The following is a 47,915-nucleotide window of genomic DNA, read 5'->3' as shown; positions in this document are numbered from 1 at the left end:
AACCAGGCAAGCCGCATCCCGTTTGAAATCTGTCGAAAAATATCGTCTAGTCAAATGCCACCTCTTCGCTGGGCGTAGATTACCGCCCTTTAAGGGTGTCCAGAATCATTAAGCCAGATCACATTAAGCCAGATCAGACCGAGTTGGATGTTGGAGGTACGCCGACTTGAAAGTCCTGAGTCGAACTCAGGTCTTGAAACCCATGAAGATCTGCTCCCTTTCCCCCTCGCCCCCTTGGGGGAGAGGGCTGGGGTGAGGGGGTAGCTCTTGATCTTGATTTTGCTCTAAATCCCAACCTGCCGATTGGCATACATCCGACACTCCGCCAGCAACGCCAGCAAATTCGGATCCCTCTCCTTGGCCTTCAAAAACACCACGCCAATGTGCTGCTGCAACCGGTACTTCTCTTGCAGCGGAATCAGCTTGACCCGATTCTCATACACCGCCGCAATCCGCCCCGGCAGCAATGCATAACCCACCCCCGAACTGACCATGCTCAACAGCGTGAAGATGTCATTCACCTGCATCGCCACCTTCGGTTCGAACCCCGCCTGTTTGAACACCCGGTTGCCGTCCTGATGGGTGGCGAAGCCCTGGGTCAAGGTGATAAATGTTTCATCGCGGACCTCGGCCAGATCGACTTCACTGCGTTGTGCGAACTTCGAATCTGCTGGCGTGGCGAGGAATATATCGTCGGAGAACAGCGGGATCTGCTCGCAGTCCGGGTCGTTGATGCTGTCGTCCAGCGACACCAGGATCGCGTCGACTTCCATGTTTTTCAGCTTGTAGAGCAGGTCGATGTTCGAGCCGAGAATCAGGTCGATGTTGAGTTCGCTGCGGCGGATCTTCAGGCCCATGATCAGTTGCGGTACGGTCTTCACCGTCAGTGAATACAGCGAACCGAGCTTGAAGCGTTCAGCGGAGAACCCGGCGGCTTCGCGGGTCAGGCGTACGCTTTCGACCACGTCATTGATCAACTTCTGCGCGCGCTCTTCGAGCACGTAGGCGCTTTCCAGTGGCGTCAGGTTGCGGCCTTCGTGCTTGAACAGCGGACAACGCAGGGCGCTTTCCAGCGAATGGATCGCCCGGTGCACGCTGACATTGCTGGTCTGCAACTCGGCAGCGGCGCGGGCTAGGTTGCCGGTGCGCATGAAGGCGAGGAACACCTCGAGTTTTTTCAGGGTCAATTCTTCGTCGATCAGCATGGCGCGGACTCTTTTTGGTATCGACCGATTGTGCCCAATTACCGTGGCGTGCGCAGGTCCGCGTTGAACAGAAACATTGCGCTTTTACGCTCAAGGTCCGAGCCTTGCGCGCTGCGGTAACGAATCTTGAGGTGAGTGACACATGTATCACGGGGAAAGACTCAACGCCTGGACGCATCTGGTCGGGGCAGTGGCAGCGTTTATCGGCGGCGTGTGGATGCTGGTGATTGCCAGTCTCGACGGCAGTCCGTGGAAAATTGTCAGCGTGGCGATCTACGCCTTTACCTTGCTGGTGCTCTACAGCGCTTCGACCGTGTACCACAGCGTGCGCGGGCGCAAGAAAGCGATCATGAAGAAGGTCGACCACTTTTCGATCTACCTGCTGATCGCCGGCAGCTACACACCGTTCTGCCTGGTGACGCTGCGCGGGCCGTGGGGCTGGACGTTGTTCGGGATTGTCTGGGGGCTGGCGCTGATCGGTATTCTGCAGGAGATCAAGCCGCGTTCGGAGGCGCGGATCCTGTCGATCGTGATTTACGCGGTGATGGGCTGGATCGTGCTGGTGGCGGTCAAACCGTTGATTGCGGCGCTGGGCACCACCGGTTTCGCCTGGCTGGCCACTGGCGGGGTTTTGTACACTGTGGGGATCATCTTTTTTGCCCTCGATCACCGGTTGCGACATGCGCACGGGATCTGGCATTTGTTCGTGATTGCCGGGAGCTTGCTGCACTTTGTGGCGATTCTGTTTTATGTCCTCTAGACCGAGTTGCTGCCAATCGCTGGCAAGCCAGCTCCCACAGGGCTCAGAGTTGTTCACAAATTGTGTGATTAACACAGCACCTGTGGGAGCTGGCTTGCCAGCGATGGCGCTTTAGAAGTCCCCCCACAGTTGCTGAGCCACCGCCAACGCTACCACCGGCGCGGTTTCGGTACGCAACACCCGCGGGCCGAGGCGGGCGGCATGGAAACCATTACCCTTGGCCTGCTCGACTTCAGCATCCGTCAAACCGCCTTCAGGCCCGATCAGAAACGCCAGCGTCGTCGGTTTCGCATGGCTCACCAGCGGCTCCGCCACCGGGTGCAGCACCAGCTTCAATTCGGCCTGGGTCTGCTTCAGCCAGTCGGCCAGCAGCAGCGGCGGATGAATCACCGGCACTCGCGAACGCCCGCACTGTTCACAGGCACTGATCGCCACCTGACGCCAGTGCAGCAGGCGTTTGTCGGCGCGTTCGTCCTTGAGCCGGACTTCGCAGCGGTCGCTGAAGATCGGGGTGATTTCGCTCACGCCCAGCTCGGTGGCTTTCTGAATCGCCCAGTCCATCCGTTCGCCACGGGACAGGCCCTGGCCGAGGTGGATGTGCAGCGGCGATTCGACCTGGCCGGCGAATTGCTCGTCGATCTGCACGGTCACGCGCTTCTTGCCGACTTCCAGCAGTGTTCCGCGAAACTCATGGCCGGAGCCGTCGAACAACTGCACCGCATCGCCCTCGGCCATGCGCAGCACGCGGCTGATGTAATGCGCCTGGGCTTCCGGCAGTTCGTGTTCGCCGGTGCTCAGGGGGGCGTCGATAAAGAAGCGGGACAGTCTCATTTCGGGTCTCTAAAAAAATGGGCGCGTACTTGCTGTAATGCAGAGCTTTCGTGGCGAGGGGATTTATCCCCGTTGGGTGGCGAAGCCGCCCCAAAATCTGCAATCGCGGTGAGTCAGAAGTATTGCATGGGCTGATTTTACGGCTGCCGCGCAGCCGAACGGGGATAAATCCCCTCGCCACAGGGTTGGTCTGAATCCTCAGGAATCAGCCCGGATCGCGGAAGCCGGGGTGGAAGTCTTTCGGCACGGCCACGCTGACGCTGTCACGCGTAGCAATGTCGATGCCTTCGCTGGCGACGTCGGCGAGGAAGTCGATCTGCTCCGGGGTGATCACGTACGGCGGCAGGAAATACACCACGCTGCCCAGCGGACGCAGTAACGCGCCACGCTCCAGCGCATGCTGGAACACCTTCAGGCCACGGCGTTCCTGCCAAGGGTAGGCCTCTTTGGTGGCCTTATCCTTGACCATCTCGATCGCCAGGACCATGCCGGTCTGGCGCACTTCGCTGACATTCGGGTGATCGACCAGATGCGCAGTGGCCGAGGCCATGCGCTGGGCCAACGCCTGGTTGTTTTCGATGACGTTGTCCTGCTCGAAGATATCCAGCGTCGCCAGCGCCGCCGCACAGGCCAGCGGGTTGCCGGTGTAGCTGTGCGAGTGGAGGAAGGCGCGCAGGGTCGGGTAGTCGTCGTAGAACGCGCTGTAGACCTCGTCGGTGGTCAGGCACGCCGCCAGCGGCAGGTAACCGCCGGTCAGGGCTTTCGACAGGCAGAGGAAGTCCGGACGGATGCCGGCCTGTTCACAGGCAAACATGGTTCCGGTGCGGCCGAAGCCGACGGCGATTTCGTCGTGAATCAGGTGTACGCCATAGCGGTCGCAGGCTTCGCGCAGCAGCTTGAGGTACACCGGGTGATACATGCGCATGCCGCCGGCGCCCTGAATCAGCGGCTCGACAATCACTGCCGCGACGCTGTCATGATGCTCTGCCAGGGTCTGTTCCATGGCGGCGAACATGTTGCGCGAGTGCTCTTCCCAGCTCATGCCTTCGGGACGCCCGTAGCAATCCGGGCTCGGCACCTTGATGGTGTCCATCAGCAGCGCTTTGTAGGTTTCGGTGAACAGCGGCACGTCGCCGACCGCCATCGCTGCCATGGTTTCGCCGTGGTAGCTGTTGGTCAGGGTGACGAAGCGCTTTTTGTTTGGCTGGCCGCGGTTGAGCCAGTAGTGAAAGCTCATTTTCAGCGCGACTTCGATACAGGACGAACCGTTATCGGCGTAGAACACCCGGTTCAGGCCTTCCGGGGTCATCTTCACCAGACGCTCGGACAGCTCGATCACTGGCTGATGGCTGAAGCCGGCAAGGATCACGTGTTCCAACTGATCGACCTGATCCTTGATGCGCTGATTGATGCGCGGGTTGGCGTGGCCGAACACGTTGACCCACCACGAGCTGACGGCGTCGAGGTAGCGCTTGCCTTCGAAGTCTTCGAGCCAGACGCCTTCACCGCGCTTGATCGGGATCAGCGGCAGCTGTTCGTGGTCTTTCATCTGGGTGCAGGGATGCCACAAAACCGCGAGGTCGCGTTGCATCCACTGGTTATTCAGGCCCATTTACAGTCTCCTCGAGGCGGCTCGCGTCAGGCGCGGGCAAACAATCGCGCAAGCCTATGCAATGCGTCGCGTGGGGACAACCCATTGTGTCGATTGAGCTACTTTGTATGAGCCGATAGACGTCGCTGGCGGCGTTTTGATGGCTAACGTATTCTTCGCGGTTCTTTGGGTCGTCTGACCCGCAAAACTGCTTTTTCCTACGTGTATTTCCGGAGTTCGCTGAATGTCTGTCGGTTGGCTGCGCGCCTGTGCGCTGGTGATGTTGGGGCTGTTCAGCGTTACGGCGCTGGCCAAGGATAAAACCGCGATCGTGATTGGCGGCGGCCTGTCGGGTCTGACTGCCGCTTATGAACTGCAAAACAAAGGCTGGCAGGTCACGCTGCTGGAAGCCAAACCGAGCCTGGGCGGTCGCTCCGGTATGGCCACCAGCGAGTGGATCGGCAACGACAAGACCCAGCCGGTGCTGAACAAGTACGTCTCGACCTTCAAGCTGAGCACCACGCCGGCCCCTGAGTTCGTGCGTACCCCGGGTTATCTGATCGACGGCGAGTATTTCTCCGCTGCCGATCTGGCGACCAAGCAGCCGGCCACCGCCGAGGCCTTGAAGCGCTATCAGAAAACCCTCGACGATCTGGCGCGCTCGATCGACGATCCGCAGAACCCGGCCGCGACCAGCACCCTGCATGCGCTGGACCAGATCAACGTGTCGAGCTGGCTCGACAAGCAGAACCTGCCGGCCACGGCGCGTCAGTTGATCAACCAGGACATCCGCACTCACTACGACGAGCCGTCGCGTCTGTCGCTGCTGTACTTCGCCCAGCAAAATCGCGTGTATCGCGGCGTCTCCGACCGCGACCTGCGCGCCTCGCGTCTGGTCGGCGGCAGTCAGGTGCTGGCCCAGGCCTTCGTCAAGCAGATCAAGACCATCAAGACCAACTCGCCGGTGTCCGCGATCACTCAGGACAAGGACGGCGTGACCGTCAAGGTCGGCAGTGTTGGCTATCAGGCAGACTACGTGGTGTTGGCCGTGCCACTGCGCGCGCTGAACAAGATTGCCCTGACCCCGGCGCTGGACGCCCAGCACCTGGCGGCGATCAAGGGCACCAACTACGGCTGGCGCGACCAGATCATGTTGAAGTTCAAGACGCCGGTGTGGGAAAGCAAGGCGCGTATGTCCGGCGAGATCTACAGCAACGCCGGCCTCGGCATGCTCTGGATCGAGCCAGCCCTGAAGGGCGGCGCCAACGTGGTGATCAACCTGTCCGGCGACAACGCCCGCGTGATGCAGGCGTTCGGCGACAAGCAGATGGTCGATCAGGTGCTGATCCGTCTGCACGCGTTTTATCCACAGGCCCGTGGCTCGTTCACCGGTTATGAAATCCGTCGCTACAGCACCGACCCGTCGATGGGCGGCGCTTACCTGGCCTTCGGTCCAGGCCAGATCAGCAAGTTCTGGCGTCTGTGGGAACGTCCGCTGCAACGCGTAGCGTTTGCCGGCGAACATACCGACACCTTGTACCCGGGCACCCTGGAAGGCGCACTGCGCACTGGTCAGCGTGCGGCCAGTCAGGTTGAAGATCTGGCGGCTGGCAAGTCGTTTGAGCCGGTCAAAGTCGGCCCGGCGGCTGCAACCGCAGCAGCGGCAGGCGCGGCAGGTGCCGTGGCAGCGAAGAAGGGCAACTTCTTCAGCAACCTGTTCGGCGGTTCGGATGACGAGAAGAAGCCAGAACCGGTGAAGGCTCCAGAGCCAGCTCCGGCGCCTGTGGCACCAGCGCCTGCGCCGACTCCGGCACCTGCGCCAGCACCGGTGGAAGCACCGAAGCCAGCCGCTCCGGTGAAAGCCGAGCCGGCGAAGAAAGCGGCGGCCAAGCCTGCGGCGAAGAAGCCTGCGGCGAAGACCGAAGCGAAAAAAGCCCCGGCAAAACCGGCGGCGAAAAAGGCTGAGCCGGCGAAGAAGCCAGCAGCCAAGCCTGCGGCGGCTCCAGCGGCAAGCACTGATACCAAGGCGCAGTAAGCGTTGCGGTGAATGAAAAAGCGCGGCGCTTATGCCGCGCTTTTTTTTGCCTGTGAGGGCCTCATCGCGGGCAAGCCCGCTCCCACAGGTTTTTGCGGTGAATGCAGAATTTGTGAACGCCGCCGACCATTGTGGGAGCGAGCTTGCTCGCGAAGAGGCCGGTTCAGGCAGCACTAACTTTGGATCTGTACCCAGTATCCTGCCCCACACTTTCCCCCTTTAATCTTTCCTTAACCACCATGCTCAAGACTCTTGATCGTATTTCTCGATATTTCAAAGCAAAATTTTCCGCTTTAATTCGATAGATAACTCGCTAGTCTTGGTTCGCAGTTCTCACAGGATTTGGGCAATGCAGCTACGTAACTCTTCTTCGCGCTATGGTTGGGTCAGCATCTTCATGCACTGGGGCGTGGCGCTGGTGGTCTTCGGACTGTTCGCGCTGGGTCTGTGGATGGTCGGGCTGGATTACTACAGCAGTTGGCGCAAAGAGGCGCCGGATCTGCACAAGAGCATCGGACTGGTGCTGCTGGGTGTGATGGTGTTGCGGGTGCTGTGGCGCTTTATCAGCCCACCGCCGCCGACGCTGCAAAGCTACAGTCGCATGACCCGTATCGGTGCAAAGTTCGGCCACGGGTTTCTCTATCTGGCGCTGTTCGCTGTGATGCTTGCCGGTTACCTGATTTCCACCGCAGACGGTGTCGGGATCCCGGTGTTTGGCCTGTTTGAAGTTCCTGCACTGGTTTCCGGGCTACCGGATCAGGCAGATACCGCTGGGGTGATTCATCTCTGGCTGGCGTGGACGCTGGTAATTTTTTCCGGCCTCCATGCGTTGGCAGCATTGAAGCACCACTTTATTGATCGTGATGCGACCCTGACGCGAATGCTCGGTCGCAAAGCCTGAAATTCAACCTCGACTCAAAGGAAAAGAAAGCATGTTGAAAAAGACTCTGGCCGCTCTGGCAATCGGTTCTGCACTGCTCTCGGCTGGTCAGGCCATGGCTGCGGACTACAAAATCGACAAGGAAGGCCAGCACGCCTTCGTTGACTGGAAAATCAGCCACCTGGGTTACAGCTTCATCCACGGTACTTTCAAAGACTTCGACGGCACGTTCTCGTGGGATTCGGCCAAGCCTGAAGCCAGCAAAATCTCCGTCGACGTGAAAACCGCCAGCCTGTGGTCGAACCACGCCGAGCGTGACAAGCACATCGCCAGCAAAGACTTCCTGGACGTGGGCAAATTCGCTGACGCCAAGTTCGTCTCCACCGCCGTTAAATCGACCGGCGACAAGACTGCTGACGTGACCGGTGACCTGACTCTGCACGGCGTGACCAAGCCTGTGACCTTCAAGGCCACGTTCAACGGCGAAGGCAAGGATCCATGGGGCGGCGAGCGTGCAGGCTTCAATGCCAAGACCACCCTCAACCTGAACGATTTCGGGATCAAGGGCCCAGGTCCTACCTCGCAAACCGCAGATCTGGACATCTCGCTGGAAGGCGTGAAAGTTAAGTAACTTTCGTCCGCCACACAAAAACGCCCCCGGTTGAAAGGCCGGGGGCGTTTTTTATGGCCTGCCACAACACAAATCCCTGCGGGGCGGGCAGCGGCCCCAAACCCTTCAACTGAGGGGATCAGACATACCGCGTTGAATGGTTTTGCGACTGCTTCGCAGCCGATCGGGGATAAATCCCCTCGCCACAGGTTCAATTCCACAGTGAAGTTTGCCGGTTGCATAAAAAATGCCCCGGCTCTTGCGAGTCGGGGCATTTTTCATTGCAGCGTGAAATCAGCGATTGCGGGTCAGCAGGGCTGGTTTCTCGCCACGTGGGCGGCTTGGCAGTTGATCGAGCTGCTCAGGCGTCGGGAAGCGGTCGGCTTTCGATTCCTTGTGCATGATCTTCGGACCGTTGCTGCGAGGGTTCTGCACGGCGGGTTCGGTACGTGGCTGATCGTCACGGGCTGGACGACGGTTGCGCGACGAGGACTCGTCACGACGACCCGACTGACCATCACGTGGTGCGCCATTGCGCGGGCCGTTGCGTTTGGCCGGCGGGGTGCCGGTGCTCGAACCGTTGCTGTTGCGCGGACCGTTCTGGCGACCCTGCGGCTGACCGCCACGAGGGGCGCCAGCGCCAGCACCTTGTGCCGGAGCGCCTGGCCGGCGACCACGGCCACCGGCCGGGGCGGCTTTGGGCACGTAATCAACGCGGTTACCGAAGTTATCAATATCGTCGTCGAGGAACTCGTCCGGTGCACGATCAGCGGCGGCGCGTGGCGGCTGCGACGGTTGACGCTGTTCGCGGGCCGGAGTGCCTTCACGTGGCTTCTGCTGACGGGCAGGGCGCTCGCCGCGTTCACCGGCGGGTTTTTCCTTACCCTTGTCCTTGCCTTTGTCCTTGCGACCGCCGCCACCGCCGCCGCCATTCGGACCGTCGCCACGCGGGCCACGGGAATTGCGCGGGTTGCGCATGTCCGGACGCTCGCGCACTTCAGGCTTCTCGGCCTCGATGGTGCTGGCATCGAAGCCCATCAGGTCGCCATCGGCGATTTTCTGCTTGGTCATGCGTTCGATGCTTTTCAGCAGTTTTTCTTCGTCCGGGGCCACCAGCGAGATCGCCTCGCCCGAACGACCGGCGCGGCCAGTACGGCCGATACGGTGCACGTAGTCTTCATCGACGTTCGGCAGTTCGAAGTTGACCACGTGTGGCAACTGGTCGATGTCCAGGCCGCGGGCAGCGATGTCAGTGGCGACCAGAATGCGCACTTCGCCGGCCTTGAAGTCGGCCAGGGCTTTGGTGCGGGCATTCTGGCTCTTGTTGCCGTGGATCGCGACGGCTGGCAGGCCGTGCTTGTCCAGGTACTCGGCCAGACGGTTGGCGCCGTGCTTGGTGCGGGTGAACACCAGCACCTGTTCCCAGGCGCCGGCAGTGATCAGGTGCGCGAGCAGCGCACGCTTGTGGCTGGCCGGCAGACGGAAGACCCGTTGTTCGATGCGCTCGACCGTGGTGTTCGGCGGCGTCACTTCGATGCGTTCCGGGTTGTGCAGCAGCTTGCCGGCAAGATCGGTAATGTCTTTGGAGAAAGTCGCCGAGAACAGCAGGTTCTGACGCTTGGCCGGCAGACGTGCGAGGACCTTCTTCACGTCGTGCACGAAACCCATGTCGAGCATGCGGTCGGCTTCGTCGAGGACGAGGATTTCGACGTGGGACAGATCGACGCTGCCCTGGCCGGCGAGGTCGAGCAGGCGACCCGGGCAGGCGACGAGCACGTCGACACCACGGGACATGGCCTGAACCTGCGGGTTCATGCCGACGCCGCCGAAGATGCAGGCGCTGACGAATTTCAGGTCACGGGCGTAGATCTTGAAGCTCTCGTGAACCTGGGCCGCGAGTTCGCGGGTCGGCGTCAGGACCAGAACGCGTGGCTGGCGCGGGCCATGACGCTGGGATTTGTCCGGGTGACCGTTAGGGAACAACCGCTCCAGGATCGGAAGGGCGAAACCGCCGGTTTTACCGGTACCTGTCTGTGCCGCAACCATCAGGTCGCGACCTTGCAACACGGCGGGAATGGCCCGCTGTTGCACCGGAGTAGGCTCGGTATAGCCCGCATCTTCGATGGCGCGGACTAAAGCCTCGGAGAGACCGAGGGAAGCAAAGGACATGAGTAATCCTGTTTTAGTTAGGGCTTGGCCCAATGGGAGTCTTGCCTGGCGCGAATCACGTTTAAGAGGACGCAATCCCGTCCGGTCCTGCTGCGGTTCCGAAGGCACGTCTGGAGCGCTCGCGCGGGCTGGAGAGCTGCGCTGTAGCGGGTCGAGAGGCCTGTTACGGTTCCGGGCGTCCGGGCGTGAGCCTGGCGGGAACGCCGGAGTATAACAGAGCAATCACTGCGCGCTGCTTTCCTGCTGCTCAACGGTTTTGCTGCTGGCCGAGGCATTGCCCAGCGGCGCCCCGATAACGGGAGCCGCGCCATAACGGGCGCTCAGCTCGGCATAGGCCGGTTCGCGCTTGAATCGCTTGAGCTCAGCGCCAAAACGCTGCACCAGCAAATCCATACCAGCATTGCGCCGAACCGCGAGAAATTGGCTCTGGCGGCTAATGACGGTGGGGTTTTCAGTGATCTGATCGCGAATATTCAATGCATCGAGCAAATGCTGGCCGACGCGGCGATCGGTGATCAACAGGTCGATGCGCCCGCGCACCAGTTTGCCGAAGTTGGCTTCATGGGTCGGTGCCGGTTCGCGGGTAAACAGCGTTGATTCACTGAAATCCGGGCTGTACAGATAGCCGGGCGAGGTGCCGACGGTCAGGCCTTTGAGTTCTTCGAGTCTGCTGAACGGGTGCGGCCGGTCGTTGGCGTAGAACATTACGAATTCGACGTCGGACAGTGGTTCGCTCGGATAGAGCAGGGTGGCTTCGCGTTCGACACTGTGAAAAATGTCGAGTGCACCGTCGGCCTGACCGGTTTCCAGCATCGACAGGCAGCGCTTCCACGGCAGGAACTGCCACTCGACCTCGATGCCCAGGCGCTTGAACACGATGGCGGTGGTTTCGTAGTCCAGCCCGAGTTTCTTGCCGCCGTCTTCGTAGACATAAGGCGCCCACGGCTCGGTGACGATACGCAGCTTCTCGCCCCGAGCGGCAAAGCTCAGGCAAGCAAAAACCAGCACGGCGAATAATTGCGCGATCAAAGGCATGGCTTGAGATTACGACGAGAAACGCGAAAGAGCCAGAAAGTGGCAGCAGAAGCTCTGTTTCGGGGCTTTAAAAGCAAAAGATCGCAGCTGCGACACCCCTGTAGGAGCTGCCGAAGGCTGCGATCTCTTGATCTTGCTTGTCGCTTTCAGCTTGAAGCTTGCAGCTGCCTCAACGCGGCAATTTCAGGTTATTCCAGATCGCCAGGCTTGGTTCCGCCTGGTTCATGGAATAGAAGTGCAGACCCGGTGCGCCGCCCTGCAGCAGGCGTTCGCACATCTCGCTGACGACCTGTTCGCCAAAGCGTTGAATGCTTTGTGCGTCATCGCCGTAGGCTTCCAGTTGCTTGCGGATCCAGCGCGGGATTTCCGCACCGCAGGCGTCGGAGAAACGCGCCAGCTTGCTGTAGTTGGTGATCGGCATGATCCCCGGCACCACCGGAATATCCACGCCCAGCGCCTGCAAACGGTCGACGAAGTAGAAGTAGCTGTCGGCGTTGAAGAAGTATTGGGTGATCGCGCTGTCGGCGCCGGCGCGAGCCTTGCGCACGAAGTTGGCGAGATCGTCTTCGTAGTTGCGCGCTTGCGGATGCATCTCCGGGTAAGCGGCGACTTCGATGTGGAAATGATCACCGGTTTCTTCACGAATGAATTCAACCAGCTCATTGGCGTGACGCAGCTCACCGCTGGTCATGCCCATGCCGGATGGCAGGTCGCCGCGCAGGGCGACAATGCGCTTGATGCCGGCTGCCTTGTACTCGTTCAGCAGGCCGCGCAGGTCGTCCTTGCTGTCGCCGACGCACGACAGGTGCGGTGCGGCCGGTACTTTGACTTCGTTTTCCAGTTGCAGAACGGTGTTGAGGGTGCGATCACGGGTCGAACCGCCAGCGCCATAGGTGCAGGAAAAGAAGTCAGGGTTGTACGTGGCCAGCTGACGAGCAGTGGCGAGCAGTTTTTCTTGCCCGGCATCGGTTTTGGTCGGGAAGAACTCGAAGCTGTAGCGACGGTCTTGGGACATGGAGGGAACCTCCAGCTACAAGCTGCAAGATTCAAGCTGCAAGAGCAGCGGAGGTGCGCTGGTCTCTCGTGCCTGAAGCTTGCGGCCTGACACTGTTTTTAATTGGGGGCAGAGCCTCAGGCTTCGCACGGCAAGTCCGGCTTTTGACCTTACTTGCCGCTCGAAGCTTGCGGCTCGCAGCTGCTCTTAACTTAGTAGCGGTAAGCGTGCGGCTTGAACGGGCCTTCGACGGTCACGCCGATGTAGTCAGCCTGTTGCTTGGTCAGTTGAGTGACCACGCCGCCGAAACCGCGAACCATTTCCAGGGCCACTTCTTCGTCGAGTTTCTTCGGCAGTACTTCAACGGTCAGGCGCTCGGCTTTCTGGGCAGGCGACAGGTCGGCGTACTTCTGGCCGAACAGGAAGATCTGGGCCAGTACCTGGTTGGCGAACGAACCGTCCATGATGCGGCTTGGGTGACCGGTGGCGTTGCCCAGGTTCACCAGACGGCCTTCGGCCAGCAGGATCAGGTAGTCGTCGTTCTGCGCGTCGAAAGCGCCCGGGCCGGTACGGTGGATCTTGTGTACCTGTGGCTTCACTTCTTCCCATGCCCAGTTCTTGCGCATGAAAGCGGTGTCGATTTCGTTGTCGAAGTGACCGATGTTGCAGACAACAGCGCGCTTCTTCAGGGCTTTGAGCATGTTGGCGTCGCAAACGTTGACGTTACCGGTGGTGGTCACGATCAGGTCGATCTTGCCCAGCAGCGCTTTGTCGATGCTCGCTTCGGTGCCGTCGTTGATGCCGTCGATGAACGGCGAAACCAGCTCGAAACCGTCCATGCACGCTTGCATGGCGCAGATCGGGTCAACTTCGGAAACCTTGACGATCATGCCTTCCTGACGCAGGGACTGAGCGGAACCCTTGCCCACGTCACCGTAGCCGATGACCAGCGCTTGCTTGCCGGACAGCAGGTGGTCGGTGCCGCGCTTGATCGCATCGTTCAGGCTGTGACGGCAGCCGTACTTGTTGTCGTTCTTGGACTTGGTCACCGAGTCGTTGACGTTGATGGCCGGGATCTTCAGCTCGCCCTTGGCCAGCATGTCCAGCAGGCGGTGAACGCCGGTGGTGGTTTCTTCGGTCACGCCGTGAACGCGGTCCAGCACCTGTGGGTACTTGTCGTGCAGCAGCTGAGTCAGGTCGCCGCCGTCGTCGAGGATCATGTTGGCGTCCCATGGCTGGCCATCTTTCAGGATGGTTTGCTCCAGGCACCACTCGTACTCTTCTTCAGTTTCGCCTTTCCAGGCGAACACCGGGATGCCGGCAGCGGCGATGGACGCAGCAGCCTGATCCTGAGTCGAGAAGATGTTGCAGGACGACCAGCGTACTTCGGCACCCAGGGCAACCAGGGTTTCGATCAGCACGGCAGTCTGAATGGTCATGTGGATGCAGCCGAGGATTTTTGCGCCCTTGAGCGGCTGCTCGGACGCGTACTTGCGGCGCAGACCCATCAGGGCCGGCATTTCCGACTCGGCGATGATGGTTTCGCGACGGCCCCAGGCAGCCAGGGACATGTCGGCAACTTTGTAATCGTTAAAATCTGCAGGCGTGATAACAGCGCTCATGAAGAGCCTCCATTCGTAATGTATGCGAATGGGCGCCGTTGTGCGTTTAGTGTCCGGCCGTGGCCAGTCAACGCCCCATCCGAGCCTGACAGGTTGAACCTGCTGCAGCGCCCCTCGGACAGGTGGCGGGAAAACGGTAGCAAGTGAACGTTACCGTTTTGAAACGGGGGCGATTATAGCCGTCTAGACTGATCTTCCAAAGGGTTTCTGTCGGCCAGATGAAGATCGCTAATGGCGACCATAGTCGAAGGCTCATGGAGCATGACCGCTCGGTCTGCCAAGATGACGCCATCTTTCGGCAACCGCTCAGGAGTGAACATGAATTTCCACACCCGCAAATGGGTAAAACCCGAAGACCTGAACCCCAACGGCACTCTGTTCGGCGGCAGCCTGCTGCGCTGGATCGACGAAGAAGCGGCGATCTACGCCATCGTCCAGTTGGGCAATCAGCGCGTGGTGACCAAGTACATTTCCGAAATCAACTTCGTCAGCGCCTCGCGCCAGGGCGACATCATCGAACTGGGCATTACCGCCACCGAGTTCGGTCGGACCTCAATCACCCTGACCTGCGAAGTGCGTAACAAGATCACCCGCAAGAGCATTCTCACGGTCGAGAAGATGGTTTTCGTGAATCTGGGCGAAGACGGCTTGCCGGCACCGCACGGGCGGACCGAGATCAAGTACGTCAAAGACCAGTTCAAGGAAGATGAATTGGTCACTAAGTAACCTCTAGTTGGCTTCATCGCGAACAGGCTCACTCCTTTGTCAGTGACTGAGTCGTACCTGTAGGCGTGAGCCTGCTCGCGATAGTGGTTTCAGCGTCACCGAAGATTTATCTGACTACTGAACAGCTGTGAACGGCGGGGGTCGTAGCTAAAAGCCCCCCCACTGGTTATCACGCCATGAGCACCCCGACAGACGGCAAGACCCCCGACCTCTCGACCGATGAAAAACATGAAGTCGAGAAAAGCCAGCCGCCCCGCGCGGCGGTTCTGCATGAAATCATCCGCACCCAAGGCGACCAGGAACTGGAGCGCAGCATTGCCGCGCTGTGGTGGTCGGCGCTCGCCGCCGGGTTGACCATGGGCCTGTCGCTGATGGGCATGGGCCTGCTCAATTCGCGCCTGCCCGAGGGCGAGGAATTCAAGGTCATCGCCAGTTTCGGCTACTGCGCGGGTTTCCTCGCGGTGATCCTCGCCCGCCAGCAACTGTTCACTGAAAATACCCTGACTGCCGTCCTGCCGGTGATGTCCAAACCGACCCTGGCGAATTTCGGCCGGTTGATCCGCTTGTGGGGGGTGGTGCTGTTCGGCAATTTGTGCGGCACGATTCTGGTGGCGTACGTGATGCTCGAGCTGCCGATCTTCGATGGCAAAACCGATCACGCCTTTCTCGAAATCGGCCGCAAGGTCATGGAAAACCACGCCAGCCAGATGTTCGCCAAGGGCATTGTCTCCGGCTGGATGATCGCCACGATGGTCTGGATGATCCCGTCCATGGAGAGCGCCAAGATGTGGATCATCATCCTCATCACCTACCTGATGGCGCTGGGCGACTTCACCCACATCGTGGTCGGCTCGGCGGAAGTCTCGTATCTGGTATTTGCCGGTGAATTGCCGTGGAGTGATTTCTGGATGGTGTTCGCCGGGCCGACGCTGGCGGGGAACATCATTGGCGGCAGTTTCATCTTCGCGCTGATCAGCCATGCGCAGATCCGCAGCGAGACCGGTACTCCCAAGGAAACGCACAAAGCGCAACAGTCTGCGGATCAGGCCGAAAAGCCTGACCCGCAGCGGATCAGGAAATGATCAATGGTGGGCGGGCTCGGCCGCTGTGGCCGGCTCGTCACGGGTGGCGTGTTTGACCAGTTTGCCGATGGTCAGCCCCTGCAACAGGATCGACGACAGCACCACGATGTAGGTGATGCTCAGCAGCAGATCGCGCTCCGGGCCCAGCGGCAGGGCCAGCGCCAGTGCCACCGAAACGCCGCCGCGCAAACCGCCCCAGGTCAGGATGCGGATGGTGCCGCGCGGCACCGTGCGCCAGCGGCGCAGCAGGACGATCGCCGGGGCCACGGTGAGCAGGCGCGACAGCAGAATCGCCAGCGCCAGCAAACTCGCCGCCGCAATGTGCGCCCAATTGAATGGCAGCAGCAACAGTTCCATGCCGATCAGGGCGAACAGCAGGGCGTTGAGCATGTCATCGAGCAGCTCCCAGAAGCCGTCGAGGTACTTGCGGGTCATGTCGTTCATCGCCAGGTTGCGTCCCAGGTTACCGATGATCAGACCGGCCACCACCATCGCAATCGGCGCCGAGACGTGCAGTTCGGTAGCCATCGCCGAACCGCCGATCACCAGCGCGAGGGTCAGCATCACTGTGATCTGATGCTGCTGGACGCTCTTGATCATCCGGTACACCCCATAACCGATCAGCCCGCCGAACAGCACGCCGCCAATGGCTTCGTGAACGAACAGCATCGCGGTGGCGCTGATGGTCGGCGTCTCGCCCAGTTGGGCGATGCCCAGCAACACGGTAAACACCACCACCGCCGTACCGTCGTTGAACAGCGATTCACCGACGATCGTGGTTTTCAGCGGCTTGGAGGCATTGGCCGTACGCAGTACGCCGAGCACCGCGATTGGGTCGGTCGGCGAAATCAGCGCGCCGAACAGCAGGCAGTACAGGAAGCTCACGTGCCAGCCGAACAGGGCAAAAATGTAATAGGCGAGGCTGCCGATCACGCCGGTGGCGATCAACACACCGAAGGTCGCCAGCAGGCCGATGGGCCAGCGGTAGCTGCGCAGGTCATTCAGGTTGACGTGCAGGGCGCCGGCGAACAGCAGGAACGAGAGCATCCAGTTCATCAGCAGATCGCCGAAGTCGATCTGGCCGATCAGTTGCTGCACGCGCTCTTCAAGACCGGGGTAGCCGAGCACGCTCAGGCCTTGCAGCAGCAGGGAGAACATCAGCGCGGTGACCATCACACCGATGGTGGGGGGCAGGCCGATGAAGCGGTAATTGACGAAGGTGAGCAGGGTGGTGAGGCAGATAAAAGCGGCGACAAGTTCAAGCATCCGGGGTCCTTTGGATGAAGGGTGAGTGGAACGCGCCCGGTGCTTGGGCGCTGGAGTTTGATGGGCCGAGAGCGACTGAGGGCACAAGCTTCCCTCACCCCAGCCCTCTCCCGGAGGGAGAGGGAGCCGACCTTATTGTCTTGCGGGATGTATCGACCTGAATAACCGGATCGATTGTAGATTCGGCAATGCGCGTTCAGGTCGGCGTACTTCTGAAGCATCCCCCGTTCAGTCCCCTCTCCCTCTGGGAGAGGGTTAGGGTGAGGGCTAGCCGGACACATTGACCGCAGCCGCGCCGCGACGTTGCAGATAGATGAAAAACAGCGCCGTCAGCACTGTCAGCACGCCGACCAGCGCGCCGGTCCACGGCAAGTCCGCCAGATCTGCGCCACTGGCAACGACCAACCCGCCGATCCACGCGCCCGTCGCGTTACCAAGATTGAACGCGCTCTGGTTCAAGGTCGAGCCGAGGTTCGGCGCCTCATGGGCCTGGTCGATGATCAGCAGTTGCAGGATCGGGCACAGCGCAAAGGCGAAAATGCCCCACAGCACCAGCGTGATCGCCGCCGGAATCACCGAACGGCTGGTCTGGCTGAACGCCGCCAGAATCACCACCACCGCCAGCGCCACACCCACCAGCGACGGCAACAGACGGCTATCGGCCAGGCGGCCACCGAGCATGCTGCCACCGGTCAGGCCGACGCCGAACAACAGCAGCATCACCGTCACGCCGTGGGGGCTGACGCCGGTGATGTCCTGCAGGATCGGTGCAATGTACGTGAACACACTGAACAGGCTGGTCGATGCCAGCACGCTCATACCCAGTGCCAGCAACACGTTGACCTTGCCCAGCACCTTGAACTCGCTGGCGAGGTTGGCCTTGTCCATCGCGATGTGTTTCGGCAGCCACAGCCATTGCGCGAGAGCGGCGATCACGCCGATCACCGACACCGCCCAGAAGGTCGAGCGCCAACCGGCGTATTGGCCGAGCGCGGTGCCCAAGGGCACGCCGAGCACATTGGCCAGGGTCAGGCCGGTGAACATCATCGCAATGGCCTGCGCGCGTTTGTTCGGTGCGACCAGTCCGGCGGCCACCACCGAGCCAATGCCGAAAAACGCACCGTGACACAACGCGGTGACCACCCGCGCTGCCATCAGCGTCGCGTAGTTCGGCGCGAGTGCGCAGAGCACGTTGCCGAGGATGAACATCAGCGTCATGCCCAGCAACGTCGCCTTGCGCGGCATGTTGGCGGTACCGATGGCGAGGATCGGTGCGCCGAACACCACACCCAGGGCGTACCCGGTAATCAACAGTCCGGCGTGAGGGATGCTTACGGCAAGGTCGCGGGCGACATCGGGCAACAGACCCATGATCACGAATTCAGTCGTGCCGATGCCGAATGCGGCAACAGCGAGTGCAAGCAAGGCGAGTGGCATGCGCAAGGTCTCTGTCGGTAGTCTTGACGCTTTGATCAGGCATACGCAGGCCGTCGACCGATCTCGAAGGAGTGCGGTGCCGGCGGGAATTATTGGTATTTTTCTGTGCGCAACTGAGTGCGGCGTGGTCGCTTGCAGTATAAACAGCTGCTGACACATCGCGAATCAATAATCTGACTAATTGGCTGGATAACAACAATAAGGAGTGGGACGTGCTGGCGACAGCTCTGGTGTTGGTGGCGGCGCTGTTGCATGCGGCGTGGAATACCCTGATCAAATTCAGCGCCGAGCGGCTGCTGGTGGTGGCGTGCATGGACACTGTGGCGCTGCTGGTCGTCGCCATTGCGTTGCCGTTCGTGAGCTTGCCGCCGGTTGAAATCTGGCCGTGGATTCTTGCGTCGGCGGCGTTTGAACTGCTCTATCGCTATTTGTTGATTCAGGCCTACCGGGTCGGCGATCTCGGCTTGGTCTATCCGCTGATGCGCGGACTGTCGCCATTGGTGGTGTTGGCGCTGACCCTGATCTTCGCCGGTGAGGTGCTCACCACGCAGCAGATCTTCGGGATCATGTTGATTCCGTTTGGCATGGTTTGCCTGCTCTGGCAGGGCGGCGGCGGGAAACACTTGCCGTGGTCGATGCTGCCGGTGGTGGCGCTGATCGGCTTGTGCATCGGTTGCTACACCTACATAGATGGCCAGGCGTTGCGGCGCTGGTCGCACCCGCTCGATTACCTGGTCTGGGTCACGCTGCTCAGCGCCTGGCCATTTCCACTGCTGGCGTGGGTCGCCAAGCGCCCGGCGTTCATGCAGTTCTGGCGTGAGCAATGGAAGCTGGGGCTGGCCGTCGGGTTCTGCGTGTTGTTCAGCTACGCTCTGGTGCTGTGGGCGATGCAGTTGGGCTCGATTGCGGAAGCGGCGGCATTGCGCGAGATCAGCGTGATTCTGGTGGTGCTGTTCGGCATGCGCTACTTGAAAGAACCTTTCGGCCGGCCACGGCTCTTAGCCTGTGGGCTGGTGCTGATCGGCATGCTGGTCATGAAGTTCTGACCGCTCGCGAATTCTATAACTCGAAAAAAGGACGGCGTTATGACGGTGGCTCTGTGGTGTGTGTTGATCGCGATTTTTCTGCCCTATGTGTGCACGATTGTGGCCAAGGCCGCGGGCGGTTTCCGGCTGAGTGACAACCATGATCCTCGGGATTTTCTCGAAAGCGTGGGCGGCGTGGCACGACGGGCGCATGCCGCGCAACTCAACAGTTTTGAAGTGATGCCGGCGTTTGCCGCCGCGGTGATCGTCGCGCATCTGGTGGGCACGGCGCAGTTGGTGACGGTGAATGTGCTGGCGGTGATGTTTATCACCAGTCGCCTGCTGTACATCATCTGCTACCTGGCGGACTGGGCAATTCTGCGGTCGCTGGTGTGGTTTGTCGGGATGGGGCTGATTGCCGCGTTCTTCTTTGTGTCTGTTTGATTATTGGTGTTGCTGCTGGCCTCATCGCGGGCAAGCCCGCTCCCACAAGGTTTTTTGGTGTACACAAAATATGTGGTCACCATCAATTACTGTGGGAGCGGGCTTGCCCGCGATGGCGATTGATCAGGCAACAAACCTCTCAGGATTTGTCCTTGGGGGCATCCGCCACCTGCGGCACTTGCGGCAGCGCCGCTCCCTTGGGCCAGAGCATCCAGATCTGCCCCTGCTGTTTCATGTCTCCGGCCAGTTGCCCGGCTGCATCGCCCGTGCCCCAGAACAGATCCGCACGCACCTCGCCGGCGATCGCGCCGCCAGTGTCCTGCGCCGCAACCGGGCGAACCAGTGCGGTGCCATCCGGTTTCGTGGTCGACAGCCATAACAGGCTACCCAGCGGAATCACCTTGCGATCGACGGCGGCGCTGTAACCGGCGGTCAGCGGCACATTCAGCGAGCCACGCGGGCCTTCGTTGCTGTCCGGGTTGCGGGTGAAGAACACGTAGCTCGGGTTGCTGCCCAGCAGTTCCGGAATGCGCGACGGGTTGGCCTTGGCCCAGTTGCTGATCGCGCCCATGGTCACGTCTTCTTTCTTCAACTCGCCCTGTTCCACCAGCCAGCGGCCGATGGGCCGGTACGGGTGGCCGTTCTGGTCGGCGTAGGCGATGCGCAGTTGCTTGCCATCCGGTGTCTGAATCCGCCCTGAACCCTGGATCTGCAAAAACTGCAGGTTCATCGGATCGGTCAGGTAGGCCACCACCGGCGCTTTGACGCCTTTGGATTCGATGGTCGCCGCGTCGTCGTAAGGCTTGAGCACTCGACCTTCGAGACGGCCACGCAGGCGTTTGCCCTTGAGCTCCGGATAAATGCTCTCCAGCGAGACGATGATCATGTCTTCCGGCACGCCATACACCGGCACGTTGGCCACGTCGGTGGGCGTCAGGCTGCCAGGGTAGACCGGTTCGTAGTAACCGGTGATCAGGCCGTTGGGGTTGTCATGCTCGGCGCGCAGACCGAACACATCGAGGTTCTGCTTGAGGAACGCGCGAATCTCGTTGGCGCTCTGCGGCACGTTGGTTGCCGCGGCGCACGTGCCACCCCAGACCGGATCAGCTTTGAGTCGGGTGCAGGCGCTGCGCCATGAGCCGAAACCGGCGACCAGATCGCTGTCGGACACCGCCGGCAGGGATTCCCAGGTGGCGCTGGAATAGGTGGCCAAGGCGTGGGTTTTCGGTTTGGCATTGTCGCCGCCTGTACAGCCGGCAAGGATTGCCAGCAGCGGCAGGGTTGCGATCAGTGGGTGACGCCAGGCCTTGAAACGGCTGTTCATGGAGTGATTCCTGTGCCGGTCGCCCGAGTGCTCCATGCGCTCGAACAACCCGTATTTTTAATAGGGCTATTGGTGTTTGTCGGGGAGGCGAGGATACTGGCCGCCGAATTCCGTGACCTGAAGCCGCCATGACTCTTAAACGAATTGCTGTTGTATTGCTGGCCTGCCTGACCCTGTCCGCCTGTGGCGGTGTCGATCCGAATTCCCCGTTGGGCCAGCGCAAGGCGATCTTCAAGCAGATGCTCAAGACCGGCGAAGAGCTCGGTGGCATGTTGCGTGGGCGCATTGCGTTCGACGGGCCGAAGTTCGCCGACGGTGCGGTGAAACTCGATGCGCTGTCCCATGAGCCGTGGAAGCATTTCCCGCAGGTGCGCGAAGCCGATCACACCAGCGCCAAGGACGAAGTCTGGTCGCGTCAGGCCCGTTTTCAGGAACTGGCTCGCAACCTTGAGGCGGCCACCGGTGAATTGGTGATCGCCAGCCAGGTTCAGCCGTACAAGGCCAGCAACCTCGGGCCTGCGGTGCAGAAAGTTGAAGATGCCTGCAGCGCTTGCCATAAGGAATTTCGCGATCATTGATTGCATGAGGGGGGCTGAGACAACTAAGCCCCTGTGGCGAGGGCGCTTGCTCCCTCGCCACAGGGGCATCGGTTACTTGTCGATTTGGTCCAGCGCATCCTGCAGTTCCTTGCGCGACTCGGCGAGCTTGTCCTTGCGCTTGTTGATCTTCTCCGGATCGCCTTTCTTCATGGCTTTGTCGAGGTCAGCCTGACGCTGGCTCACTTCGTGTTTGGCTTCGAGTACCTTGTTTTCGCGTTCTTTCTTCAAGCCAGCGTCGGTGCAGTGTTCAGTCACTTCGCGCAGGGCTGTTTCCAGGCCGGCCTGTTGATCGGCATTGCCGCGGGATTTGGCCTGCTCAATCTGGTTCATGATGCCCTGCTTCTTGGCAGCGCAACCGGTCAGGCCCGGGGCGTCTTCGTCGGCCATCACGGGGGCGGCCATGATGCCGCAAAGGGTCAGCATGGCGAGCGGTGCGAGAAATTTCATAAAAGCTCCATGTGCAAAGGCAATCGGTCGGTTGGGCACTGCGCTGTTGGAGCGCCTCGGGGCCGTTGGGTTCCCGGCGTGCCGGGATCGCGTAGTCAGAAACCGTCGATGCCGGCGGCCTGTAGGGTTTCGCTCAAGGCCAGTACCTGCGGGTCGCGAAAGAATGCGCTCAATTGCGCTGCGCGTCCCGGGCCGATACCGGCTTCAGCCTGCCATTGTTCGGTGTCGCGTCGGGCCAGCGCCTGCCATGAGTCAGGCAGTTGTGCCTGGCCGGTCGGCGGTAACCCCAGCGCTTTCAGCCACTGGCCGAAGGGCCGTTGGCGGGCACTGTGAAAACTGTGAATCAGGCGTTCGCTGCTGCGCTCGCCGAAGCCGGCAATGTTAGCAAGCTCTGGTGCGTCGAGGGTCAACCAATCCAGCAGGTTGTTCAGGTGGCCTGTTTCGAGAAGTTTCTCCCAGGTGCCACGGCCGACATGTTGCATCGCCAGACCTTGCTTGCCACTGAGCCAGGTCAGGCGAGCGAGAAACTGGCTTTCGCAACCGGGTGTCGGTTGCCAGCAACTCAAGGCGTGGAAATCACTGGCGTCGGGGACGTCAATGTCGGCCCGCTCGGTCGTGCGCAGTACTACGCTGTCGAGCCGTGGAATCGTCAGCCCGGCCAGGCTGATTGCCACTTGGTCACCGGGACGGATATCCAAAGTCTGCCAGCGCTTGAGCGAACTGGCGCTCACGCGTTTTATCTCCCGATCATCGAGCATGATCGGCGTCAGCTCCAGCACGGGTGTGATGCGGCCGGTGCGACCGATTTTGAAATTCACTTTGCGCACCTCGGCCAGCGCCTGGGCAAACGGGTATTTCCAGGCCACCGCCCAGTAGGGCGCGCTCGCCTGCCAGCGCTCGGCCGGTGGGCGCTGGCTTTGACGCAGCACAATGCCGTCGCTGGCGAATGGCAGTGGTGACCGATACCAGTGCTCACGCCACTTTTGTGCGTCTTCAAGGTTGGCGATGGCCTGACTGAATGGCGCTGTCGTGGCGAAACCCAGTGTCGCCAACGTCGCTATTCTTTCGGGCAGACTCGCCGGCCCCTGTGGCCAATCCCAGACGAACAGACCGATCCCGGCCGCCTGCTCGACGCTCAGGGTTTTCCGGCTCATCAGTCCGGCAACCGTGGCGCGGGCGTTGACGCTGCCGGCGCGGGCCTGCACATGTCGAGTCAGACGCCAGTAGAGTTCGCCCTGGACCAGCAGATCGAGGGGCTGCGTCAGTTGTTGAGGAATGGCGTGGATCTTTTGCGCTGACGCCGTCCAGTCCTGGCCGCTGCTACCGTCACCGCGACTGATCGCCTGCTGCAACAGACCGCGACGGTAGATCAGCGTCACTGCGACGCCATCGACCTTGGGTTGTACCCAGACATCCCGGCGGTCCTGCAGCCAGGCTTGAACCGCCGCCGCCTCATGAAGTTTATCCAGGCCTGTGTGTGCAACCGGATGCGCGATAGGCCCCGTTGCGCTGCGCAAAGGTTGCGGCGCCGCTGGCCGCTGGAAACACTGTCGCCATTCGTTGAGCCGCAAGCGGGCTTGATCATAGAGGTCGTCGGCAAGCAGCGAACGGCCTTCGCGATGATAGGCTTCGTCCCATTGGTCGATCTGGTTTTGCAGGGCGGTGATTTCGTTTTGCGCGGTGGCGGCAGGCCATTCGGGGCAGGCGGCGTAAGCGATCAGGTGGATGAAACTCAGCAGAACAACTGAAAACAGGCGCAGCGTCGCAAGCATGGTGAGCGTCCTTGCTCAGGGGGAATGCTTGAAGGCTAGGCGAGGATTTTGACGTGGGTTGGCGGGGTGTTTTGCCGGGTGTTTCGGTTGGAAAGTCATGTTGTCTGTTCGGGCATCTAGCGAGCAGGCTCGCTCCCACAGGGTATTGCGCACGCATGAAAAAGCCCCGCACGGCGCGAACCGTGCGGGGCTTTTTTGTACCGCCAGGGCGTCTTACAGACCAGCAGCGGAACGCAAAGCGTCGGCGCGGTCGGTTTTTTCCCAGGTGAAGGTGGTGAAGGTGTCTTCGCCAACTGTCTTGGTCTGCGATGCACGACCGAAGTGGCCGTAGGCTGCAGTTTCCTGGTACATCGGGTGCAGCAGGTCGAGCATGGTGGTGATTGCGTATGGACGCAGGTCGAACACTTCACGCACCAGTTTGATGATCTTGTCATCGCTGATCTTGCCGGTGCCGAAGGTGTTCAGCGAGATCGAAGTCGGCTGGGCGACGCCGATCGCGTAGGAAACCTGAATCTCGCAACGCTCGGCCAGGCCGGCAGCGACGATGTTCTTGGCCACGTAACGGCCAGCGTAGGCCGCCGAACGGTCAACCTTCGATGGATCTTTACCGGAGAACGCGCCGCCGCCGTGACGGGCCATGCCGCCGTAGCTGTCGACGATGATCTTGCGACCGGTCAGACCGCAGTCACCTACCGGGCCGCCAATGATGAACTGGCCGGTCGGGTTGATGTGGAACTGGGTGTCCTTGCTCAGCAGTTCGGCAGGCAGCACGTGCTTGACGATCAGCTCCATCACGCCTTCGCGCAGGTCTTTGTACGAGACTTCCGGGTTGTGCTGGGTCGACAGTACAACAGCGTCGATACCCACCACCTTGCCGCCTTCGTAACGGCAAGTCACTTGCGACTTGGCGTCCGGACGCAGCCAAGGCAGCAGACCCGACTTACGGGCTTCGGCCTGGCGCTGCACCAACTGGTGCGAGAAGGTGATCGGCGCAGGCATCAATACGTCGGTTTCGTTACTGGCGTAGCCGAACATCAGGCCCTGGTCGCCGGCGCCCTGATCTTCAGGCTTGGCACGGTCAACACCCTGGTTGATGTCAGGGGACTGCTTGCCGATGATGTTCATCACGCCGCAGGTCGCGCCGTCGAAGCCGACGTCGGAGCTGGTGTAGCCGATGTCGCAGATCACGTCGCGAACGATCTGCTCCAGGTCGACCCAGGCGCTGGTGGTCACTTCACCGGCAACGATGGCAACGCCGGTCTTGACCAGCGTTTCCACAGCCACGCGTGCGTGTTTGTCCTGGGCAATAATGGCGTCCAGCACCGCATCGGAAATCTGGTCGGCGATTTTGTCCGGATGTCCTTCAGACACGGACTCGGAGGTGAAGAGGGAGTATTCGCTCATCTCGATGTTTTCCTGAATTTACCGATGGTGAGTGTCGCCAGCCGGTCGCAGAAAGTGGCGAACCTGGATCTGGAAACCATTACGTAAGCCTACATAGAGGCTGTCCCCGGGAACGAGCCCCGCAGCGGTGGCCCAACGGGCCAAATCGTCCTGTTCAAACCCCAACCACAGATCACCGCAGGCCTCCCTGGCCCAACTCTGGTTGTGGCTACATAACTCTGTCACGAGCAGGCTACCGCCCGGTTGCAGCAGGCCGGCCATGTGCTTGAGCGCTTCGGCCGGCGCGGCGAAATGGTGCAACACCATATTCAATACGACGCAATCGGCCTGAAGGCTGATGCCATTCAATGCATCGGCCAATTGCAGGCTGACGTTAGCCAGTTGTTCACGTTCACATACCTGACGCGCCAGTTCGAGCATCGCCGGGCTGTTGTCCAGCGCGGTGACGGTGCCGAAGCGGCGGGCCAGTTCCGGCAGGAAAGCACCGTCGCCGGGGCCGACTTCAATGGCCGTGGCAGCACCATTGAAGTTCAGTTTGTCGAGCAGGGCCAGCACGCTGTCACGGTATTGCGGCAGGCCTGCGATCAGGTCTTGCTGGGCGCGAAACTTCTCCGCCACACGTGCGAAAAAATCCTGGCTGGCGGCCTCACGTTGTCCGTGTACCTGAGCGATGCGCGCCTGCACGTCATCCGGCAGTGCCAGATTGTCGACTTCTTCTAACAATGCCGCGTGCAGCTTGCCGCCGAGCAATTCGGGGTGGGGCAGGGCGCGGCGATAGAAAATCGCGTTGCCTTCGCGGCGTGTCGCCACCAGATCGGCCTGGGCCAGCACCTTGAGGTGGTGGCTCATGCCGGACTGACCGATGCCGAAAATCTGCGCCAGCTCCAGGACCCCGAACGAGTCGTTGGCCAGCGCGCGCAATACATTCAGGCGCAGCGGGTCGCCACCGGCCTTGCACAAGGCCGCCAGCTCGTCGCAATCGTCATGTCGAATGGAAGGCGCGCGTAAGTTCATGGGGCAGCAGTCTAGTGACGGGGCTAAATCCTCGCAAGAGCAATATCAAAAAGTTTTGATATTGCTCGATAGATGGCACTTCTCACCGGCTGGTTAACTCTACAAACGAACAGCGGAAAGGTTTCACCAGCGGAAACCGCCGTTAACCATGGGAAAAACGCCTCCGGATGACTATCTGTCATTGCCCCGAGGCGCTCCGGTGAGGGAAAATGCCCTCCTTTTTTCCGTTTCAATCTATTCACACCCAGGAGATCAGCGATGCCTAGCCGTCGTGAGCGTGCCAACGCCATTCGTGCCCTCAGCATGGATGCCGTGCAAAAAGCCAACAGCGGCCATCCCGGTGCCCCTATGGGTATGGCAGATATCGCCGAAGTGCTTTGGCGCGACTACCTCAAGCACAACCCGAGCAATCCATCGTTCGCCGACCGTGACCGCTTCGTGCTGTCCAACGGCCACGGCTCGATGTTGATCTACTCGCTGCTGCACCTGACCGGTTACGACCTGTCGATCGACGACCTCAAGCAGTTCCGTCAATTGCACAGCCGCACCCCGGGTCACCCGGAATTCGGCTACACCCCGGGCGTTGAAACCACCACCGGCCCGCTGGGCCAGGGTCTGGCCAACGCTGTCGGTTTCGCCCTGGCAGAAAAAGTCCTCGGCGCGCAGTTCAACCGTCCTGGCCACAACATCGTCGACCACCACACCTACGTGTTCCTGGGTGATGGCTGCATGATGGAAGGCATTTCCCACGAAGTCGCTTCCCTGGCCGGTACGCTGGGTCTGGGCAAGCTGATCGCCTTCTACGATGACAACGGTATCTCCATCGACGGCGAAGTCGAAGGCTGGTTCACCGATGACACCCCGAAGCGTTTTGAATCCTACAACTGGCAAGTGATCCGCAATGTTGACGGTCACGACCCGGAAGAGATCAAGACCGCCATCGAAACCGCGCGCAAGAGCCCGCTGCCGACCCTGATCTGCTGCAAGACCACCATCGGTTTCGGTTCGCCGAACAAGCAGGGTAAAGAAGACTGCCACGGCGCCCCACTGGGTGACGCGGAAATCGCCCTGACCCGTCAGGCGCTGAACTGGAACTACGGCCCGTTCGAAATCCCGGCCGACATTTATGCCGAGTGGGATGCCAAGGAAAAAGGTCGCGCCGCCGAAGCCGAGTGGGATCAGCGTTTCGCGGCCTACTCCGCTGCGTTCCCGACCGAAGCCAACGAGCTGATCCGTCGTCTGAGCGGTGAGCTGCCGGCTGACTTCGCTGAAAAAGCCTCGGCGTACATCGCTGAAGTCGCGGCCAAGGGCGAAACCATCGCCAGCCGTAAAGCCAGCCAGAACACCCTGAACGCGTTCGGCCCGCTGCTGCCGGAAATGCTTGGCGGTTCGGCTGACCTGGCCGGTTCCAACCTGACCCTGTGGAAAGGTTGCAAAGGCGTCAGCGCTGAAGATGCCAGCGGTAACTACATGTACTACGGCGTGCGCGAGTTCGGCATGACCGCGATCATGAACGGCGTGTCTCTGCACGGCGGCCTGGTGCCTTACGGCGCGACCTTCCTGATGTTCATGGAATACGCCCGCAACGCGGTGCGCATGTCGGCGCTGATGAAGAAGCGCGTGATCCATGTCTACACCCACGACTCCATCGGTCTGGGCGAAGACGGCCCGACGCACCAGCCGATCGAGCAACTGACCAGCCTGCGCACCACGCCGAACCTCGACACCTGGCGTCCAGCCGATGCCGTGGAATCGGCTGTGGCCTGGAAAAACGCTCTGGAGCGCAAGGACGGCCCGTCGGCGCTGATCTTCTCGCGTCAGAACCTGCAACACCAGGAACGTGATGCCGGCCAGATTGCCGACATCAGCCGCGGTGGCTACGTGCTGAAGGACTGCGCAGGCGAGCCTGAGCTGATCCTGATCGCCACGGGTTCGGAAGTCGGTCTGGCCGTTCAGGCCTTCGACAAACTGACCGAGCAAGGTCGCAAGGTGCGTGTGGTGTCCATGCCGTGCACCAGCGTGTTCGATGCTCAGGACGCTGGCTACAAGCAATCGGTGCTGCCGTTGCAGGTCAGCGCACGTATCGCGATCGAAGCGGCACACGCCGACTTCTGGTTCAAGTACGTAGGCCTGGAAGGTCGCGTGATCGGCATGACCACCTACGGTGAGTCGGCGCCGGCTTCGGCACTGTTCGAAGAGTTCGGTTTTACCCTGGAAAACATCCTGGGTCAGGCTGAAGAGCTGCTGGAAGACTAAGTCACAGCGCGGTGATCTAACGGTCACCGCAACTCCCTGTGGGAGCTGGCTTGCCAGCGATGGCGTCCGTTCAGTCAGCATTTATGTTGAAGCGAATGGCCCTATCGCTGGCAAGCCAGCTCCCACAAGGGATGTGTCGCAACTAAGCATTGTGTCTGCCCGCGTACTATCGAGAACCCCATGCCTCAACCGCGTCCCTACAAAGTTGCACTCAACGGCTACGGCCGGATTGGTCGTTGCGTCTTGCGTGCGTTGTTTGAGCGAGGCGAAAAAGCCGGGTTTGAAATTGTCGCAATCAACGATCTGGCGGACATGGCCAGCATCGAATACCTGACACGCTTCGACTCCACGCACGGCCGCTTTCCCGGCGAAGTGCGAGTAGATGGCGACTGTCTGCATATTAATGGCGACTGCGTGAAGGTTCTGCGCAGTGCCACCCCCGAAGGCATTGATTGGGCGTCGCTGGGCGTCGATCTGGTGCTCGAATGCTCCGGCGCTTACCACACCCGTGAAGACGGCCAGCGGTTCCTCGACGCCGGTGCGCCACGGGTATTGTTCTCGCAGCCGATGGCCAGCGAGGCGGATGTCGACGCCACCATCGTCTACGGCGTCAATCAGGACTGCCTGACCGGCGACGAACTGCTGGTGTCCAACGCCTCCTGCACCACCAACTGCGGCGTGCCGCTGTTGCGCTTGCTGGACAAGGCGATCGGCCTCGATTACGTGTCGATCACCACGATTCACTCGGCGATGAACGATCAACCAGTGATCGACGCCTATCACCACGAAGACCTGCGCCGCACCCGTTCGGCGTTCCAGTCGGTGATTCCGGTGTCCACCGGTCTGGCGCGTGGTATCGAGCGCCTGCTGCCGGAACTTGCCGGGCGAATTCAGGCCAAAGCCGTACGCGTGCCGACGGTCAACGTGTCCTGCCTCGACATCACGATGCAGACCGCCACGGCGACCGATGCCAATGAGGTCAACCGGATCCTGCGCGAAGCCGCCTCCAGCGGCCCGCTCAAAGGTCTGCTGGCTTACACCGAGCTTCCCCACGCAAGCTGTGATTTTAATCATGACCCACATTCGGCCATCGTCGATGCCAGTCAGACCCGTGTTTCCGGCCCCAGGCTGGTGAACATCCTGGCCTGGTTCGACAACGAGTGGGGGTTTGCCAACCGAATGCTGGACGTTGCAGAACACTATCTGCAAACAGCAACTTCAAAAAAACCGTAGGAAGTGCGACCCATGACCGTGTTGAAGATGTCCGACCTCGATCTGCAAGGTAAGCGCGTATTGATCCGCGAAGACCTCAACGTCCCAGTCAAGGACGGTGTTGTCACCAGCGATGCGCGTATCCTGGCTTCGCTGCCGACCATCAAGCTGGCCCTGGAAAAAGGTGCGGCCGTGATGGTCTGCTCGCACCTGGGCCGTCCGACCGAAGGCGAGTTCTCCGCCGAGAACAGCCTCAAGCCAGTCGCTGACTACCTGAGCAAGGCCTTGGGCCGTGAAGTGCCGCTGGTGGCCGATTATCTGGGCGGCGTTGACGTCAAGGCCGGCGACATCGTGCTGTTCGAAAACGTGCGCTTCAACAAGGGCGAGAAAAAGAACGCCGACGACCTGGCCCAGCAATACGCCGCCCTGTGCGACGTGTTCGTGATGGATGCCTTCGGCACCGCACACCGCGCCGAAGGTTCGACCCACGGCGTGGCCAAGTTCGCCAAGGTTGCCGCTGCCGGCCCGCTGCTGGCCGCTGAACTGGACGCACTGGGCAAGGCGCTGGGCGCACCGGCCAAGCCGATGGCGGCCATCGTTGCCGGCTCCAAGGTCTCGACCAAACTCGACGTACTCAACAGCCTGAGCCAGATCTGCGATCAACTGATCGTTGGCGGCGGCATCGCCAACACTTTCCTCGCAGCGGCCGGTCACCCGGTCGGCAAGTCGCTGTACGAACCGGATCTGCTCGACACCGCGCGCGCCATCGCTGCCAAGGTCAGCGTGCCACTGCCGGTTGACGTAGTCGTCGCCAAAGAATTCGCGGAAAGCGCCGAAGCGACCGTGAAGCTGATCGCTGATGTCGCGGCTGACGACATGATTCTGGACATCGGCCCGCAAACCGCGGCCAACTTCGCCGAACTGCTGAAGTCGTCGAAAACCATCCTGTGGAACGGCCCGGTCGGCGTGTTCGAATTCGACCAGTTCGGCAACGGCACCAAAGTGCTGGCCCAGGCCATCGCTGAAAGCTCGGCATTCTCCATCGCGGGCGGTGGCGACACTCTGGCGGCGATTGATAAATATGGCGTGGCTGAGCAAATCTCCTACATTTCCACCGGGGGGGGCGCGTTCCTCGAATTCGTCGAAGGCAAGGTGCTGCCGGCCGTTGAAGTCCTGGAAAGCCGGGCCAAGGCCTGAGGCCGCCCGTTTGGCCAGGCAAAGGAGTGTTTTCATGGTCAAGTCGTTAGCGCTGTTGTTGCTGACCGGTACGCTGGCGGCCTGCGGGAGTAACCCGAAGGCCGAGGCGACGCCTGCGCCGGGTGCGGCGCAGAAAGGCTGCTATCAGGCCGACTGGCAGGCCGAAACCAACCCGGTGCTGAACAAGCGCTCGGGGCCGGACGGTCTGGACAAATACGAGACGCAAACCCCGGCCAAGGAACATGGTTGTCCTTGACCGGTCTGACTCTATAACTCAGGGCTGGCGGCGTGCGCCTTCAGTCGAGGAACACGGATGAAAGGCTTGATCGCCATTGCGGCGTTGGCATTGTTGGGCGGTTGCGCGCAGATGAACCTGTTCCAGCCCTCCGCCCCGGCGGATAACTGGACCACCTGGACCTGCGACAGCCAGGCCAAAGTGCTGTGGCGCTACGCCGATGCCGGCCAGAAGGAAGTCGACGTTCGACTCGGCGGCGGTGATCAGGTCTATCGCCTGAAAGAAGAGCCGGGCGCCTCGGGTACGCTGTACAGCGACGGCATGCTGGCGTTTCACCTCAAGGGTGACGAAGGCCTGGTGTACTGGGTCGCCACCAATGACCTGATCGGCCGCGGCTGCAAGGCGCAGTAATTGACACACCACAGATCCAATGTGGAAACCGATCCAACTGTGGGAGCGAGCTTGCTCGCGAAAGCGGTGGATCAGCTTGCATCAATGTTGAATGCCAAGCCGCATTCGCGAGCAAGCTCGCTCCCACAGGTGTTCTGTGTCGTTCAGAAGACTTAGGTAACACCGAATCACCAGACCGGGCCTCGACCCCCGATCTGCAATCACTTGAATAGCCGCCGCCGCTCCGGCAGGCTGGCACGATTAACGACCCTCAACCGGGAGAGAGACACACAATGGCACTTATCAGCATGCGCCAGATGTTGGACCACGCAGCCGAGTTCGGCTACGGCGTTCCAGCCTTCAACGTCAACAACCTTGAGCAGATGCGCGCCATCATGGAAGCCGCTGACAAGACTGACTCCCCGGTGATCGTCCAGGCTTCGGCCGGCGCCCGCAAATACGCTGGTGCACCGTTCCTGCGTCACCTGATCCTGGCCGCGATCGAAGAATTCCCGCATATCCCGGTGTGCATGCACCAGGACCACGGGACCAGCCCTGACGTCTGCCAGCGCTCGATCCAGCTGGGCTTCAGCTCGGTGATGATGGACGGCTCGCTGGGCGAAGACGGCAAGACCCCGACCGACTACGACTACAACGTCCGCGTTACCCAACAAACCGTGGCCATGGCTCACGCCTGCGGCGTTTCGGTAGAAGGCGAGCTGGGCTGCCTGGGTTCGCTGGAAACCGGCATGGCCGGTGAAGAAGACGGCATCGGCGCCGAAGGTGTTCTGGATCACAGCCAAATGCTGACCGATCCGGAAGAAGCCGCTGATTTCGTAAAACGCACTCAGGTCGATGCCCTGGCAATCGCCATCGGCACCAGCCACGGCGCCTACAAGTTCACCAAGCCACCTACCGGCGACGTGCTGGCGATCGACCGTATCAAGGAAATCCACAAGCGCATCCCGAATACCCACCTGGTGATGCACGGTTCCTCGTCCGTGCCACAAGAGTGGCTGGCGATCATCAACCAGTACGGCGGCGACATCAAAGAAACCTACGGCGTACCGGTTGAAGAAATCGTCGAAGGCATCAAGTACGGCGTGCGCAAGGTCAACATCGACACCGACCTGCGTCTGGCGTCCACCGGTGCGATGCGTCGCCTGATGGCCACCAACCCGAGCGAATTCGACCCACGTAAGTTCTTCGGCGCCACCGTGACCGCAATGCGTGACGTGTGTATCGCTCGTTATGAAGCGTTCGGCACTGCCGGTAATGCTTCGAAGATCAAACCGATCTCGCTGGAAGCGATGTACCAGCGTTATCTGAAGGGTGAGTTGAACGCCAAGGTTAACTAAGCCTTTGGTTTCTCCTGTGTTATAAAAAACCCGCCGTGAGGCGGGTTTTTTGTGCGCTGTTGTTACCCTTTTGTGAAGTTCATATTGTAGGTTTTACCCACATTCGGCCCGCCTGATACAACCTTGACAGTACCGCTCAACTTATTGTCGTTGGCGTCGGCCGATTTCAAGCTGATGGTGAGTGAGCTGTCGCCATGTCCATATTCATCTCCATCTGAGGCCTTTGCTTTGGCTTGAAGATTAAAGGACCTTGAGTTCTTCGCGGTATAGCTTCCAGTGACGGTAAAGTTAAGCCCGTAATATTGCATTTTGCCGTTATTTAACTGTCCATTTTGTTGGCTTGGTTCGTCAAATGTAAGCGTGGCGCAATTGCTTTCGCCTGTATCAGAGACTGTACCTTGGTAAGTAGGCATTATGTTCACCATTCGTTCGCGATATTTAAGGCTCGGGCTACACGTCAGTCCGAAGTTCATTTTTTTCGTATCACGTTGATCAGGTTAAGTTGATGGCATTTTTTTGTAACCTGATAGAAGTGACAGTTTCTTATATCAATTCGCAATGCTTTGATCGGGGGATTAATAAAGTCGGTATAAGGTGTGGGCCAAAAAAGGCACAGATTTATTATTGTCATCTTCGATTTTGCGTAAGCGTGCGCGCTATTTCGCAGGTCGCCTTCTAGAGTGCTGAGAAATCCGAATCCCGCGATGTTCTCAATGTCTTCTGTGAAACGCGAACTGCCCGTCAAATGCCCGCGTTGAGGCGTCCCTCTTATCAACTGTAATTCGGAAGGTGGCGTGCGGCTTTCCCACAGGATGCCCGAGCGTCCTTCGCGCTTATTGCGATAACGCGTCACGCGGACTGCCAAGCCTTTCATCAGCGGTCCAAACGCGGAAGTTGAACTCTATATTCCATAGGCCGGATCGTGCGGTGGCTAATTCGAATTCGATATTGATACCTGTCAGGTTTGACAGTGGTCGTTTTTATTTTTTGCGCACAGGCTTGGGTTCAACTTGGTAATGGAGGACTGACTCATGAGCGAAAATTTAAGTTTTTTAATATGTACTAAGGCTGAGGCGGGTTATTCGTATTTGATTTGTTACACCTGTTATTTCTGATAGTGGTCAATGCTGAAAAGCTACGTGATTATATGAACTCATTCACGAGAGGGTTTCGAGATGGAAAAGTATGTGTTTGATCCGCAAGATGGGTTCCTGCAGAACGCGCAGGGTGAACAATACGCACCTAATCAGAATCCAAATATGGGAAAAGTCCCAATGACAGCGCCAGTGTTGGATAGGCAATTCAACAAATGGCACCATGCACCTGGAAATAGTTGCACTTATGGGTGTAGTGGAGGTTGGAGCGCCTCGGCAGACAGTCTTATTGAGTAAATTAAACAGCGCTTATGGGCGTCCCACTTTTTTGTTGGATTTTCCCTGAAGAAACCCGCCTTGTGGCGGGTTTCTTCGTGGAGGGCTAGTGCTCCAACTCCACATGATCGAGTGCCTGATTCACCGCCAGTTCCCCCAGCATGACTACTTGTGCAATGCCCAGTGCAGTCTTGCGGTGCGAGGTATCGAGCGTTGCGGCGAAGTTGTTGAGCATTTCGCTGGCGGAGCCCAGGGTTTCGCTGGCGTTGGCCAGCAGGGATTCGGTGTTGTACTTCGGGTTGGCGAGGTACATGGGGTCGGGTTTATGCGTGCTCGCCATGATGAGGGCGGCGGGGTTGAGGTAATGGTCAAGGGCGCGTTCGGCGGCGTCGCTGAGTTTTTTTGAGTCGAGGGATTCGTAAGGGGAGGCCGGGTCGGTGACCGGCGGGTGAGGCGTTGATTTAGTCATTTGCTCGAAACCTGATTGGAGTGCTCCCGCTCTGGCTACTAATCAAAGTGGAGGCAACTGTACGCAGGTTAGTAGACCGGGGTTTCGAGCAAGCCGGCGCACCCGGAGGTGCCCTGCGCACAGCTGCCATCGAGCGCAGGAATCGAAATCCCTGACTGACAGATGCTTGTGCACAACGCTTGAAACCTCGGGCTACTAAACCCGATCACTGGAAATCAGTGACGCGAATCAAGTTACCGACGGCCCGCCAGGCGCACAAGCCGGCGGATTCTGGCGTACCCGTAGGCATCGACGCAAGCTGTTGTAGGCATCCGGAAGTAACCGCAGGAGTCTTTAAACAAAGGTGTTTAAGTGGCGCAGGCGTGGGCCTTGTGGCGAGGGGATTTATCCCCGATGGACTGCGCAGCAGGCCCCAGCTTTCAGTGCAGAGCGGGGGCCGCTGCGCGACCCAACGGGGATAAATCCCCTCGCCACAGGTTTTTTACCAGACCCCGAGCATCGGGGGGGCAGTGCTAGTCATGCTGTTATTTGTCGTGGTCGATATCCAGTTTGCTGAAGGTCACCTGGCCACCTTCGCTGGTGTAGCCCGTGTTGTCCTGCACATACACGCCGGCCTTGAAGTACAGCGGCTTGTTGCGCCACGTGGCGCTGATTTGTGAATCCCACTGGTAACCCGCCGCACTCACACCCAGTGCGCCGCCGGGGCTCAAGTGGATGAGGTAGTTGAATTCGTTGTTCAGTTTGATCCCGGTGGCCAGGGTGATAACGCGGCTTTCGTCGTCATCGGGGTGCATGCGCACCTTGATCACCAGGTTGCCGGTCGCGGTTTTGGTCTTGTACTGGTATTCGAGTTTGACCATCGGCTTCTGGCTTTCGTAGGCGTGGATCTGGCCAATGACGATCTTGCCGGAACTGGGGACCTTGTTCACCGCGAGGGTGGCGCGCAGCAGGTTGTCGGCGTCGGGGTAGTACCAGTTGCGCAAGGTGCCGTTGCTGAAGGTTTCGCGCAGTTCGGTGCGCGGGTAGATGGCGTTTTCGGTTTTTGACCCGGTGACCGGTGACCAGAAAAACAAGGTGCCGGTGTCGGAATGGAAGTATTGATCTTTGAAGCCGTTCACCAGTTTGGAGGTTTCGACGGTGTATGGCGGGCTGCCAACGGGAACGCTGAGGTTCCAGGTTGCGAGATCGATCATGTCGGTTCTTCCACTCGGTTCATCCTGTACGCGGGTGCCAGAAGCTCTAGCTCGCGCCTTTTGGGGCGGCCTTTATAAGCGTAGAGAGATTTTTTGTTAATGCCCGCTTGGCGGATGATTGACGTCAACATCCTGTCGAAATGCCATCTCTGCCGGTTTCCGGGGGCTTCAGCGGTGACCGTTAGTCGGCAAACTCACGCTTTGGTTAAATGATGGCTTGATGACAGCTTCTGCTTTTTCGGATCCACGACTAGAGTGAAGGCTCGATGTGTGTACGGTTTTACCGGAATCGCCCTGAAGTCCCGACAAGAGAAGCAGCATGGAATGCGCGCAACCCCCGCCAGGTGAAGGCAGCTCTGTCCTTTTGATCGTTGATGATTACCCTGAAAACCTGATCAGCATGCGCGCGTTGCTGCAACGTCAGGATTGGCACGTCATCACCGCAGCCTCCGGTTTCGAAGCGCTCAATCTGTTGCTCACTCACGATGTCGATCTGGTGCTGCTGGACGTGCAGATGCCGGGCATGGACGGCTTTGAAGTGGCGCGGTTGATGCGTGGCAGCCAGCGCACGCGCCTCACGCCGATTATTTTCCTGACCGCCAATGAACAATCCCAGGACGCCGTGATCAAGGGCTATGCCAGTGGTGCGGTGGATTACCTGTTCAAACCCTTCGACCCGCAGATCCTCAAGCCGAAAGTGCAGGCGTTGCTGGAACACCAGCGCAATCGCCGGGCCTTGCAGCGTTTATCCCATGATCTGGAAGTGGCCCGGGCCTTCAATGCGTCGGTGCTGGACAACGCGGCCGAAGGCATTCTGGTGCTCGGCGAGGATGGCTTGATCCGCTTCGCCAACCCGGCGATTTCACGGTTGCTCAATGCGCCGGTGAAGGAGCTGGAGGGTAAGGAATTTCTCGATTACCTGCAGAAACCGCACATTCCGTTGTGGGCCGATTCTGAATTCAAGGGCAGCTACAAACGCGGCGAAACCCTGCGCCTGCATGACGCTTTGCTGCGTACTGCTCCGGGCCAGCAGGTGCCGGTGGCGCTGTCCTGTGCGCCGTTACCCGCCGAACAGCAGGCGATGGTGGTCACGGTGCTGGATATGTCGGTGGTGCGTCACCTGCATCAGCAGCTGGAATTTCAGGCCGTCACCGATCCATTGACCGGGTTGCTCAATCGTCGCGGCTTTTATCAGACGGTGGAAAACCTGTTGTTGCGTGGCGAACGCAATGACAGCAGTTGGGTGTTGCTGTACCTGGACCTCGACGGTTTCAAACGCGTCAATGACTCGCTCGGGCATGATGCCGGTGACCGCGTACTGCGCTGGGTGTCCGAGCAATTGAAGGCGTGTTTGCGCCCGTTCGATATTCTTGCGCGCATGGGCGGCGATGAGTTCACGGCGCTGCTGGATCTGGAGTTTCCCGAGCAGGCGGCGAAGATTGCCGAGAAACTCATCGAGCGTGTGTCGATCTGTCAGCAAATCGAAGGGCTGGATATCGCCCTCGGCGCCAGTATCGGCATCGCCACTTATCCCGATTGCGGATCGAATCTGGATGGCTTGCTGCGTGCCTCCGACATAGCCATGTACGAAGCCAAGCGCGCCGGACGTCAGCAATATCGTTTTTACGATCACGAAATGAACGGGCGGGCCCGCTCACGACTGATGCTCGAAGAAAGCGTGCGCAGCGCCATCGAGAACCGCGACTTCAATCTGGTCTATCAGCCGCAAGTGGCGATCGACACCGGGCAGATTCGTGGCTTCGAGGCGCTATTGCGCTGGCAGCACCCGAGCGTCGGCGATGTGCCACCGGGCCTGTTCCTGCCGTTGCTGGAGGAGGCGCGGCTGATCAGCCGCCTCGGCAGCTGGATTTACCATCGTGGCGCCGGCCAGCGCAAAGCCTGGGAAACCCTGTTCGCCGAAGATCTGGTCCTGGGGGTGAGTTTGAGCAATACCCAGTTCAGCCTGCCGAATCTGGTCACCGAGTTGCGTCAGGTCATGGAGCGACATGCCTTGCAGCCGCGGCAGCTGGAGGTCGAGGTGACCGAAGAAGCCTTGATGCAAAACCCCGATGAAACCCGCAAGCAACTGCGCCTGCTGCGTAATCTCGGGGTGCGTGTGGCACTCGATGACTTCGGCTCCGGACCCTGTTCGCTGGCGCATCTGCGTGATCTGGAACTGGATACGCTCAAGCTCGACCGCCATCTGATTGCGCGCTTGCCGGACTCCCAGCGCGATGCGTCGCTGGTCAGTACGGTGATCAATCTGTGCAAACAATACGGTTTGCTGGTGATCGCCGAGGGGGTCGAAACCATTGAGCAGTACCAATGGCTGCAAGCTCATGGCTGCGAATACGTGCAGGGTTTTCTTGTGGCACGGCCATTGATCGCCGAAGACGCCGCCAGTTTCGCCGAGCCCTTCGACTGGAGCGCGCTGCCCGGTTGAATTCGCTACACTGGCGCACCTTTTTGCGAACCGTGTCGCCCGTCATGACTGTGTTGAAGTACCTCCAGGCCTATCCCGCGCCATTGCAGGACCAGGTGCGCCAACTGATTGCCGAAGGGCGTCTGGGCGATTATCTGAGCCAACGCTATCCGGGGCGCCACGATGTGCAGAGCGACAAAGCGTTGTACAGCTACGCGCTGGACCTGAAGCAGGAATACCTGCGCAACGCGCCCGCTATCGACAAGGTGCTGTTCGATAACCGCCTCGACCTGACTCACCGCGCCCTCGGCCTGCACACCACGGTGTCGCGGGTGCAGGGCGGCAAGCTCAAGGCGAAGAAAGAGATCCGTATCGCCTCGCTGTTCAAGGACGCCGCGCCGGACTTCCTGAAAATGATCGTGGTGCACGAACTGGCGCACTTCAAGGAATCGGATCACAACAAGGCGTTCTATAAATTGTGCGAGCACATGCTGCCGGGGTATCACCAGGTCGAGTTCGATCTGCGGGTGTATCTGACGTGGCGGGATATGCAGGCTTAACAGTACGCAACCAGGAAGGTGTGGATGGACGTCAGCAAGACCAAAAGCAGTTTCTACCGCCGCTTGTACGTGGCGTACCTGATCGACAGCGGTCTGGCGCCGAGTGTGCCGACACTGACCGAAGTGACTGGCATGCCCCGGCGCACGGCGCAGGACACGATTGCCGCGCTGGCGGATCTGGATATCGTCTGTGAATTCGAGCAGGAGGAGGGCGCGCGAAATCACGCCGGGCGCTATCGGATTCGTGAGTGGGGGGCGATTGATCGCGGGTGGATCGAGCGTAATTTGCGGCAGATCAAGGCTGTTCTGGAGTATCCCTGAAAAAAGCCCCTCACCCTAGCCCTCTCCCGGAGGGAGAGGGGACCGAATGGGGGATATTGGAGAGGTACACCGACCTGAAATTGTCGCTGTGAATCCATAATCGACGCGGTTTTCAGGTCGATGTCTGACGCAAGACAATAAGGTCAATCCCCTCTCCCGGAGGGAGAGGGCTAGGGTGAGGGTTGTTCAGGAACGACGCATCCCGATATGCGGAATGTCATCCTCCAGATACTCCTCACCCGCCACCACAAAGCCGTACTTGCCGTAATACCCCTGCAAATGTGCCTGTGCCGACAGGTAGATCGGCACCTGTGGCCAATGCTTCTCGGCCTGTTTCAGCGCCTGTTCCATCATTTCGTGGCCGAGCCCTTTGCCGCGCCCCTGCGGCGCCGTGACCACGCGGCCGATCACCACGTCACCGCCCTGGGATTCCGGGTCCAGCAGGCGCAGGTACGCCATCAACTGATCATTGTCCCAACCCATCAAATGGTAGGTGTCGCCCTCCAGATCCTGACCATCGAGATCCGGATACGCACATTTCTGTTCGACCACGAACACTTCCGAGCGCAATTTCAGAAGCGCGTACAGCTGCTCTTTACCCAGGTCGCTGTGATGTTTGCAGATCCACTCGATAGTCATTTGCCGATTCCTTGAACGTGTCGCCCGATACTAAGCGCACGCGCCAAAGATGTCTGTATGGCGTAAGAGTCTGTGACAAAGGTCAAAATGCCATCATTCCTTTCTCGCAGCCTTGTCTTCTTTGTGTAATCTGCTGGTGAGCGCTGTGCACTGGCTTCAATGAGCTAATGTTAGGGCCTGGGTTTCGCCGGTACGGGGCCTTGGGGTTTTGACTGAAAAACACGTCGGGCAGCCCGCCCGCTAAGGATTTTCAAGCATGCCGCGACTGCATCGAGCCGTTGCTCTGGTCGGATTGCTCTTGCTGGGCCAGAGCGCTGCAGCGGAAAAGCTGCGGCTGGTGTTTGATATCTGGCCACCCTTTACGGATGACACGCTGGTCAACGGCGGTCTGGCCACCGACATTGTCAGCACCGCGCTGGCCCGGGCCGGTTATGCCAGCGACTATGAACAAGTGCCGTGGGCGCGGGCATTGCTGGGCGTGGGCGAAGGGCGTTACGACGTGCTGGTCAACGCCTGGTACAACGACGAGCGCACCAAACTCGGCCAGTTCTCCGGTGAGTATCTGCTCAACCGTATCCGCTTTCTCAAACGCAAAGACACGCCGCTCGACTACAACAATCTGCAGCAACTGCACACGTATCCGATTGCGGTGGTGCGTGGTTACGCCTATTCGGCGCCGTTCGACGCCGATACGGCGCTGCAGAAAGTCCCTGTGCATAACTTCGCCATGGCCGTGCGCATGCTCGCGGCGGATCGGGTCAAACTGACGCTGGAAGACGAGTACGTCGCGCGCTATTACCTGGCCCGCGAATCACCGAAAGTGCGCAACGCCTTGGAGTTTCTGCCCAAGCCGTTGAGCGAGAACAGCCTGCATATTCTGGTGAGCCTGAAGAATCCGCAGCATGAGCAGATTGTGGCCGGGTTTGATAAGGCGATTGCGGCGATGAAGGCGGATGGCAGTTATGACAAGTTGCTGCGTCAGCATGGGATGTGAGAATCCAGGAATCGTGGTGCCTGTGCTGACGCCTTCGCGAGCAAGCTCGCTCCCACAGTGGTTAAGGTTGACCACAAAACGGTGGTTCACCAATTAACCTTGTGGGAGCGAGCTTGCTCGCGAAAGGGCCCGCCCGGCCACCTCAAACCTCGCTGGTGTCCTTGATCAGGTGCGCCGCCAACGTCCGTAACGGCCCCAGCTGCCGGCAGATCAGCGCCAGTTGCGTCTGCACCAGTCGCTGTCCTTCATCAATCTCGTCCGGCATCTGCTCCAGCTCATTGGCCAGCGCTTCTTCTTCATCGCTTTGAATCGCCACTGGTTGCTTGTTCGCCAATCCCTGGGCGATTTCATCAATGCTGGCGGCCAGCTTCACCCCGGCGCCGTCGATCAGGTGTTCACGCACTTCCGCCGGTAGCTGAGTCTCGCGATGCGCACCCAGCCCTGACAAATAACTGAGCAAGGTGTGCGACAGCACCAGAAAACGGAAGCCAACGTCTGCTTCCTTACGGAAATGCCCCGGCTCCATCAGCATGTTTGCCAGCGTGGTCGACAGTGCCGCGTCGGCGTTGTGCGCGTTGCGTCGGGCCAGGCGATAGGCGAGGTCGTCGCTTTTGCCGGCGGCGTATTGCTGCATGATCTGGCGCAGATAGATGCTGTTGCAGGTCAGGGTGTTGGCCAGCACCTTGTTCAGGCGTCGACCCTGCCAGTCCGGGAGGAACAGGAACACCGTCAGGCCGGCGATCAGGCTGCCGAGCAAGGTATCGAACAGCCTCGGCAGGAACAGCCCGTAGCCGTCGCCAACCTGGTTGAAGCAGAACAGCACCATGATGGTGATTGCGGCGGTCGCCAGGGTGTAGCGGGTGGTGCGGTTGATAAAGAACACCACCCCGGCGGCAATCGCGAAGCACGACTGCACCAGCGGGCTGGGGAACAGATCGAACAGTGCCCACGCCACGGTCAGGCCGATGGCGGTGCCGAGAATCCGCTGCCCGAGTTTGCGTCGCGTCGCGCCGTAGTTTGGCTGGCAGACGAACAGCGTGGTGAGGATGATCCAGTAGCCTTGCGACGGGTGAATCAGGTGCACCATGCCGTAGCCGATACTCAACGCCAGTGGCAGGCGCAGGGCGTGGCGGAACAGCAAAGAGGTCGGCGTCAGTTGCGTGCGCAGGCGCACCCACACGTCCTTGAGGTTGCGTGGCGAGCGGTCGAGCAGGCTGCTGTCGGTCGCATCGGCCAGGGCATCCGGGTTGCTCGCATCGCTGAGCAAGCGGTCGAGGGTGCCGAGGTTGGCCGCCAGTGCGCGCAGCGAACGCAGCAGGCCGCGCCACGCCGGGTTGCTCTGGATACGCAGGTGTTCAAGGGAGGCGTCGAGGTCGCTGAGGGCTTCGGCGAAGCTGGCATCGTAGATGAACGGCTGGCGCATCTGGATCGACTCGGCCAGGGCCCGGCAGGCTTTGCCCTGCTGGCGCAGCAGGCGCTGGCAGCGGAACAGCACGTCGCTGTGGAAGAACGCTTCGGCCAGCGCGTTGTACGGATAGTGCGAAGAACTGGCGCGTTCGTGGATGTCCTGGGCGAGGAAGTACAGCTTGAGGTAGCGGCTGACTTTCGAACCCGGACGACCGTTGCCGACCCGGTGCAGGATGATTTCCTTGGCGCTGTTCAGTGCTGCCACGACGCGACCGTTTTGCTGTGCCAGTTCCAGGCGCCGGGCTTCGACGTCCATCTGCCGGATTGGCTCGAACAGCGATGATTTCAGCTTCAGGTAAAAGCCCAGTTCGCGGAACAGCCGCGCCAGACTCTGCTGCACCGGCTGGTTGGAAAACATCGCCTGCCACAGTACCGAGAGCAAGCCGTACCACGCGGCACCGGCCACCAGCAGCATCGGTTCGTGCCAGAAATCGGTGACTGCGCCGCCGCGCTGATCGACGCCGATCATCGTGTATACGGACAGAATCAACGTCGCCGAAGCAATCGCGCCATAGCGCTCGCCGAGGGCGCCGAGCATGGTCATGCCGAAGCTGGCCAAGGCCAGGGCGATGGCAAATACGACGGGGTAGGGGAAGAGCAATTCCACCGACAGCGCGGCGATGCTGAAACACACCAGCGTCACCGCCAGGGCGTTGAGGCGGCCCTGCCAACTGTCGTCGGTCTCGGCCAGGGCGCTGGCGATGATCCCCAGGAACAACGGGATCAGCAGGCCCATTTCATCCTGATACCAACACAGCGCCATGCTGCCGGTCAGGGCGATGAACACCCGCACGCTGTAGCTGAATTTATCCAGCGCCCACAGGCGCCGCAAAGACTGACGAAACGAGGTCGAGGACATGAAGTGCGAAGGCCTTCCGAGGCGATGCCGCTAAATTGAGCCAGTAATGACGCCGACGCAATGGCGCCGAGCACATCTGACAGCAAAAAGTGTTCCTTACTGCTTTTATGACGAACTCAAATTCATGGCTGGCATACAACCCTGTGGGAGCTGGCTTGCCAGCGATAGCGGTCGAACATTCAACACTTGTGTTGGATCTGCCGGCCTCATCGCTGGCAAGCCAGCTCCCACAGGGATTGCGTTTCAAATTTGAGAATGGGATCAGGCGTACTGCGCGGCCGCGTAACCCGAGGCCCAGGCCCACTGGAAGTTGAAGCCGCCCAGGTGGCCGGTGACGTCGAGCACTTCGCCGATGAAATACAGGCCAGGGCTTTTCAGTGATTCCATGGTCTTGGACGACACTTCGCGGGTGTCGACGCCGCCCAGCGTGACCTCGGCCGTGCGATAGCCTTCGGTGCCGGCCGGCACGACTTTCCAGCTGCCCAGCTTGTCGGCGATCTGCGCCAGTTCGGCGTGGGTGTACTGTTTCATCGGTTTGGAGACGAACCAGTTGTCCGCCAGCAGGTTGGCCATCTTCTTGGTGAAGATCTCGCCGAGCAGGGTTTTCAGTTCGCTGTTCGGGCGTTCGGCCACTTGCTGTTGCAGCCACGCGGCCGTGTCGTGGTCCGGCAGCAGATTGATCTCCACGGTGTCACCCGGCTCCCAGAACGACGAGATTTGCAGAATCGCCGGGCCGCTGAGGCCACGGTGGGTGAACAGGATGTTCTCGCGAAAGCTCTGGTCGTTGCAGCTGACCAGGCAATCCACCGATGTGCCGGACAGCTCGGTGCACAGTTCCTTGAGCTGATCGGTGATGGTGAACGGCACCAGCCCGGCACGGGTCGGCAGCAGTTCATGGCCGAACTGTTTGGCCACCTGATACCCGAAACCGGTGGCGCCCAGTGTCGGGATCGACAGTCCGCCGGTGGCGATCACCAGCGACTGGCACTGCAACTGGCCGAGGGTGGTGTCGAGCAGGTAACCGTTTTCGACCTTCTCGATGGTCTGGATCGAGGTGTCCAGGTGCAGCTCGACGCCGACCTGATCGCACTCGTCGAGCAGCATGCCGAGGATGTCGCTGGATTTGTTATCGCAGAACAGCTGGCCGAGTTTTTTCTCGTGGTACGGCACACCGTGCTTGCCGACCATGCCGATGAAATCCCACTGGGTGTAACGCGCCAGTGCGGATTTGCAGAAATGCGGGTTGTGCGAGAGGAAATTGCCCGGTTCGGTGTACATGTTGGTGAAATTGCAGCGGCCACCGCCGGACATCAGGATTTTCTTGCCGGCCTTGTTCGCATGATCGAGCAGCAACACTTCACGCCCACGCCCGGCGGCGGTCAGTGCACACATCAACCCTGCGGCGCCAGCGCCAATGATCACGACTTCGGTAGAGCGCAAAACGGTGTCCTCACACAAATTTCAAAATCACCGGCGGCCCATGTGGGAGCGGGCTTGCCCGCGATGAGGCCTGCACATTCAACATGGATGTTGTCTGTCAGTCCGTCATCGCGGGCAAGCCCGCTCCCACAGGGACCTTCCTCGGATGGAAGATCGTTTACAAAACACGCACGCGCAGCGAACGGCCCTTGATCTTGCCGTTGTTCAAACGCTGCAGCGCCTGCATGACCACGGTGCGCTCAACCGCCACATACGACTGGAAGTCGAAGATCGCGATCTTGCCGACCTGGGCGCCCGGGATGCCGGCGTCGCCGGTCAGCGCGCCGAGGATGTCGCCCGGACGCACTTTGTCTTTACGGCCGCCGGCGATGCACAGGGTGCTCATCGGTGGCTGCAATGGCGCGCCGCCCTGGGACTTGAGGTTGTCCACCTGATCCCAGTTCAGCGGGGCTTTCTGCAGCTGTTCGATAGCTTGCGCGCGATGGGCTTCGGACGGTGCAACGAGGCTGACCGCGATGCCTTTCTCGCCAGCGCGACCGGTACGGCCAACGCGGTGAATATGGATTTCCGAGTCGCGGGCCAGCTCGACGTTGATCACCATGTCCAGCGCGTCGATGTCCAGGCCACGGGCGGCGACGTCGGTGGCGACCAGAACCGAGGTGCTGCGGTTGGCGAACATCGCCAGCACCTGATCGCGGTCACGCTGTTCCAGGTCGCCATGCAGGCCGACGGCAGAAATGCCTTTGGCGGTCAGGTGATCGACGGTTTCCTGCACCTGCTGCTTGGTAAAGCAGAACGCCACGCAGGAGGCTGGGCGGAAGTGGTGCAGGACTTTGGTCACCGCGCTCATGCGTTCTTCCGGAGAAATCTCGTAGAAGCGCTGTTCGATCTGCGTGTCGTCGTGGAACGCTTCGGCTTTCACCGTTTGCGGATCACGCATGAATTTCGACGCCAGTTGCTTGATGCCCACCGGGTACGTGGCGGAGAACAGCAGGGTCTGCCGGCGCGACGGGGTCTGTTCGATGATGTCTTCGATGGCGTCGTAGAAACCCATGTCGAGCATGCGGTCGGCTTCGTCGAGGATCAGCGTGTTCAGGCCGTCGAGCACCAGCGAACCCTTGCGCAGGTGTTGCTGGATACGCCCCGGGGTGCCGACGATGATGTGCGCGCCGTGCTCCAGCGAAGCGATCTGCGGGCCGAACGACACGCCGCCGCACAGGGTCAGGACCTTGATGTTGTCTTCGGCGCGGGCCAGACGTCGGACTTCCTTGGCGACCTGGTCGGCCAGCTCACGGGTCGGGCAGATCACCAGTGCCTGGCAACCGAAGTAACGCGGGTTGATCGGGTTGAGCAGGCCAATGCCGAACGCGGCGGTCTTGCCGCTGCCGGTCTTGGCCTGGGCGATCAGGTCCATCCCCTTGAGGATCACCGGCAAGCTCTGCGCCTGGATCGGCGTCATCTGGGCATAACCGAGGGATTCGAGGTTAGCCAGCATGGCGGCGGACAGCGGCAGAGTATTAAAAGCGGTGGCGATGGTGGTCACGGGACTGGCCTGCAAAACAAAATGTCGCGCAGTGTAGCAGCCCCGTGCCACTTTCTTCGAAAGTTCTGGACGAACAGTGTGCAATGCACATCAAACCCAGTGGCGAACAGCATTCCTTGTGGCGAGGGGATTTATCCCCGCTGGGGTGCGCAGCAGCCCCCGAAAAGGCAGAACTCAATCTGCCTGAAGCACTGAGGCGGCAGGTATTGGGGCTGCTGCGCAACCCAACGGGGATAAATCCCCTCGCCACAAAAGCCCTGCATCACACATCAGTGTTCGATGTGTTCTTCCGGACGCTTGGCCCGCCGGCCGTCTTCTTTCGACAGTTGCGAGAAAATCGTCGCGGCGAGCATCGCCATGATCCCGACGGTGACGAAGGTCAGCTGGAACGCGCCGAGCACGGTTTCCACGCCATCGTTGCCGATCTCTGCCGTAAAGCCACCGAGCAACGCACCGGCGCACGCCACCCCCAGACTCAACGACAATTGCGCCACCACCGACAGCAAACTGTTGCCGCTGCTGGCGCTGGCGTCGTCGAGGTCGATCAGGGTCACGGTGTTCATTGCAGTGAATTGCAGCGAGTTGATCGCGCCAAGCACGGCCAGCAGGCACAGCAGCAGCCAGTACGGCGTCTGCTCGCTGACCAGGCCCATGCTCGCCAGCATGATCCCCAGTGCCAGGGTGTTGCCGGTGAGCACGATGCGGTAGCCGAGGCGTTCGATCAGCGGGCGTGCCATCCACTTGGCAAACATCGCCGCCGCGGCCAGCGGCAACATGCTCATCCCGGCCTGGGACGGCGAATAACCCAGCGCCACTTGCAGCAGCAACGGCACCAGAAACGGCAGGGCACCGCTGCCCAGTCGGGCGAACAGGTTGCCGAGAATGCCGACGGCAAAGGTGCGGGTCTTGAACAGCGACGGGGCGAACAGCGGATTTTCCACGTGCCCGGCGCGCAGCCAGTACGCCGCCAGACAGGCCAGACCGGCGAACAGCAGCAGCATCACCCGCAAGTGCGGCAGGTGCAATTCGCCAAGGCCTTCCATGGCGATGGTGATGAGGATCATCGCCGCGCCGAACAGCAGGAAACCGAGACTATCAAACCGTGTGCGCTCGCTGCCGCGCAGGTCGGGAATGAACTTCCACACCGCGTAACAACCGATGACGCCGACCGGCAGGTTGATCAGGAAGATCCAGTGCCACGTCAGGTACTGCACCATCCAGCCGCCCATGGTCGGTCCGATCAACGGGCCGAGCAGGCCGGGAATGGTGATGAAGCCCATGATCCGCACCAGTTCCGAGCGTGGATAGGCGCGCAGCACCACCAGGCGTCCGACCGGCAGCATCAGCGCACCGCCCAGGCCCTGAATGACCCGCGCGCCAATCAGCATGCTCAGGCTGCTCGACAGCGCGCAGAGCAGCGAGCCGAAACTGAATAGCAGAATCGCGCCGAAGAAGATCTTCTTGGTGCCGAAGCGGTCGGCGATCCAGCCTGAGGCCGGTATCAGCAGGGCCACGGTGAGCATGTAGGCGATGATCACGCCTTGCATGCGCAAGGGGTCTTCGGCCAGATCCCGAGCCATGGCCGGCAGGGCGGTGTTGAGGATGGTCCCGTCGAGGGACTGCATGAAGAATGCAATGGCGACGACCCACGGCAACCAGCGTGCGGTGATGGCGTCGAGAGGCGGGCGGTTGGGCATGGAACCTCTTGTTGGTGTTAT

The 47,915-nt window shown here is 60.3% G+C and carries 42 protein-coding genes and 1 riboswitch; of the genes, 19 read left to right on the top strand and 23 right to left on the bottom strand.

What is annotated here, in order from left to right; genetic code table 11:
- Positions 1-284: 284 nt before the first annotated feature.
- Positions 285-1,205, bottom strand: a complete 921-nt coding sequence (locus PseuLF5_RS23560) for a LysR family transcriptional regulator (RefSeq protein ID WP_222834130.1) — start codon at positions 1,203-1,205, stop codon at positions 285-287.
- A gap of 142 nt (positions 1,206-1,347) precedes the next feature.
- Between PseuLF5_RS23560 and trhA the strand changes: the two genes are divergently transcribed.
- Positions 1,348-1,965 (top strand): PAQR family membrane homeostasis protein TrhA, encoded by a 618-nt coding sequence (gene trhA / locus PseuLF5_RS23555; protein ID WP_064589617.1) that lies wholly within the window; start codon positions 1,348-1,350, stop codon positions 1,963-1,965.
- Positions 1,966-2,076: 111 nt separating this feature from the next.
- Here the strand turns inward: trhA and PseuLF5_RS23550 are convergent, their stop codons facing one another.
- On the bottom strand, positions 2,077-2,796 hold the full coding sequence (locus tag PseuLF5_RS23550; protein WP_340134824.1) for a 16S rRNA (uracil(1498)-N(3))-methyltransferase: 720 nt from the start codon (positions 2,794-2,796) through the stop codon (positions 2,077-2,079).
- A 205-nt stretch (positions 2,797-3,001) separates the two neighbouring features.
- On the bottom strand, positions 3,002-4,408 hold the full coding sequence (locus PseuLF5_RS23545) for an adenosylmethionine--8-amino-7-oxononanoate transaminase (protein ID WP_123469507.1): 1,407 nt from the start codon (positions 4,406-4,408) through the stop codon (positions 3,002-3,004).
- Positions 4,409-4,631: 223 nt separating this feature from the next.
- Between PseuLF5_RS23545 and PseuLF5_RS23540 the strand changes: the two genes are divergently transcribed.
- The 3 genes from PseuLF5_RS23540 (at position 4,632) to PseuLF5_RS23530 (ending at position 7,933) form a co-directional block, all read left to right on the top strand.
- Complete coding sequence (locus tag PseuLF5_RS23540; RefSeq protein WP_336347482.1) at positions 4,632-6,422, top strand: flavin monoamine oxidase family protein; 1,791 nt, start codon at positions 4,632-4,634, stop codon at positions 6,420-6,422.
- Positions 6,423-6,771: 349 nt separating this feature from the next.
- Positions 6,772-7,323: a cytochrome b gene (locus PseuLF5_RS23535; RefSeq protein WP_123469503.1), complete on the top strand. Its 552-nt coding sequence runs from the start codon at positions 6,772-6,774 to the stop codon at positions 7,321-7,323.
- 31 nt (positions 7,324-7,354) lie between these two features.
- Positions 7,355-7,933 carry a YceI family protein gene (locus tag PseuLF5_RS23530; protein WP_083367682.1) on the top strand — a complete coding sequence of 193 codons (579 nt, stop codon included), beginning with the start codon at positions 7,355-7,357 and terminating at the stop codon, positions 7,931-7,933.
- A gap of 273 nt (positions 7,934-8,206) precedes the next feature.
- On the opposite strand, the gene PseuLF5_RS23525 is transcribed toward PseuLF5_RS23530, so the two are convergent.
- The 4 genes from PseuLF5_RS23525 to ahcY form a co-directional block, all read right to left on the bottom strand.
- Positions 8,207-10,081, bottom strand: coding sequence for a DEAD/DEAH box helicase (locus PseuLF5_RS23525; protein ID WP_123469500.1), 1,875 nt, complete (start codon positions 10,079-10,081; stop codon positions 8,207-8,209).
- A 222-nt stretch (positions 10,082-10,303) separates the two neighbouring features.
- Entirely contained in the window at positions 10,304-11,116 is an 813-nt protein-coding gene (locus tag PseuLF5_RS23520) for a substrate-binding periplasmic protein (protein ID WP_123469498.1), read from the bottom strand.
- Between the two features lie 169 nt (positions 11,117-11,285).
- On the bottom strand, positions 11,286-12,131 hold the full coding sequence (gene metF / locus PseuLF5_RS23515) for a methylenetetrahydrofolate reductase [NAD(P)H] (protein ID WP_123469496.1): 846 nt from the start codon (positions 12,129-12,131) through the stop codon (positions 11,286-11,288).
- Between the two features lie 191 nt (positions 12,132-12,322).
- Positions 12,323-13,732, bottom strand: a complete 1,410-nt coding sequence (ahcY, locus tag PseuLF5_RS23510) for an adenosylhomocysteinase (protein WP_007959684.1) — start codon at positions 13,730-13,732, stop codon at positions 12,323-12,325.
- Positions 13,733-13,755: 23 nt separating this feature from the next.
- Positions 13,756-13,854, bottom strand: a riboswitch (S-adenosyl-L-homocysteine riboswitch).
- A gap of 196 nt (positions 13,855-14,050) precedes the next feature.
- Here ahcY and PseuLF5_RS23505 point away from each other — a divergent pair.
- A complete protein-coding gene (locus PseuLF5_RS23505) occupies positions 14,051-14,458 on the top strand; it encodes an acyl-CoA thioesterase (protein ID WP_003229043.1) in 408 nt (135 codons plus the stop codon).
- Between the two features lie 176 nt (positions 14,459-14,634).
- Positions 14,635-15,540, top strand: a complete 906-nt coding sequence (locus PseuLF5_RS23500) for a formate/nitrite transporter family protein (protein WP_222834134.1) — start codon at positions 14,635-14,637, stop codon at positions 15,538-15,540.
- On the opposite strand, the gene PseuLF5_RS23495 is transcribed toward PseuLF5_RS23500, so the two are convergent.
- Both PseuLF5_RS23495 and PseuLF5_RS23490 read right to left on the bottom strand, forming a co-directional pair.
- Entirely contained in the window at positions 15,541-16,806 is a 1,266-nt protein-coding gene (locus PseuLF5_RS23495) for a cation:proton antiporter (RefSeq protein WP_123469492.1), read from the bottom strand.
- Between the two features lie 267 nt (positions 16,807-17,073).
- Complete coding sequence (locus PseuLF5_RS23490; protein ID WP_222834135.1) at positions 17,074-18,243, bottom strand: MFS transporter; 1,170 nt, start codon at positions 18,241-18,243, stop codon at positions 17,074-17,076.
- A gap of 212 nt (positions 18,244-18,455) precedes the next feature.
- Between PseuLF5_RS23490 and PseuLF5_RS23485 the strand changes: the two genes are divergently transcribed.
- Together PseuLF5_RS23485 and PseuLF5_RS23480 are read left to right on the top strand one after the other, a co-directional pair.
- A complete protein-coding gene (locus PseuLF5_RS23485) occupies positions 18,456-19,289 on the top strand; it encodes an EamA family transporter (RefSeq protein ID WP_123469488.1) in 834 nt (277 codons plus the stop codon).
- 39 nt (positions 19,290-19,328) lie between these two features.
- Complete coding sequence (locus PseuLF5_RS23480) at positions 19,329-19,712, top strand: MAPEG family protein (protein ID WP_123469486.1); 384 nt, start codon at positions 19,329-19,331, stop codon at positions 19,710-19,712.
- A gap of 139 nt (positions 19,713-19,851) precedes the next feature.
- On the opposite strand, the gene mltA is transcribed toward PseuLF5_RS23480, so the two are convergent.
- Positions 19,852-21,036: a murein transglycosylase A gene (gene mltA / locus PseuLF5_RS23475; protein ID WP_128616114.1), complete on the bottom strand. Its 1,185-nt coding sequence runs from the start codon at positions 21,034-21,036 to the stop codon at positions 19,852-19,854.
- A 128-nt stretch (positions 21,037-21,164) separates the two neighbouring features.
- Here mltA and PseuLF5_RS23470 point away from each other — a divergent pair, with 128 nt between their 5' ends.
- A complete protein-coding gene (locus PseuLF5_RS23470) occupies positions 21,165-21,614 on the top strand; it encodes a c-type cytochrome (RefSeq protein ID WP_128616115.1) in 450 nt (149 codons plus the stop codon).
- Between the two features lie 72 nt (positions 21,615-21,686).
- On the opposite strand, the gene PseuLF5_RS23465 is transcribed toward PseuLF5_RS23470, so the two are convergent.
- The 4 genes from PseuLF5_RS23465 to PseuLF5_RS23450 all read right to left on the bottom strand — a co-directional run bounded on the left by PseuLF5_RS23465 (position 21,687) and on the right by PseuLF5_RS23450 (position 26,272).
- Positions 21,687-22,082: a DUF1090 domain-containing protein gene (locus PseuLF5_RS23465; RefSeq protein ID WP_123469479.1), complete on the bottom strand. Its 396-nt coding sequence runs from the start codon at positions 22,080-22,082 to the stop codon at positions 21,687-21,689.
- 95 nt (positions 22,083-22,177) lie between these two features.
- Complete coding sequence (gene ligB, locus PseuLF5_RS23460) at positions 22,178-23,854, bottom strand: NAD-dependent DNA ligase LigB (protein WP_222834137.1); 1,677 nt, start codon at positions 23,852-23,854, stop codon at positions 22,178-22,180.
- Between the two features lie 213 nt (positions 23,855-24,067).
- Complete coding sequence (gene metK, locus PseuLF5_RS23455) at positions 24,068-25,258, bottom strand: methionine adenosyltransferase (RefSeq protein WP_123469475.1); 1,191 nt, start codon at positions 25,256-25,258, stop codon at positions 24,068-24,070.
- A gap of 18 nt (positions 25,259-25,276) precedes the next feature.
- Positions 25,277-26,272 carry an ArsR/SmtB family transcription factor gene (locus tag PseuLF5_RS23450; RefSeq protein WP_123469473.1) on the bottom strand — a complete coding sequence of 332 codons (996 nt, stop codon included), beginning with the start codon at positions 26,270-26,272 and terminating at the stop codon, positions 25,277-25,279.
- Between the two features lie 258 nt (positions 26,273-26,530).
- On the opposite strand from PseuLF5_RS23450, the gene tkt reads away from it, so the two are divergent.
- The 6 genes from tkt (at position 26,531) to fba (ending at position 32,920) form a co-directional block, all read left to right on the top strand.
- A complete protein-coding gene (tkt, locus tag PseuLF5_RS23445; RefSeq protein WP_123469471.1) occupies positions 26,531-28,528 on the top strand; it encodes a transketolase in 1,998 nt (665 codons plus the stop codon).
- A 180-nt stretch (positions 28,529-28,708) separates the two neighbouring features.
- Positions 28,709-29,761 (top strand): erythrose-4-phosphate dehydrogenase, encoded by a 1,053-nt coding sequence (gene epd, locus PseuLF5_RS23440; RefSeq protein WP_123469467.1) that lies wholly within the window; start codon positions 28,709-28,711, stop codon positions 29,759-29,761.
- A 12-nt stretch (positions 29,762-29,773) separates the two neighbouring features.
- Positions 29,774-30,937, top strand: a complete 1,164-nt coding sequence (locus tag PseuLF5_RS23435; protein WP_123469465.1) for a phosphoglycerate kinase — start codon at positions 29,774-29,776, stop codon at positions 30,935-30,937.
- 34 nt (positions 30,938-30,971) lie between these two features.
- Complete coding sequence (locus PseuLF5_RS23430; protein ID WP_025109191.1) at positions 30,972-31,193, top strand: hypothetical protein; 222 nt, start codon at positions 30,972-30,974, stop codon at positions 31,191-31,193.
- 57 nt (positions 31,194-31,250) lie between these two features.
- Positions 31,251-31,583 (top strand): MliC family protein, encoded by a 333-nt coding sequence (locus PseuLF5_RS23425; protein ID WP_123469463.1) that lies wholly within the window; start codon positions 31,251-31,253, stop codon positions 31,581-31,583.
- Positions 31,584-31,855: 272 nt separating this feature from the next.
- Positions 31,856-32,920: a class II fructose-bisphosphate aldolase gene (fba, locus tag PseuLF5_RS23420; protein ID WP_007913760.1), complete on the top strand. Its 1,065-nt coding sequence runs from the start codon at positions 31,856-31,858 to the stop codon at positions 32,918-32,920.
- Positions 32,921-32,982: 62 nt separating this feature from the next.
- Here fba and PseuLF5_RS23415 read toward each other — a convergent pair whose 3' ends face one another.
- From PseuLF5_RS23415 to PseuLF5_RS23400, 4 genes are all read right to left on the bottom strand, one after another.
- On the bottom strand, positions 32,983-33,333 hold the full coding sequence (locus PseuLF5_RS23415; protein ID WP_123469461.1) for a hypothetical protein: 351 nt from the start codon (positions 33,331-33,333) through the stop codon (positions 32,983-32,985).
- Between the two features lie 56 nt (positions 33,334-33,389).
- On the bottom strand, positions 33,390-33,794 hold the full coding sequence (locus PseuLF5_RS28350) for a hypothetical protein (RefSeq protein ID WP_445262426.1): 405 nt from the start codon (positions 33,792-33,794) through the stop codon (positions 33,390-33,392).
- Between the two features lie 602 nt (positions 33,795-34,396).
- Positions 34,397-34,759, bottom strand: a complete 363-nt coding sequence (locus PseuLF5_RS23405) for a DUF6124 family protein (RefSeq protein WP_186748650.1) — start codon at positions 34,757-34,759, stop codon at positions 34,397-34,399.
- Positions 34,760-35,283: 524 nt separating this feature from the next.
- Positions 35,284-35,952, bottom strand: a complete 669-nt coding sequence (locus PseuLF5_RS23400; RefSeq protein WP_123469457.1) for a polysaccharide lyase family 7 protein — start codon at positions 35,950-35,952, stop codon at positions 35,284-35,286.
- 319 nt (positions 35,953-36,271) lie between these two features.
- Between PseuLF5_RS23400 and PseuLF5_RS23395 the strand changes: the two genes are divergently transcribed.
- Genes PseuLF5_RS23395 through PseuLF5_RS23385 form a run of 3 tightly spaced genes read left to right on the top strand, consistent with a single transcriptional unit; the run spans position 36,272 to position 39,255 of the window.
- Positions 36,272-38,395 carry a putative bifunctional diguanylate cyclase/phosphodiesterase gene (locus PseuLF5_RS23395; protein WP_123469455.1) on the top strand — a complete coding sequence of 708 codons (2,124 nt, stop codon included), beginning with the start codon at positions 36,272-36,274 and terminating at the stop codon, positions 38,393-38,395.
- Between the two features lie 44 nt (positions 38,396-38,439).
- Positions 38,440-38,934 (top strand): M48 metallopeptidase family protein, encoded by a 495-nt coding sequence (locus PseuLF5_RS23390; protein WP_123469453.1) that lies wholly within the window; start codon positions 38,440-38,442, stop codon positions 38,932-38,934.
- 24 nt (positions 38,935-38,958) lie between these two features.
- Positions 38,959-39,255 (top strand): winged helix-turn-helix domain-containing protein, encoded by a 297-nt coding sequence (locus PseuLF5_RS23385; RefSeq protein WP_007913779.1) that lies wholly within the window; start codon positions 38,959-38,961, stop codon positions 39,253-39,255.
- A 186-nt stretch (positions 39,256-39,441) separates the two neighbouring features.
- On the opposite strand, the gene PseuLF5_RS23380 is transcribed toward PseuLF5_RS23385, so the two are convergent.
- A complete protein-coding gene (locus tag PseuLF5_RS23380) occupies positions 39,442-39,894 on the bottom strand; it encodes a GNAT family N-acetyltransferase (protein ID WP_340134823.1) in 453 nt (150 codons plus the stop codon).
- 256 nt (positions 39,895-40,150) lie between these two features.
- Here PseuLF5_RS23380 and PseuLF5_RS23375 point away from each other — a divergent pair, with 256 nt between their 5' ends.
- Positions 40,151-40,888 carry a substrate-binding periplasmic protein gene (locus tag PseuLF5_RS23375; RefSeq protein WP_128616480.1) on the top strand — a complete coding sequence of 246 codons (738 nt, stop codon included), beginning with the start codon at positions 40,151-40,153 and terminating at the stop codon, positions 40,886-40,888.
- Positions 40,889-41,030: 142 nt separating this feature from the next.
- Here PseuLF5_RS23375 and yccS read toward each other — a convergent pair whose 3' ends face one another.
- The 4 genes from yccS to mdtD form a co-directional block, all read right to left on the bottom strand.
- The gene (yccS, locus tag PseuLF5_RS23370) at positions 41,031-43,214 is read right to left on the bottom strand and encodes a YccS family putative transporter (protein WP_340134822.1); all 2,184 of its coding nucleotides are present in this window, start codon (positions 43,212-43,214) and stop codon (positions 41,031-41,033) included.
- A 261-nt stretch (positions 43,215-43,475) separates the two neighbouring features.
- Positions 43,476-44,654 (bottom strand): NAD(P)/FAD-dependent oxidoreductase, encoded by a 1,179-nt coding sequence (locus tag PseuLF5_RS23365; protein ID WP_128616481.1) that lies wholly within the window; start codon positions 44,652-44,654, stop codon positions 43,476-43,478.
- A gap of 157 nt (positions 44,655-44,811) precedes the next feature.
- Complete coding sequence (dbpA, locus tag PseuLF5_RS23360) at positions 44,812-46,149, bottom strand: ATP-dependent RNA helicase DbpA (protein ID WP_230679399.1); 1,338 nt, start codon at positions 46,147-46,149, stop codon at positions 44,812-44,814.
- Positions 46,150-46,466: 317 nt separating this feature from the next.
- Positions 46,467-47,894 carry a multidrug transporter subunit MdtD gene (gene mdtD / locus PseuLF5_RS23355; RefSeq protein ID WP_123469443.1) on the bottom strand — a complete coding sequence of 476 codons (1,428 nt, stop codon included), beginning with the start codon at positions 47,892-47,894 and terminating at the stop codon, positions 46,467-46,469.
- Positions 47,895-47,915: the final 21 nt, after the last annotated feature.

The organism is Pseudomonas sp. LF-5 (assembly GCF_037626295.1).
Classification (GTDB): Bacteria; Pseudomonadota; Gammaproteobacteria; order Pseudomonadales; family Pseudomonadaceae; genus Aquipseudomonas; species Aquipseudomonas monsensis.
The sequence above is the reverse complement of the archived record's forward strand: the minus strand, read 5'-3'. Positions and strand labels throughout refer to the sequence as shown.

Excerpts from the sequence above, each read along its gene's own strand:
- PseuLF5_RS23540 (WP_336347482.1), top strand. The coding sequence starts at position 4,632 with ATGTCTGTCGGTTGGCTGCGCGCCTGTGCGCTGGTGATGTTGGGGCTG.
- PseuLF5_RS23550 (WP_340134824.1), bottom strand. The coding sequence starts at position 2,796 with ATGAGACTGTCCCGCTTCTTTATCGACGCCCCCCTGAGCACCGGCGAA.
- metF (WP_123469496.1), bottom strand. The coding sequence starts at position 12,131 with ATGTCCCAAGACCGTCGCTACAGCTTCGAGTTCTTCCCGACCAAAACC.
- PseuLF5_RS23405 (WP_186748650.1), bottom strand. The coding sequence starts at position 34,759 with ATGACTAAATCAACGCCTCACCCGCCGGTCACCGACCCGGCCTCCCCT.
- mdtD (WP_123469443.1), bottom strand. The coding sequence starts at position 47,894 with ATGCCCAACCGCCCGCCTCTCGACGCCATCACCGCACGCTGGTTGCCG.
- metK (WP_123469475.1), bottom strand. The coding sequence starts at position 25,258 with ATGAGCGAATACTCCCTCTTCACCTCCGAGTCCGTGTCTGAAGGACAT.
- PseuLF5_RS23545 (WP_123469507.1), bottom strand. The coding sequence starts at position 4,408 with ATGGGCCTGAATAACCAGTGGATGCAACGCGACCTCGCGGTTTTGTGG.
- PseuLF5_RS28350 (WP_445262426.1), bottom strand. The coding sequence starts at position 33,794 with ATGAAAGGCTTGGCAGTCCGCGTGACGCGTTATCGCAATAAGCGCGAA.
- PseuLF5_RS23525 (WP_123469500.1), bottom strand. The coding sequence starts at position 10,081 with ATGTCCTTTGCTTCCCTCGGTCTCTCCGAGGCTTTAGTCCGCGCCATC.
- dbpA (WP_230679399.1), bottom strand. The coding sequence starts at position 46,149 with ATGCTGGCTAACCTCGAATCCCTCGGTTATGCCCAGATGACGCCGATC.
- PseuLF5_RS23535 (WP_123469503.1), top strand. The coding sequence starts at position 6,772 with ATGCAGCTACGTAACTCTTCTTCGCGCTATGGTTGGGTCAGCATCTTC.
- epd (WP_123469467.1), top strand. The coding sequence starts at position 28,709 with ATGCCTCAACCGCGTCCCTACAAAGTTGCACTCAACGGCTACGGCCGG.
- mltA (WP_128616114.1), bottom strand. The coding sequence starts at position 21,036 with ATGAACAGCCGTTTCAAGGCCTGGCGTCACCCACTGATCGCAACCCTG.
- PseuLF5_RS23380 (WP_340134823.1), bottom strand. The coding sequence starts at position 39,894 with ATGACTATCGAGTGGATCTGCAAACATCACAGCGACCTGGGTAAAGAG.
- trhA (WP_064589617.1), top strand. The coding sequence starts at position 1,348 with ATGTATCACGGGGAAAGACTCAACGCCTGGACGCATCTGGTCGGGGCA.
- ligB (WP_222834137.1), bottom strand. The coding sequence starts at position 23,854 with ATGCTTGCGACGCTGCGCCTGTTTTCAGTTGTTCTGCTGAGTTTCATC.
- PseuLF5_RS23435 (WP_123469465.1), top strand. The coding sequence starts at position 29,774 with ATGACCGTGTTGAAGATGTCCGACCTCGATCTGCAAGGTAAGCGCGTA.
- PseuLF5_RS23495 (WP_123469492.1), bottom strand. The coding sequence starts at position 16,806 with ATGCTTGAACTTGTCGCCGCTTTTATCTGCCTCACCACCCTGCTCACC.
- PseuLF5_RS23385 (WP_007913779.1), top strand. The coding sequence starts at position 38,959 with ATGGACGTCAGCAAGACCAAAAGCAGTTTCTACCGCCGCTTGTACGTG.
- fba (WP_007913760.1), top strand. The coding sequence starts at position 31,856 with ATGGCACTTATCAGCATGCGCCAGATGTTGGACCACGCAGCCGAGTTC.
- PseuLF5_RS23490 (WP_222834135.1), bottom strand. The coding sequence starts at position 18,243 with ATGCCACTCGCCTTGCTTGCACTCGCTGTTGCCGCATTCGGCATCGGC.
- PseuLF5_RS23500 (WP_222834134.1), top strand. The coding sequence starts at position 14,635 with ATGAGCACCCCGACAGACGGCAAGACCCCCGACCTCTCGACCGATGAA.
- PseuLF5_RS23470 (WP_128616115.1), top strand. The coding sequence starts at position 21,165 with ATGACTCTTAAACGAATTGCTGTTGTATTGCTGGCCTGCCTGACCCTG.
- PseuLF5_RS23390 (WP_123469453.1), top strand. The coding sequence starts at position 38,440 with ATGACTGTGTTGAAGTACCTCCAGGCCTATCCCGCGCCATTGCAGGAC.
- PseuLF5_RS23560 (WP_222834130.1), bottom strand. The coding sequence starts at position 1,205 with ATGCTGATCGACGAAGAATTGACCCTGAAAAAACTCGAGGTGTTCCTC.
- PseuLF5_RS23530 (WP_083367682.1), top strand. The coding sequence starts at position 7,355 with ATGTTGAAAAAGACTCTGGCCGCTCTGGCAATCGGTTCTGCACTGCTC.
- yccS (WP_340134822.1), bottom strand. The coding sequence starts at position 43,214 with ATGTCCTCGACCTCGTTTCGTCAGTCTTTGCGGCGCCTGTGGGCGCTG.
- PseuLF5_RS23415 (WP_123469461.1), bottom strand. The coding sequence starts at position 33,333 with ATGCCTACTTACCAAGGTACAGTCTCTGATACAGGCGAAAGCAATTGC.
- PseuLF5_RS23465 (WP_123469479.1), bottom strand. The coding sequence starts at position 22,082 with ATGAAATTTCTCGCACCGCTCGCCATGCTGACCCTTTGCGGCATCATG.
- PseuLF5_RS23430 (WP_025109191.1), top strand. The coding sequence starts at position 30,972 with ATGGTCAAGTCGTTAGCGCTGTTGTTGCTGACCGGTACGCTGGCGGCC.
- ahcY (WP_007959684.1), bottom strand. The coding sequence starts at position 13,732 with ATGAGCGCTGTTATCACGCCTGCAGATTTTAACGATTACAAAGTTGCC.
- PseuLF5_RS23375 (WP_128616480.1), top strand. The coding sequence starts at position 40,151 with ATGCCGCGACTGCATCGAGCCGTTGCTCTGGTCGGATTGCTCTTGCTG.
- PseuLF5_RS23480 (WP_123469486.1), top strand. The coding sequence starts at position 19,329 with ATGACGGTGGCTCTGTGGTGTGTGTTGATCGCGATTTTTCTGCCCTAT.
- PseuLF5_RS23520 (WP_123469498.1), bottom strand. The coding sequence starts at position 11,116 with ATGCCTTTGATCGCGCAATTATTCGCCGTGCTGGTTTTTGCTTGCCTG.
- PseuLF5_RS23505 (WP_003229043.1), top strand. The coding sequence starts at position 14,051 with ATGAATTTCCACACCCGCAAATGGGTAAAACCCGAAGACCTGAACCCC.
- PseuLF5_RS23450 (WP_123469473.1), bottom strand. The coding sequence starts at position 26,272 with ATGAACTTACGCGCGCCTTCCATTCGACATGACGATTGCGACGAGCTG.
- PseuLF5_RS23395 (WP_123469455.1), top strand. The coding sequence starts at position 36,272 with ATGGAATGCGCGCAACCCCCGCCAGGTGAAGGCAGCTCTGTCCTTTTG.
- tkt (WP_123469471.1), top strand. The coding sequence starts at position 26,531 with ATGCCTAGCCGTCGTGAGCGTGCCAACGCCATTCGTGCCCTCAGCATG.
- PseuLF5_RS23400 (WP_123469457.1), bottom strand. The coding sequence starts at position 35,952 with ATGATCGATCTCGCAACCTGGAACCTCAGCGTTCCCGTTGGCAGCCCG.
- PseuLF5_RS23425 (WP_123469463.1), top strand. The coding sequence starts at position 31,251 with ATGAAAGGCTTGATCGCCATTGCGGCGTTGGCATTGTTGGGCGGTTGC.